A 46,410-nucleotide genomic window follows, 5' to 3' on the forward strand; every position below is an offset into this window, starting at 1 on the left:
CAAGCTCCGCTACTCGCACGCCCGCCAGGAGCTCTACGACGCCGCCGCCGAGGTGCTCGGCCCCGACTGCCTCGACCTGGACCGGCGGTGGACCCTCGACCGGCTGTCCTCCCTGGCGTACACGATCGCGGCCGGCACCTCGCAGATCCAGCACAACATCATCGCCGAGCGCGTCCTCGGCCTGCCGAAGGGACGGTGAGGTGCCGTGCGGTTCCGGCCGACCGACGACCAGCGGGCCCTGCGGGAGGCCGTGCGCGAGGCACTGGCCCGGCACTTCGACGGGGAGGCGTTGCGGGCGGCGGTGGAGGGTGCGGGGGGTGGGGGCGCCGGTGCCGGGGGCAAGGGGGTGGGGCCTTCAGCGACGGAAAGCGGTGGTGCGGGGAGTGAAGGGCCGGGGCGTTCCGAGAGCGGTGGCGCTGCGGGCGCGGGGCGGTCGGTACTCGACGGTGGTGGAACGGGGAACGGTTCGGAGGGTGGCGGCTGCGCGCCTGCGGGGCGTTCGGTGGCCGAGGGTGGCGGTCCGGGGAGTGACGGGTCGGAACCCCGCGCGGCTGCCGGTGGTGTGGCACGGCTCGACCGTGGGGTGTGGCGGGCCCTCGGGAAGCTCGGGTTCTTCGCCCTGCGGCTGCCGGAGGCGGAGGGTGGGGTCGGACTCGGGCTGCCGGAGGCCGTGTTGGTGTTCGAGGAGGCCGGACGGGTGCTGCTGCCCGGGCCGCTCGTCGCCACCCACCTCGCGGCCGGTGCCGTACCGGGCGCCGCCACCGGGGAGACGGTGGTCGCCACCGTGGACGGCGGGCTCGTGGAGTGGCTGGCGGAGGCGGACGTCGTGCGCGGTGACGCCACCGGAGCCGTGCCCCTGCGCTCGCTCGACCCGCTCACGCCCCTGCACCGCGTGCCCGCCGGGCGGCCCGCCCCCGACCCCGTCGCGGTTCTGCTCAGCGCCGCCGAGCAACTCGGCACGGCCGTCCGCGTCGGCGAACTCGCGGCGCAACACGCCCGGGCGCGCGAACAGTTCGGCCGGCCCGTCGGCGCCTTCCAGGCGGTGGCACATCTGTGCGCGGGGATCCTGGTCCGGGCGGAGACGGCCCGTGCCGCGGTGTACGCGGCCGCCGTCACCGCCCACCCGGCCGACATCGCCGCGGCCCGGCTCCTCGCCGACGAGGCCGCCGTGCGCGGCGCCCGCGACTGTCTCCAGGTGCACGGCGGCATGGGCTTCACCTGGGAGTCCGAGGTCCATCTGCATCTGAAACGCGCATGGGTTCGAACCCAGCGTGCGGGTGGTGTGACGGAGAGTGAGGAGATGCTCGCGGCGGCTCTGGCGTCCGAGAAGGTCTGACGGGCCGTCTGGCTGCGGTGTCGCCCCGCACGCTCCCGGAGATGTCGCGGATCGTGGCATACCGGAATCACGGAGCGTTGATATCGGCTTGTGTCCTCAGTGTGACTCGTTACGGCCTGGAGTCGATTGCCCACTCCGGTACCTTGTGTCAGATGCGAGTGGCTCCGAGCGCAGTGCGACCCCGTGGCGCCGCCTGTTCGACTGCCCGCGGCGAGCGTCGCACAGTATGCCGCACGGGTACTCCTTCGCGCTGGAATATGCCCGAAGCGCTTGTTGGCGTGACTGTACGTCAACCATGCTGTCCCACAAGGGATTCACGTTCTGTGATCCTTGTCCCGGCCGTTGTTCTGGCCATGCAGAAAATGGCTACGATCGTGGCCCTCGTGAGGCGCGAGCCTAAGTGTCCGCCGGTTCGGATGGTGTGAGCGGTGCAGGTGCTTCAAGTGCAGCTGGAGATCCGGCCCGACCCCGCAGAAGTGGGGCGAGCCCGGCGGTGGGCCCGCTCCCGCCTGGCCGGGTCCGGCATACAGGCCGACGAACCCCTCGCCGAGACGCTGATCCTGCTCGTCTCCGAACTCGTCACCAACGCCGTGGTGCACACCGGCCGCCCCGCCGTCCTGCGGCTGTCCCTGCCGCCCGTGGTGACGGAGGAGGCCACGGTCCGGCTCGAGGTCGCGGACCGCAGCGGCCGGGCCCCCGTGCCCCGGTGCGCCGGCGACGACGCGACCGGCGGCCGGGGCCTGGCGCTCGTGGACGGCCTCGCCGACCGCTGGGGCTGGAGCGTCGAGGCCACCGGCAAGCGCATCTGGTGCGAACTGGACCGGTGCGCGAAGTCCGGCGACGTCGCCACCTCGTGCGGGGGCGGCGCGGTGGCGTGCGGCGGCGGGGCGGCTTTCGAGGGACTGGCGTACGAAGCGGTGTAGTGCCGCAGCTCGTCGCCCGCCCCCCGCGCCTGCCGGGTGCGGTGCACGGCGGCACATGCCGCGGGTGTGTGCGGCGGGGCCGGGGCACGGATGCATCGGGTCGGCAGGTTCGGTCGGGCCATGCGGCGATGCGCCGGGACGTGCTTCCGTGCGCGCCTACGGCAAAAGCCTCAAGTGCGACAAATTGCCGAACGGGTGTTGACGGGTCGTGACCGCTTGCTCACGCTTGTGGGCAGCGATTCGCCGAGAGGGGACGACGAGGGCTTCGGTGGACGGCAGCCCTCGGCGAGTGTGAGTCGTGATTCGGCGTCGGCTTCCTTCAGGGCCAGGAAGCCGGGGCGGGAGCGCCGGAGTCGGGTGGCGGCGCGCGCTGCCGTGCTCGGGGCGAGCAGCGCGGCGCCGCCATCCAGCTGCGCGGATGGCGGCCCGGTGCGGCGACGGGCCCTGGGGCCCGGCGGTCCGGGGGGCCGGTCTACAGAACGGCGACGGGTGCCACCGGAGAGCCGGTCGCCCCGGTGAACGGCTCGGGGGTGGCCGTCAGCAGAAACGCGTACCGGCCCGCTTCTCCACAGGCTGTGGACAACGTTTCGAGATTCCAGTTCTGGCCCTGTGGCATGCCCATCTCCACGAGATGGAGCGCGTGCACCGGCAGCCAGAGGTCCGCCACCTCCGGCGGGAACACCTCGAAGGTCAGGGTGTCGTTGGCGACGGCCGCGACATCGCGCGCGTGGAACCACTCCGGCGTACGGATCGACAGCCCCGGCGACGGGTACCCGTAGCCGTGCCGGTCCCCGGCCAGGCAGGTCCGCATCTGCCCGGTCCGCACGAGCACGATGTCACCGGCCCCGACCCGCGTGCCGGCCAGCTCCTCGGCGGCGTCCAGGTCCTCGGGCGTGACCGCGTATCCACCGTCGAGCCGGTCCGTGCCCCGGGCCCGGGCGACGTCGAGCAGTACGCCGCGTGAGACCACGTGCCGGACCGTGCCGATGCCGCTGAACCCGGCGCCGCCATGTGCCGTGACGGTGTCGGCCGGGCGGCCGTTGTAGAGCCGGCCGGAGTGCGAGACGTGCGGCAGCGCGTCCCAATGGGTGGCCGCCTGGAGTCCCATGGTCACGATGTCGTCGCTGCAGGCGACCGTGCCCGGGCCGAAGATCTCCTGGTTGATCTGCACCATGGTGTGCAGGGGGTTGACGCGGCCGGGGATCACGCCGGTCTGCACACCGTCCTGCTGGAGGGGCAGGGCGAGGGGGACGCGCCGACCGCTGCGGACGGTCGCCGCGGCCTGCCTCACGACCTCGTCGGTGATCAGGTTCAGGGTGCCGATCTCGTCGTCGGCTCCCCAACGCCCCCAGTTGTTCACGCGCTTGGCGATGTCGTGGAACGCGTCCGGCAGCGACATGAGTCCTCCCCGGGGCTTGTCTTCCGGTATCTGACGGGTCGTAGAATTCGGGAACCGACAATCTAACGGTCCGTCAGAAACCGTGGGACGGGAAGGGGCCGGGCGTGGGGAACTTCTTGGCAGGCAAGGTCGTCGCCGTCACGGGTGCCGGGCGGGGCATCGGCCGGGCGGTCGCGCTCGCGGCGGCGGCCGAGGGGGCGAAGGTCGTGGTCAACGACTACGGCGTCGCGGTCGACGGGGGCTCGCCGGCGAGTGAGGTCGCCCAGGCCGTGGTGAAGGAGATCGAGGCGGCGGGCGGGGAGGCGGTGGCCGTCGCCGACGACATCTCCACGATGGCGGGCGGGCAGCGGGTCGTCGACGTGGCGCTGGCGTCGTACGGGCGGCTGGACGGTGTGGTCTGCGTGGCCGGGATCCTGCGCGAGCGGATGCTGTTCAACATGACCGAGGAGGAGTGGGACCCGGTCGTCGCGACACACCTCAAGGGCACGTTCACGGTGTTCCGGGCGGCCTCCGCGATCATGCGGAGGCAGCGGGCCGGGACGCTGATCGGCTTCACCAGCGGCAACCACCAGGGGTCGGTCTCCCAGGCCAACTACAGCGCCGCGAAGGGCGGGATCATCTCGCTGGTGCGCAGCGCCGCGCTGGGACTCCACAAGTACGGGGTGACCGCGAACGCGGTGGCGCCGGTGGCGCGGACGCGGATGTCGGCGGGGGTGCCGATGGAGCTGGCGGAGATCGGCGAGCCGGAGGATGTCGCCGCGCTGGTGGTGTACCTGCTGTCCGACGCGGCCTCCCGGGAGGGGATCACCGGGCAGGTGTACACGGTGGCCGGGGCGAAGATCGCGGTGTGGGCGCAGCCGAGGGAGTTGCGTGCCGCCTATGCCTCCGGCGGGTGGAGCGTGGAACGGATCGCGGAGTTCCTGCCCGGGTCGGTCGGGGTGGATCCGATGCCGATGCTGGAGCGGGTGGGGGAGATGGAGAGGGCGGCGGGGGAAGGGCGGAGGCCCAACGCCCAGTAGCTCGGGGGCTGGGGTGGTTCGGCGGGTGCGGGCGCGTTGTGGCTTGTCGCGCAGTTCCCCGCGCCCCTGGGGAGTCTGCCCCTGCAGCAGCGAGAGGAGAGCCCTGATGGACTTCGGCTTCAGCCCGGAGGACGACGCGTTTCGCAGCGAAGCTCGTGACTGGCTGGCCTCGCACGTCAGTGGCCGTGCGGACCGCCGCAGTTGGGAACGCACCCTCGGCGCGGCCGGATGGATCGGGCTCGGGTGGGGTGCCTCCGGGTACGGGAATCGCAGGGCCACCCTCACTCAGCAGGTCGTCTGGGCCGAGGAGTACGCGCGCTCCGGGGCGCCGCCGCGCTCGGGGCACATCGGGGAGAACCTGCTCGGCCCGACGCTCATCGCCCACGGCACCGACGAGCAGAAGTCGCGCTTCCTGCCGCCGATCGCCGCCGGCGCGGAACTCTGGTGCCAGGGGTACAGCGAACCCGGCGCCGGATCGGACCTGGCCGGGATCCGGACCGCGGCCGTACCCGAGCCGGACGGCCGTACGTACCGGGTCACCGGGCAGAAGATCTGGACGTCGCTCGCCCACGAGGCGGACTGGTGTTTCGTGCTGGCCAGGACAGAGCCCGGCTCGGTGCGGCACCACGGCCTGTCCTTCCTGCTCGTCCCCATGGACCAGCCCGGCCGGATCGAGGTCCGCCCCATCCGGCAGATGACCGGCACCAGCGACTTCAACGAGGTCTTCTTCGACGGCGCCCGCGCGGAGCACGTCGTCGGCGGCGCGGGCAACGGCTGGCGCGTCGCCATGAGCCTGCTCGGCTTCGAGAGGGGTGTGTCCACGCTCGCCCAGCAGATCGGGTTCGCCGGGGAACTGGGCGCGGTGGTGCGGGCGGCCGTGGAGTCGGGCGCGGTGCGGGACCCCGTCGTACGGGAACGGCTCGTGCGGCAGTGGGCCGAACTGCGCACGATGCGCTGGAACGCCCTGCGCACGCTGGGGGGTTCCACAGAGGCGGGCGCCCCGAGCGTGGCCAAGCTGCTGTGGGCCGGCTGGCACCAGCGGCTCGGTGAGCTGGCCGTGCTGGTGCGGGGCGCGGCGGCCGGAGTGGGACCCGCCGACTGGTCCGCCTCGGCGCCGTACGAACTGGACGCCGCCCAGCACCTGTTCCTCTTCTCGCGGGCCGACACGATCTACGGCGGCTCGGACCAGATCCAGCGCACGATCATCGCCGAGCGTGTGCTCGGCCTGCCCAGGGAGCCCAAGGGGGCCGTGTGATGCGAGGTGTGATCTTCGACGGGAAGCAGGTCCGGGTCGTGACGGACCTGGAGGTGCGCGAGCCCGGGCCGGGTGAGGTACGGGTGGCGGTCTCGGCGGCCGGGCTGTGCCACAGCGATCTGTCGGTGATGGACGGGACCATCCCCTTCCCCGTTCCCGTGGTGCTGGGCCATGAGGGGGCCGGGGTCGTGGAGGCCGTGGGCGCGGGCGTCACCCATGTCGCGCCCGGGGAGCATGTGGCGCTGTCCACCCTGGCGAACTGCGGTACGTGCGCGGAGTGCGACCGGGGGCGGCCGACCATGTGCCGGAGGGCCATCGGACGCCCGGGCCGGCCCTTCCGCCACGGCGGCTCGCCGGTGCACCAGTTCGCGTCCAACTCGGCGTTCGCCGAGCGCACGGTCGTCAAGGCCGTACAGGCGGTCCGCATCCCCGACGACATCCCGCCGGCGTCGGCCGCGCTCATCGGGTGCGGGGTGCTGACCGGGGTGGGCGCCGTACTCAACCGGGCGCGGGTCGACCGCGGCGACAGCGTCCTGGTCATCGGGACGGGCGGCATCGGCCTGAACGTGCTCCAGGGGGCGCGGATCGCGGGCGCCGGGCGGATCGTCGCCGTCGACGCCAACCCGGCGAAGGAGGAGGCGGCACGCCGGTTCGGCGCGACCGACTTCCTCACCTCGGCCGAGGGGGTGCGCGACCTCCTGCCCACGGGAGCGGACCACGCCTTCGAGTGCGTCGGCCGTGTGGAGCTGATCCGGCAGGCGATCGACGCGCTGGACCGGCACGGCCAGGCGATCCTCCTCGGGGTCCCGCCCGCCGCTGCCGAGGCGTCCTTCCGCGTCTCGTCGATGTACCTCGACAAGTCCATCCTGGGCTGCCGCTACGGCTCCTCGCGCCCGCAGCGGGACATCGCCCTGTACGCCGAGATGTACCGCCAAGGGCGCCTCCTGCTCGACGAACTGGTCACCCGGACCTATCCGGTCGAGGACTTCGAGAAGGCGGCGGCGGACGCGGAGGCGGGGCGGGTCGCGCGGGCGGTGCTCACCTTCTGAGAGCCGCGGTGCTCTCGTTCTCCGCCCGGAAGGTGCGCCGGTAGGCCGTGGGCGTGACCCCCAGGGCCGACTGGAGGTGCTGGCGCATGGACTGGGCCGTGCCGAATCCCGCGTCCCGCGCCACCTGGTCGACGGAGCGGTCGGTGGACTCCAGGAGGTGGCGGGCCCGTTCCACGCGCTGCTGGGTGAGCCACTGGCCGGGGCTGACGCCGGTCTCCTCGCGGAAGCGGCGGGTGAAGGTGCGGACCGACATGGACTCCTGGGCGGCCATGTCGCGCAGCTGGACCGGCTCGTGGAGACGGCCCAGGGCCCAGGCGCGGGCCGAGGTCGTGGTCGCCTGCTGCGGGTCCGGCACGGGCCGGTGGATGTACTGCGCCTGACCGCCGTCGCGGTGCGGCGGCACGACCGTGCGGCGGGCCACGTCGTTCGCGATCGCCGTGCCGTGGTCCCGGCGCACCATGTGCAGGCACAGGTCGATGCCGGCCGCGACACCGGCCGAGGTCAGGACGTCGCCGTCGTCGATGAACAGCACGCCCGGGTCGACCTCGATCCGCGGGAAGAGCCGCTGGAACCGGTCAGCGTCGGCCCAGTGGGTGGTGGCGGGCCGGCCGTCGAGGAGACCGGCGGCGGCGAGGACGTAGACACCCGTGCAGATCGAGGCGAGCCGGGTGCCCGGGCGGATGTGGGCGAGGGCGGCGGCCAGTTCGCCGGTCAGCACGCCCTGCTCGAAGACCGGGCCGAGTTCGTACGACGCCGGGACGATCACCGTGTCGGCGGTGGCCAGGGTCTCGGGGCCGTGCTCCACCTGGATGGCGAAGTCGGCGTCGGTCTGCACCGGGCCCGGCGGGCGGACGGAGCAGGTGACGACGTCGTACAGCAGGCGTCCCTCGGCGTCCCGGGGGCGGCCGAAGATGCGGTGCGGGATGCCCAGCTCGAAGGGGAGCAGGCCGTCCAGGGCGAGGACGACGACACGGTGCGGGCGGAACTCCGGGTCACGGCGCATGGCCCGATCCTATGGCCCGATCCTAACGAATGCTGTCCTTCGGGCCACTCGATGGAGTGCACCCGCCGGCCGGAAGCTCTATGTCGTGACCCAGACAACCGAAGCAGCGGCCGTGCGGCAGCCGCCGAAGCCGACCCGTGTGCGCCTGCACCGCGCCTGGTTCGTCGCCGCCGTGACCTTCGTGACGATCATCGGCGCCGCCGCCTTCCGTTCCGTGCCGGGCCTGCTCATCGATCCACTGCACGACGAGTTCGACTGGTCGCGCGGCACGATCGGAGCCGCCGTCTCGGTGAACTTCGCGCTGTACGGCCTGACGGCCCCGTTCGCGGCGGCCCTGATGGACCGCTTCGGCATCCGCCGGGTCGTCGCCGTCGCCCTGACCGTGATCGCGGCCGGTTCCTGGCTCACGGTGTGGATGACCGCGGCCTGGCAGCTGATGCTGTGCTGGGGCCTGCTGGTCGGCCTCGGCTCCGGCTCCATGGCGCTGGCCTTCGCGGCGACCGTCACCAACCGCTGGTTCACCGCACGGCGCGGCCTGGTCAGCGGCATCCTCACCGCCGCCTCGGCCTCCGGCCAGCTGATCTTCCTGCCCCTGCTGTCCTGGATCATCGACCGCTACGACTGGCGCCCGGCGGCCGTGACGGTCGCCCTCGCCGCGCTCGCGGTCGTGCCGTTCGTGTGGCTCCTGCTGCACGACCACCCGGCCGACGCCGGCCAGAAGCCCTACGGGGCCGCCGAGTTCGTCCCGAAGCCCCCGCCCGTCCGCGGTGCCGCCCGCCGGGCCGTGACCGTGCTGTTCTCCGCCGTGCGCACCGGCCCGTTCTGGCTGCTCGCCGGTACCTTCGCGATCTGCGGCGCCTCCACCAACGGCCTGGTCCAGACCCACTTCATCCCCGCGGCCCACGACGCGCACATGCCCGTCCGGGCCGCCGCGTCCCTGCTCGCGGTCATCGGGGTCTTCGACGTCGTCGGCACGATCGCCTCCGGCTGGTTCACCGACCGCTTCGAGCCGCGCCGCCTGCTGGCGGTGTACTACGCGCTGCGGGGCGTGTCGCTGATGTTCCTCCCGCTCCTGCTGGGCCCCTCGGTCCACCCTCCGATGATCTTCTTCATCGTCTTCTACGGCCTCGACTGGGTCGCCACGGTCCCGCCCACCCTCGCGCTGTGCCGCGAGCAGTACGGCGAGGACAGCGCGATCGTCTTCGGCTGGGTCCTCGCCTCCCACCAGGTGGGGGCGGCCCTCGTCGCCTTCCTGGGCGGTGTCGCCCGCGACGCGTTCGGCACGTACGACGTGGTCTGGTACGCGTCGGGGGCGCTGTGCGCGGCGGCGGCGTTGATGGCGCTGGTGATCCGGCGGCGCGGGCCGGGGGTGGCGGCGGTCGCCTGAACCCTACGAGGCCGTAAGCGCGCGAAACGCCCAGCCGTCGTTCGTCGGACGAGCGCCATCACCTGGTCGTCGTCACTTCGCCCTGAGGGGCGCCATCTTGTGCCGGACCGGGGGGCCTGAGCCCGACGGGGGCTGAAGCCCGAACCGTACGCGGACGGCAGCCTGAGCCCGACAGGGGCGTCGGCCCGTGCCCTACAGGGACGCCAATCGCGCGAAGCGCCCCCGGTGGAAGAGGAGCGGCCCGTCCGGGCCGTCGGCCGCGCCGAGGGCGTTCACCCGGCCGACCACGACGAGGTGGTCGCCGCCCGGGTGGACGGCGTGGATGGTGCAGTCGATCCACGCCACCGTGCCCGTCAGGCGGGGCGAGCCGGACACCGGGGCCGCGTCGTACGCCACCCCCGCGAACTTGTCCGCGCCGCTCACCGCGAACGAGCGGCACAACTCGTCCTGGCCGGACGCCAGGACGTTCACGCAGAACACCCCGGCGCGGGCGATCCGCGGCCAGGTCGTCGACGTACGGCCGACCATGAAGGCGACGAGGGGCGGGTCGAGGGAGAGGGAGGTGAAGGACTGGCAGGCGAAGCCGGCGGGAGGTTCGCCGGCCGCGGCAGGGGGTGCCGTGACGACGGCCACGCCCGACGCGAAGTTGCCGAGGACGCTGCGGAACTCCCGTGCGTCGAGCGGGGCCCGCTCGTCGGCGCCGACGCAGCGCAGTTCGGGCCGAGGCAGCGCCTCGACGGGCTCCGCAGCGGCCGTGCGGACCGACCTGAGGTAGCGGACGGCGGCTTCCGCCGTCCCTGCTTGTCCCATCACACCGCCATTGAAACTGACGTATCGTCAGATAGGAAGGGCTAGCGTCCTCCGAACTCCGCACCGCGCCGCTCCACGAAGCTCCGCACGCCCTCCCGCGCGTCCGCCGTCGTCATGTTGATCTCCTGAGCGGCGGCCTCGGCGGCGAAAGCCGCGGCGCGGTCGGTGTCGAGGGAGGCGTTGACGAGCTGCTTGGTCAGGGCGAGGGCCCGGGTCGGGCCGGCCGCGAGGCGCTCGGCCCAGGCACGTGCCGTCTTCCGCAGCTCCTCATCGGGCACGACCCGGTTGACGAGCCCGAGGCGTTCGGCGTCCGGCGCGGTGAGCGCGTCGCCGAAGAACATCAGCTCCTTCGCCCGCTGCGGGCCGACGAGCCGCGGCAGGAGGTAGGCGCCGCCGCCGTCGGGGACCAGGCCGCGGCGCACGAACACCTCGACGAAGCGGGCGGATTCGGCCGCGAGGACCAGATCGCACGCCAGCGCGAGGTGCGCGCCGAGGCCGGCCGCCGTGCCGTTCACGGCCGCGATCACCGGTTTCTCGCAGTCGAGCACGGCGGCGATCAGACGCTGGGCGCCGGTGCGCAGCGTGCGTGCGACATCGCCCGCGAGGCGCTCGCCGGGTGCGCCGGAGCCCCGCAGGTCCGCTCCGGAGCAGAAGCCGCGGCCCGCCCCCGTGATCACGACAGCCCGTACCTCCGCCGTGGCCGAGGCCTCCGCCAGCAGCCGGATGATGTCCTCGCGCTGCCCGGGCGTGAGGGCGTTGAGGCTCTCGGGCCGGTTGAGGGTGAGGGAGAGGACGTGGTCGCCGGTCGAGTGCACCAGTGCGGGCTCCGTCATCAGCGGCACACCGCCAGCGCGTCCAGCGCCACGGCACCCTGTCCGTGCGGCAGGACCATCAGCGGGTTGATCTCCAGTTCCGCCAGCCGGTCACCGAGTTCCAGGGCCATGCGCTGCACCCGCAGGACCACCTCGACCAGCGCGTCCAGATCCGCCGGCGGCCGCCCCCGGACCCCGTCGAGCAGGGCCCGCCCGCGCAGCCCGGCGAGCATGTCCCGCGCCTGTTCCTCCCCGAAGGGCGGCACCCCGACGGCGGTGTCGCGCAGCACCTCGACGAGCACCCCGCCGAGTCCGACGGTCACGGTCGGGCCGAACAGGTCGTCGTGGGCGACACCGACGACCATCTCCACGCCCTGCTCCACCATCTGGCAGACCAGGACGCCGTCCAGGGCGACGTCCTCGTAGCGGGCGATGTCGGTCAGCTCCCGGTAGGCGTCGCGGACCTGGCTGGCCGAGGTCAGCCCGATCTTCACCAGGCCCAGCTCGGTCTTGTGGGCGATGCGGGCGCCGGAGGCCTTCATCACCACCGGATAGCCCACCAGCCCGGCCGCGCGTACGGCCGCGGCCGCACTGGTCACCAGCTGCTCGCGCGGTACGCGGATGCCGTACGCCCGCAGCAGCTGCTTCGCCGCGTGCTCGCTCAGCTGCCGGCCGGGCTGCATCAGGGCCTGTGCCTTGCGGTAGGACGGCGAGGGGGTGCGCGGTGCCTCGTCGAAGGGGGAGCGGTAGCCGGTCGTGAAGCGGTGGTGGGCGAGGTGGGCGCGGACGGCGGTGAGGCAGTTGCCGACCGTGCGGAAGGTGGCCACGCGGGAGGAGCCGAGCAGGGCTTCGCGGTAGGCGCTTTCGGTGCCGACGGGCGAGCCCCACACCACGCAGACGAGCTTGTCGGTCTGCTCGGCCGCGTCCACCAGGTCCCGGACGAGCCGGTCGCTGAGTGGCGGGAACGGCCCGGTGACCGGGCATATCAGCACGCCCACGGCGGGATCGGCGAGGATCGCGTCGATGATCTTCCGCCCGCGTTCGTCCCCGACGGGATGGCCGCCGTTGTCGACCGGGTTGGCGACGGACAGGTATTCGGGGATCCACTGGTGCAGCTCGGCCTGCTTGGCCTCGGACAGCACCGGCAGGCTCAAGCCCGCCTCGGTCGCCAGGTCGGCGACGTGTGCGCCCGTGCCGCCCGAGATGGAGTAGACGACGACCCCGTCGGCGCGCGGCGGCCGGGCCCGGGCCAGGAGGGCGGCGGTGTCCTGGAGTTCGTCGAGCCCGTCGACGCGGATCACGCCGTACTGGCGCAGCGCAGCGTCCACCACCGCGTCCGCGCCGGTCAGTTTGCCGGTGTGGGAGGCGGCCGTGCGGGCTCCGGTCTCGGTACGGCCCACCTTGACGGCGACGACCGGGACTCCGCGCCGGGCGGCTCGGTCGGCGGCGAGCAGGAAGGAGCGGCCGTCCTTCAGTCCTTCGAGGTAGCAGGCGATGGCGCCGACCTCGGGCTGCTCGGCGAAGTAGGACAGGAAGTCGGCGCTGTCCAGATCGGCCTCGTTGCCGGTGGGGGCCCAGTGGGAGAGGCGGATGCCGAGTTCCTGAAGGGCGAAGACGGGGCGGCCCTGGTGGCCGGACTGGGTGATCAGGGCGATCGCCGGGCCCTGAAGGTCGTCGCGGAACCGCTCGAAGGCGTTGAGGTTGGTGTTGGGACCCAGCAGCCGCAGCCCGGACCGTTCGACGGCGGCGGCCAGTCGCCGCTGGGCGGCCTCGCCCTCCGGCCCGGTCTCCGCGAACCCGGACGCGAACACGACCGCGAACCGGGCCTTGGCCTCGGCCAGTTCCTCGATCACCGGCAAGGGGTCGCCGACCAGCACCACGGCCAGATCGACCGGCTCGGGCAGATCGGCGACGGAAGGGAAGCAGGGGATGCCGAAGACGGCGGCCCGGCTGGGATGCACCGGGTGCAGCCGGGCGCCGACCCGCTCCGCCCAGTCGGCCAGCTGCCGCGTGATGCCGGTGTTCGGGCGGCCCTCGGCGTCCGAGGCGCCGATCACGGCGACGGACCGGGGCCGGAAGAAACGATCCAGGTCGGGTGCGTCGGCGTGCAGCGGCCGTCCGCTGACGTCGAGGTCGCCCGCCTGGGCCGGCCTGCCGTGCACGACGGGCCCGGACCGCTCGCCACAGGCGATGGCCCGGGTCCGGCGGGAGTCGGTGGTGAGGGTGCCGTGGGTCGATCCAAGCATCGTTTCCGCCCGCTCCTGTGAGACAGCCGCTAACTGACGCACAGTCAGATTACTGAACTGATGCGACGTCAGGAACGGTGTGAGCGGGCAAAGTTGCCCGAGCCGTCGACCGAGTGACTCCGGCCTCTCAGCCCGGCAGGCGGGACACGCTCCCCGAGTCGTTCCGTGCGACCGCCTTGGCGATCTTCACCGCGTCCAGCGCCAGCTCGCGGAGGTTGCCGCTGATCGGGTTGGTGAAGCCGGTGAAGTACAGGCCGGGGGCGGTCTTCGGGGTGCGGGCACCGTGGGTGACGGGCCTGCCGCGGTCGTCGAGGACGTCGAGGTGGCCGACCAGGTTCTCCAGGGCACGGACGTAACCGGTGGCGGCGATCACCACGTCCGGGGAGATCCGGCTGCCGTCGGCCAGGGTGATCTTGTCGCCGTCCTCGAAGCCCTCCACGGCGGCCACGATCTCCACCCTGCCCTTGCGCACCGCGTCGATCAGGCCGACGTCCTGCACCGGGATCGCCCCCTGCTTCACCCGTGTGTACAGCCCGGTGTCGGGGCGCGGCAGTCCGTGGGCCGACAGGTCGGGCAGCGCCACCCTGGCCTGCGCCCGGGAGATCCGGTCGACCAGGCCGACCGGCAGCCGGCGGACGAGGACGCCGCTGTACTGGGCGGCCCAGCCGGCGGTCGAACGGCGCACGATGTGGGGGACCGTGCGCACGGCGAGCCGGACCCGGGAGGCCCCGTTCTCCACCAGGTCGACGGCGATCTCGGCGCCGGTGTTGCCGACCCCGACGACGAGGACGTCCCGGCCCGCGTAGGGCTTGCCGCTGCGGTACTCGCCGGCGTGCAGGAACTCGCCGGTGTACGCGGCGCGGCCGGGCCAGTCCGGCAGGCGGGGGGTGTGGTTGTAGCCCGTGGCGACGACCACCGCCGCGCCGGTCAGTTCCCGGCCCCCGGTGGCGTGCAGCAGCCAGCCCGTGCCGTCGGGGGTGCGCTCGACGCGGGACACCTCGACGCCGGTGACGATCTCCAGACGGTGGTGCTCGGCGTACTTCTCCAGGTACCGCACCACGTCGTCCCGGGACACCCAGCGTCCGAACCGGCGCGGCATCGGCAGTCCGGGCAGGGCCGAGAGGCGGCGGGTGGTGTGCAGGTGCAGCCGGTCGTAGTGGCGGCGCCAGGACGCCCCGACATGGTCGGACTTCTCCAGAACGACGGCCCGTACGCCCCGGGCGCGCAGCGCGTACGCCACGGCGAGCCCGCCGGGGCCGCCGCCGATGACGTAGACGGGGCGGTCGGGTGGGGGCTGTGCGGAGGCGTGTGTGGGGGGTGTGGAGTCGGCCATGAGCGCGAGCGTAATCACGCGACTGCTTGATGGGTCTCAGTCAAGACCGGAATTGGTTTCGGATTGATCACGCCTGTAGGGGGAGGGGGCGGGGCTCGTGGCGCTGGGGGCCTGGTTGTGGCGGGGTGGTGATCCTTTCCGGCTGCGCCGCACTTGAGGGGGGTGCGGTCCGCCGCTCGGGCCGGGCTGCTGCGGGGGCCCTTGCGCAACCGCTGATCTGACGTACCGTCAGATCGCATGGACGCGATCTGGCTCACCGGAGCGGAATGGCTGGCCGTGCTGCGGATCGGGCTCGGGCTGTGGTGGCTGGAGAGCTGGCGGCACAAGGACCGCAAGGCCTGGTTCGAGCGGGGCACCGGCATCAAGTGGGCGGCCGGGATAGCCGCCGAGCACCGCTGGAGCGCCGTCCGGTCGGGCTTCCAGGCGGCCGTGGCGCCGCGCCCGCGCATGATGGCGTACGTCGTCGTCTACGCGGAACTCGCGCTCGGACTGGGCCTCGTCACCGGCTTCCTCACCCCGGTCGCCCTGATCGGCGGGTTCCTCCTCAACGCGCTGTACTTCACACTCATGGTCCACGACGTCGCCGAGCAGGGGCAGAACTCGATGATGGCGCTGATGTCGGTGGTGGGGTTGTTCGGGATGTCCTGGCAGACGTGGTCGCTGGACAGCGCGCTGGGGCTGTTCCGATGACCGGCCGCTTCGACCTGCCCGAGCCGGACGCCTTCACCCGGACGTACTGGGAAGCCGCCGCCGGGGGCAGGTTGCTGATCCGCCGCTGCGGGGCCTGCGGCCGGGCCCACCACTACCCGCGCGAGTTCTGCCCCCACTGCTGGAGCGAGGACGTGGCGTGGGAGACGGCGAGCGGCCGCGCCACGCTCTACACCTGGTCCGTCGTCCACCGCAACGACCTGCCGCCGTTCCGGAACCGCGTCCCGTACGTCGCCGCGGTGGTCGAACTCGCCGAGGGACCACGGATGATGACGGAGGTCGTCGGGGCGGGGGGCCACCGGGCCGGTGAGGAGCCGGAACTGTCGGGCGGGGCGGAACTGGAGGTGGTGTTCCGGGAGGGGGTCCCGGTGTTCCGGCCGGTGCCGAGGGACTGAACGGCCGGTGTTCGAGGGGTCCGGCGTCCCGGAACCCGGGCCCATGGGGGCAACGGCGTTCTTCCCGTCACGGCATCCCGGATCGCGCCCCACGGGATTCAATGGGACCCATGGCCCCCATACGCGACCAGTCCCTGACCGGCCCCCACCCGGACCTGCACGGCCACGGCCTGTCCCTGCGCCCCTGGGACGCGGGGTCGGGTGCCGACGTCGACGTCTGGTTGCGAGGGTTGCGTGATCCGGAGTTCCGGCGCTGGAACACCCCGCTGCGGCCGGTCACCGACCCGGCGAGTGCGCGGGAGTCGCTGCTCGCTCGGGCGCAGAGTGCCCTGGAGGGGACGTCGGTGTCGTTCCGCGTCGCCGACGCCCGCAGTGACACCCCGCTGGGGCACATCGGCGTCAACGAGATCAAGTACCACCTGAAGGTCGCGCGGGTCGGCTACTGGGTGCTCCCCGAGGCCCGAGGCCAGGGCGTCGCCACCCGTGCCCTCCTGATCGCCGCACGCTGGGCCCTCACGGAGCTCGGCCTGCACCGGCTGGAGTTGGACCACGCGGTCGGCCATGACGCCTCGTGCCGGATCGCCGAGAGATGCGGGTTCCCGTACGAGGGCACCGCGCGCGGCGCGATCTTCCAGGAGGGGCGGCACGACGCGTTCCGGGACGCCCATCTGCACGCACGCCTGGCCACGGACCCGGAGCCGGCGGATCCCTGAGGGGGAGGCGGGGCAGTCGATGTGACGGGCATCACTTCGGGCGGGCGATCAGTTCCTCCCACCCCTCCGGTCATACCCGGCGACCCGCGACACGACCGCCACGCAGAGAAGGGGTAGGCCGAGATGACCGCACCCGTGAAGGGCCCCGCCAGTTACTTCCCGTCCATCGAGAAGAAGTACGGCCGGCCGATCGCCGACTGGCAGGAGCTGATCCGCACCTCGCCACTGACCCGGCACATGGAGCTCGTCAACTGGCTCAAGACCGAACACGGCCTGGGGCACGGTCATGCCAACGCGCTGGTGGCGTACACACTCGCCGAGGACAGCGGCAACTGAGCCCAGGGGGCCTGCCGAAAATCAGGGGTGTCCGTCAGGTGCCGGACGGCACCATGAATCATGGACACCGATACGAACACCCAGGCGGAAACGGTCGGTTGGCACTTGACCCCCGACCTCGACGACTTCCTCGCCCAAGCGGGGGCCTTCCTCCGCTCCCGGCCGGCGCTGCACACCGTGCCGTTGACGGTCACGGAGACACTGCGGACCCGTGGCCGGAGCGTGTACGGAGACGGGGCACCGGAGTTCGGCGTGCTGGAACGGGAGGGTGCGGTCCGGGCGACCTTCTTCCGCACTCCGCCGCACTGGCTGAACCTCACGGCACTCAGCCCCGAGGACGCCGACACCCTCGCCGCCCGTCTGTCAGCCCTCGGCCGAGGCCTGCCCGGCGTGAACGCGGAAACCGACACCGCGGCCGCCTTCGCCACGGCCTGGCAGCGCCACACGGGCGCCCCGGCCGCCCTGCGCCAGCGCCAGCGGCTCTACCGGCTCGGCACCCTGACCGCACCCGGTCCCGTGCCGCCGGGCCGCCCCAGGGCCGCCGTCGAGTCCGACCGCGAGCGACTCCGGCGCTGGCACGACGAGTTCAGTGAATCCGTCGGCCTGGGCACGGTCCGCGACTCCGCGGAGTGGGCGGACGCCCGCATCGACACCGGCACCATCACCTTCTGGGAGACCCCCGACGGCACTCCCGTCGCCATGGCCGGAACGAGCCCCCGGGTCGCCGGCCAGGTCCGCGTCACCACGGTCTACACCCCGCCCCACCTCCGCGGTCACGGCTACGCGGGCGCGGCCACGGCCGAGATCAGCCGCGCCGCGCTGGCCGCCGGGGCGGACGAGGTCCTCCTCTTCACGGACCTGTCCAACCCGACCAGCAACGACCTCTACCAACGCATCGGCTACCGCCCGGTGGCGGACTTCGCGGTGTACGACTTCACGTAGGCGTCGCCATCGCCGGCCGAACGCCCCCGGGCGGGCCGACGCCCTCCCCAGGCCGAGGCCCGGGGGCGCCGTCCTCACGGCCACAGCAGCTCCCGCGCCCACCCCTCCCCGCCGCGCTCCTCCTCGCGCCGATAGCGGAGCCGGACGTGCCGCCGTCGCTCGTCGCCCTGGAAGAACTCCACCTCCTCGGCCCGCAGCCGGTACAGCGTCCAGGACGGCACCGGTGCCTCCGGCTCCCGCGACGCCCGCTCCCACGCCGACTCCGAGGCCCGGGCCAGGTCGTCCAGCGAGGGGAGGATCTCGCTCTGCCGCCCGGTCAGCGCCGCCGCCAGCGCCCCGGTCGAGCGGGCGTGCAGGTCGCCCTGGGCCTCCTCGGACGGAGCCGCCGTCACCGGGCCCCGCACCCGGACCTGCCGGCCCAGCACCGGCCAGTAGAAGCCGAGCGCGGCGTACGGGCGGCCGGCGAGGTGCCGGCCCTTGCGGCTGCCGGTGTGGGACGCGAAGGACCAGCCGTCGTCGTCCGCGCCGTGCAGCATCACGATCCGTACGTCGGGCAGGCCCGACTCGTCCGACGTCGCCAGCGACATGGTGTGCGGCTCGGTCTGGCCCGCCGCCACCGCCGCCGCGAACCACTCGGTGAACAGGGGCAGGGGAGTGGCCGGAGCCGTGTCCGGCTCGAAGGAGGGCAGGTCCGTGACCTTCGGGTCCCAGACCCGCAGTGACCTCAGCAGCTCGTGAAGATCGGTTGCCATGCCTCGATTGTCACCGGTCCCCCCCGAGAGGCCGGACCGTGCACGCCGAGGGCAGCGCAGTCCCCCCGCCCGCGCCCGCTCACCCCGCCCCCAGCACCACCGTCCCCGACGAGCAGAACCAGCCCCCCGTCCCCGACGCCACCGCCAGCCTCGGCAGCGCACCGTCACCCCGCCGCACCTGGCGCTCCCCGCACTCCCCGCGCAGCTGCCGCACCGCCTCCACCAGCAGGAACAGCCCCCGCATCCCGGGATGCTGCGCCGAAAGACCGCCCCCGTCGGTGTTCACCGGCAGCTCACCGCCCTTCACCCGCAGCCGCCCCTTCTCCACGAACGCCCCGCCCTCGCCCTTGCCGCAGAAGCCGAGGTCCTCCAGCGTCACCAGCGTCATGTAGGTGAACGCGTCGTAGAGCTCGGCGAAGTCGATCTCCGACGGCCGCACCCCCGCCCGCTCGAACGCCAGCCTCCCGCTCACCGCCGCCGGCGACACCGTGAAGTCCGGCCACTCGGACATCGCCGCGTGCGAGACGGACTCCCCGCTCCCGAGCACCCACACCGGCGCCGTACGGCAGTCCCGTACGTAGTCCTGCGCCACCAGCAGCACCGCCGCCCCGCCGTCGGAACGGACGCAGCAATGCAGCTTGGTGAAGGGGTCGGCGATCATGGGCCCCGCCAGGACCTCGTCGACCGTGATCGGCGTGCGGAACATCGCCTCGGGGTTGAGGGCCGCGTTGGCCCGGGCCTGCACGGCCACCTCCGCCAGCTGCTCGGTCGTCGTGCCGTACTCGATCATGTGGCGGCGGGCCGCCATGGCGTACTTGGCGATCAGGGTGTGGCCGTAGGGGACTTCGAACTGCAGGGGGCCGCGCGTGCCGAAGGACAGGGTTCCGGTGCGGCGGCCGGCCCGGACGTCCGCGCGGGCCGTCGAGCCGTAGACGAGCAGCACCGCGCGGGCGTGCCCGGCGGCGATCGCGTCCGCCGCGTGGGCGACCATGACCTCCCAGGTGGAGCCGCCCACGGAGGTGGAGTCGACCCAGGTGGGGCGCAGGCCCAGATACTCGGCGACCTCCACGGGCGCCAGCGTGCCGAGGCCCGCCGAGGCGAAGCCGTCGACCAGCGACCGGTCCAGGCCCGCGTCGGCCAGGGCGCGCCGGGCCGCCTGGGCGTGCAGCGCGTACGGGGTCGCGTCGTCCACCCGGCCGCAGTCCGACAGGGCCACGCCGACGACGGCCGCTTTCCTCCGGGCCACCATGAATCTGACGGTACATCAGATACGGGCCGGTGCGGCAGGGCTCTGGGCTTCCCTGTTCCGCCGCCCTAATATGACGCACCGTCAGATGCGGAGAGAGGTGCCCCATGGACGCCCGCTTCACCGACGAACAGGACGAGATCCGCCGCACCCTGCGCGAACTCCTCGGCAAGCGGTGCGGGTCCGAAGAGCTGCGGGCCGCCGTCGACACCCCGGCCGGGCACGACCCCGCCCTGTGGACCCTCCTCGCCGGCCACCTCGGCCTGGCCGCACTGGCCCTCCCCGAGACCTACGGCGGTGCCGGCTGCACCGTGACCGAACTGGCCCTGGCCTGCGAGGAGACGGGCCGGGCCCTCGCCCCCACCCCGCTGCTGGCCACCGCGGTCCTCGCCGCCCCGCTGCTGCTCGCCCTGGGCACCGACGCCCAGCGCGCCGAGCTCCTGCCCCGCATGGCCTCCGGCGAATTCACCGCCGCCCTCGCCGTACCGGGGACCGCCCTCGCCACCGCCCTCGCGCTCACCGGCCACGACGGGCGCGGGCGGTGGGCCGGCGGGGGACGGGCCGGGGGCGTGCAGGCCCGGCGGGCGGAGGGCGGCTGGCGGCTGTACGGGCAGGCCGACCAGGTCCTCGACGGGCACAGCGCCGAGCTGCTCCTGGTCGCCGCGCACACCGGGGGATTCCCCCGTTCGCGGGTCCTGCTCTTCCTCGTGCGCGCGGACGCCGCCGGCCTCACCCGCGTACGGCAGACCGCACTGGACGCGACCCGCCCACAGGGCCGGATCCAACTGCGAGACGTACGGGCCGAGTTGCTGGGCGATGAGGACTCCGACGCCCTTCCCGCCCTCGCCGGGCTCGGTGACACCGTCGCCGCCTGCCTCGCCGCGGAGGCGGTGGGGGCCGCCGCCCGGGTGCTGGAGCGGACGGTCGAGTACGTGGGGCAGCGCGAGCAGTTCGGGCGGCCGGTCGGCTCCTTCCAGGCGGTCAAGCACCGGTTGGCCGACGCGTACGTCCAGGTCCAGGCGGCCCGCTCGGCGGCGTACTACGCGGCCTGGGCCGCCGCAGGGGCCACCGCCCCGGCCGGCGAGGAGAGGGCCGGTGCTCTCGCCCTCGCCCAGGCGCTCGAAGCGCTGCGCCGGGCCGCCGCCGAGGGGATCCAGCTGCACGGCGGCATCGGATTCACCTGGGAGCACGAGGCTCACCTGTACTTCAAGCGCGCCGCGGGCGACGAGCTGCTGTTCGGGCCGGCGCACCGGCTGCGGGCGCACGCGGCCGATGCGGCACACGTCTTCGAGGAGGCCGGCACATGAGGGGCGCACGCGTGGTGCAGAAGGTGTCGTCGACCCGGGGCTTCGCGCGCGTGGCGCCGCACGTGGTGCCCGCCCTGGACCGGGCCGTCCACCGGCTCACCAGGGGAAAGGTGCTGCTCAGCGCGCACATGCTCCCCGGTGTGGTGCTGACCTCGACCGGGGCGAGGAGCGGCCTGCCCCGCCGTACCCCCCTGGCCTGCATGCCGGAGGACGGCGGGCGTCACTGGATCCTCGTCGGGTCCAACTTCGGACGGCCGGGGCACCCGGCCTGGAGCCACAACCTCCTCGCGCACCCCGAGGCGGAGATCAGCTGGAAGGGCCGGGACGTCCCGGTCACGGCCCGGCTGCTGGCGGGGGAGGAGCGGGCGGCGGCGTGGCAGGCGCTGCTGGTGTTCTGGCCGCCGTACGCGGCGTACCAGGCGCGGGTGGAGCGGGAGATCCGGGTGTTCCGGCTGGTACGGAGGTAGGGACGCGGGGCGCGAACGCGCGACAGGCGGTGGTCCACCCGGGTGGACCACCGCCTGCCAGACAGGACTTGGGTGGGTAAGAAGGCGTCGCGCCGCGCTACTTCGTCGGCTTCCGGCCGGTGACGCCGAGGTGTACCAACAGGGCGAGGTTCGGCTTCAGTTCGGCCTGTTTCACGCCCCAGGAGGAGAAGCCCTTCTGGTGGGAGGCGACGGCCGCGAGCATCGCGACCAGCGAACCGGCGACGGCCGCCGGGTTCACGTCCTTGTCGACCCGGCCCTTGGCCTGGAGCTCGGCGACGGCGTCCGCGAGGGAGTTGTTCACCGAGTTGAGGATCTTCATGCGGAGTTTGTAGAAGCGCTTGTCGCCCTCGGCGGCACCGAGATCGACGACCCGGAGGATGGCGTCGTTCTTGCGCCAGAACTCCAGGAAACCGTCGACGAGTTCCTGCGCCGTCTGCCAGCCGGCCTTGCCGGCCCAGGAGCGGCCCTCCAGGAGCTCGGTCAACGCGGCGCCCTCGGTCGCCATTTGCTCGGCGATCTCCAGGACGGCGCCCTCGACGTCCGGAAAGTACTGATAGAAGGTCGCGGGCGAAGTACCCGCCTTCCGGGCGACATCGATGACCTTGACGTCCCGGTACGGGGAGGAGCTGAGCATCTCGCTGAGGCAGTCGAGCAGCTTCTGCCGGGTCGCCTGCCCACGTCGGCCGGCCACGCGGCCGTCGACGGTACGCACTTGTCCTGTCATGACGTCAGCTTACCGAGGCGTGATCGGGGCGCGATTCGGCCGACTGCAAATGGGGTGTAAGGGAGTACGGGGGCTGGTGTGCCTGGTCTGCGGGGTGCGGCAGTCGCGGTTACGTTGTCCGCATGGCCGAAAACAGGGCATCGGTGTACGGAGAGGGCGTCCCCTGCTGGGTGGACGCGCAGCTTCCGGACGTCGAGGCGGGCAAGCGGTTCTACGGTGAACTTTTCGGGTGGACCTTCGAGGACTGGTTCGGCTCCTTCGCGCAGGCACTGAAGGACGGCGAACCCGTGGCCGCCCTGGTCCGCAAGGTGGACGGACGGCTGCCCACCGTCTGGACGGTGTACTTCGCGACCCCGGACGCACCCGCCCTGGCCCGGCGCATCCGGGACGCGGGCGGTCAGGTCGTCTCGGCCCCGGTGCCGGCCGGCGAGCTGGGCGTCACCGCGCTCGTCACCGACCCCGAGGGTGCCGTCTTCGCCCTGTGGCAGCCGGAGGACCACCCCGGCTTCGGCACACGGCACGAGCCGGGCACCTTCGCCTGGGTCGAGCTGTACGCCCGGGACACCGAGGCGGCCAACGCCTTCTACGGCGATCTCTTCCGGGAGGCCCTGTTCGGGCCGGGCGCCGAGCCCGACTTCGGCCGGGCCCCCGTCACGGACGTGTTCTCCGACCGGATGCCGCCGCACTTCCTCGTGCACTTCGCCGTCGAGGACGTACCCGCCGCTCTGGAGGACGTGCGGCGGCTCGGTGGCCGGGTCCAGGCCCCGCCCTTCGAGACCTCGTACGGGGAGGTCGCCGTCGTCACGGACAATCAGGGGGCCTCCTTCGCGTTGCTGCACCGCTGAGCAGGCATCATTTGGTCATCATTTGATCACTTCCATGCCGAGACATCCCAATTGTCACCGGGTTCGCAACCACGGCTCCGGCCAGGAAGAATCAGGGTGCGTGCCGCCATGGCGGTGCGGTGGTGAGACGCTGCACGAAGGTCGCGTGGAACATGTGGCTCGGCGCGGCTCGTACGGGGAGGTGGCAGGCAGAGTGGTGGATCAGCTGACGCAGCACGATCCGCGGCGGATCGGGCCGTTCGAGGTGCTGGGGCGGCTGGGTGCCGGCGGCATGGGGCTGGTCTATCTCGCGCGTTCGGCATCCGGCCGGCGTGTGGCGATCAAGACCGTCCGGACGGAGCTCGCCGAGGACCAGCTGTTCCGGGTCCGCTTCACGCGTGAGGTCGAGGCGGCCCGCGCCGTCTCCGGCTTCTACACGGCCGCGGTCGTGGACGCCGACCCGCGCGCCGCCGTGCCGTGGCTGGCCACCGCGTACGTCCCCGCGCCCTCCCTCGAGGAGATAGTGAACGACTGCGGCCCGATGCCGGCCCAGGCGGTGCGCTGGCTGGCGGCGGGCGTGGCCGAGGCGCTCCAGTCCATCCACGGCGCGGGCCTGGTGCACCGCGACCTCAAGCCGTCGAACGTCCTGGTCGTGGAGGACGGCCCCCGGGTGATCGACTTCGGTATCGCGTCGGGCGTGTCGAACACGCGTCTGACGATGACGAACGTCGCCGTCGGCACCCCTGCCTACATGTCCCCCGAGCAGGCCAAGGACTCCCGCAGCGTCACCGGCGCCAGCGACGTCTTCTCCCTGGGCTCGATGCTGGTCTTCGCCGCCACCGGACACCCGCCCTTCCACGGCGCCAACCCGGTCGAGACGGTCTTCATGCTGCTGCGTGAGGGCCCGGACCTCGAAGGGCTCCCGGACGAGCTGCGGCCGCTCATCGACTCCTGTATGCAGATGGACCCCACGGCCCGTCCCAACCCGGCCGACCTCCAGGCCCAGCTCGCCCCGCACCTCTTCGGCTCCGGCTCCGACGACAGCGGCACGGCCTCCGCGTGGCTGCCCGAGCGGGCCGTGGGCCTGATCGAGTCCCGCCGCAACGGCCGCCCGGCCGGCAAGCCCGCCCAGGGCACCGGCCGCAGCGGCGGCGGACGCCCCGGCCCCGCTCCGGGGCCCGCGCCCATCCCGCCCCCGCCCGCGCACGACCCCGTCGTCCCGGCGCCGGCGCCCGCCGCGTCCGTGGCCGCCCCGGTCGGCGGCCCCGACACCGGCCCCGTCCGGCTGGCCGGCGCGCAGGTGCCCATCGGCCCGGGCCCGCGCGTCGCCGACGTGCGCGCCGCCGCCGTCAAGGCACCCCCTCCCGAGGCCGCGCTCGCCGCCTCCTGGGCCAAGCCCCGCCCCGGCGTCAACGGCACCGGCCCCGCCGTGGGCCCGGCCGTCGCCGCGCCCGCGGCCCCGGCCGCGCCGCCTGAGCAGGCCGGCGGCTGGCGGCCGTGGCGCTTCCGCATGTCCAACGACGTCTGGGGCACGCCCGCGGTCGCCGACGACCTGGTCTACGTCACGTCCTTCGAGGTGCACGCCCTGGACGTCGCCACCGGCCGCCGCCGCTTCAAGACCCGGGACGTCGCCTGGTCCATGGCGGTCGCGGAGGGCAGGATCCACGCCTCCGACGGGCCCACCCTGTTCGCCCTGGACGCCCGTGAGGGCGCCGACCTGTGGCGCCTGCAGACCGACGCCTGGGTCTACACGCTCCAGGCCGGCCGCGGCACCGTCGTCACCGGCACCCGCGGCGGCGGCGTGCAGGGCTGGGAGGCCTCCGGCGGCCAGAAGCTCTGGGAGATCACCGGCTGCCAGACCGACTTCGAGTCCCCCGAGGCCGGGCCGGTCCTGCACGACGGCACGGTCTACGTGTGGCAGGACGCCCGGCTGCGCGCCCTGGACGCCCGCACCGGCGAGGAGCGCTGGTCGTACCCGATCGGCGACGCCGGCTCCTGCGGCGGCGTCCCGATCCGGCTCACCCAGGCCACCGACGGCTACGTCTACGTCTGCGCCGGCACCCGCGTCCTCGCCCTGGACGTGGCCGCCGGGCACGTGAAGTGGCACTTCGAGGCCCCGGCCGTGTTCCTCTGCCCGCCCACGTTCGTCCCCGGCCCGGCCGTCACCGGCGGCGGCATCTACCTCGCCGACTACCTCGGCACGGTCTACGCCCTCGACGCCACCGACGGCCGCGACCGCTGGCGCATCGCCACCGAGTCCCGCTCCTGCGTCGACCCCGTCCTGGTCGCCGCCGGCCATGTCCACGTGGGCAGCGGCAAGGGCCTCTACACGCTCGACGCGGTCACCGGCACACCCAAGTGGCGCTTCCAGGCGGGCGGCGACATCGTGGGCGCCCCCTCGGTCGCCGAGGGCCGGATCCACTTCGGCTCCACCGACCACCTGCTCTACACCCTGAAGGCCGACGACGGCCGGCTGCGCTGGAAGCTCGCCACCGGCGGCGAGATCACCGGCTCCCCGGTCGTCCGGGACGGGGTGGTGTACGCGTGCAGCAAGGACCGCTGCGTGTACGCGCTGGACGCGGAGAAGGGCACGGGCACGGCGCGCACCGCCTGACGGGTCCGGGACGGCCGCCGGACCGCCCGACCGGCCCGGGACGGCCGTCGCACCGGCGTACGGAAGGGGCTCCGGACGGCGGCCGTCGTTCGATGGGGAGCGGTCCGTTCACCGCTTCCACCCACGACGCTACGCCGGGCACGCTCCGGTCGCTACGCGGTGACATGACCGTGACAGACGATCACTAGGCTCTCCGGCATGCAGACACGGGGGCGCGGGCTCAGGTTCACGGCGGTGCTGGTCCTGGTGGTGCTGGCACTGACCGGTTTCTCCTCCGGCCGGGGCCGCGGCGGCAGCCACGGTCACAGCGGCGGTGGAGGCGGCGGGTGCAGCAGCTCCAGCCAGGACCACGACAGTTCGAGGTCGTCCACGTCGAGCGGCGGCGCCTACGGCTCGGGCGGGTCCAGCGGCGGTTCCTACGGCTCCGACGACGACGATGACTACAGCGGCAGCTCCGGCAGCACCGGTGGCAGCTCCTACACCCGCAGGCCCGGCTACGGCTCCACACCGACGTCCTCCTCCGGCTCCGGCAGCCGCAAGGCCCTGAAGGACGGCACCGCGAGGCTGGTGAGCTGCGCGACCCCGGCGGCCCCCTACGCGACCGTCGAGGTCAGCAACCCCAACGGCCGAACGGCGGACTTCTCCGTCTCGGTGACCTTCGAGGACGACCTGGGCATCACCGTCGTCAGCCGGCACGGCGACGTCACGGTCCCCGCGAACGGCAAGGCCACCGTCGACGTCCGGGTTGGCGACCCGAGCCTGGTGGACTCGGTCGACCACTGCAAGGTCGAGGGCCGGGCCCCCGTCGACGACTGACGGGGGCCCCGGCGACGGGACGTCAGTCCCGCAGCTCCGTCAGGAACTCGATCAGCGCCTCGTTCACCTCGGCGGGCCGCTCCTGCTGCGTCCAGTGGCCGCAGCCCGGCAGCACGAGCGGCTTGCGGCGCAGGTTCGGCATCAGGGCGGGCAGCCGCTCGATGAGTTCGGGCGTGCCCGGGAAGGCCGGGACCAGGTCCCGGTCGCCGTACATGTACAGCGCGGGCGGGGACACGACCGCGCCCTGCCAGGGGGCGGTCAGCTCCCAGTTGCGGTCCAGGTTGCGGTACCAGTTGAGGGCGCCGGTGAAGCCCGGCTCGAAGCTCTCGGTGAGCAGGTCGAGGTCGCCCTCGGTGAGCCACGCGGGCAGCACCTCCGGGTTCGGCGCGTCCGCGAGCCAGCCGCGCTCCAGGTCGACCAGGGCCTGCTCGGGCCGCCCGGCGCCCGGCGCGTCACCGGAGGTGGCGTACAGCAGCTTGCGCAGCGCCGTGCGGGTGTCGGCGGCGAACTCGGCCTCCGCGGCCCCGGGCCGGTTGAAGTAGTTCCAGTAGAAGCGGCCCTCGAAACGCTCCTGCATGGTCTGAAGCGGAGGCCGGTCCCCGCGGAACGGCGGCGGCACGCTCAGTCCGGCCACCCCGCGCACCACGTCCGGCCGCAGCAGCGCGGTGTGCCAGGCCACCGGGGCGCCCCAGTCGTGCCCGACGACGAACGCCCGCTCCTCGCCCAGCGCGTGGATCAGCCCGACCACGTCCCCCACCAGGTGGAGGATGCTGTACGCGGACACGTCCTCGGGGCGGTCGCTGCCGCCGTACCCCCGCTGGTCGGGCGCGACCACCCGGAAACCGGCCTCGGCCAGCGGACCGAACTGGTGGCGCCAGGAGTGCCAGGACTCCGGGAAACCGTGCAGCAGCACCACGAGCGGGCCCTCGCCCTGCTCCGCGATGTGCAGTTGTATGCCATTGACGTCGATCATCCGATGCTCAACCACGCCCCGAGCATACGCGTGTAGGAGGAAACGATTTCCTACCGCAACCGGTACTCCCGCGACCGCTCGGCGAACAGCCGGGCCTGCCGTTCGCCCGTCGCGTTCCCGAGTGCGATGAGGTGCGGCGCCTGTGCGAGCCCCTGCGCCCGACCCGCCTCACTCGCGGCCCACAACGCCCGCACGGTCCCCTGCACGGCCTCGGTCGGATACCCGGCGAGGACGGCGGCGCAGGCGGTCGCCGCCCCCAGCGCCTCGCCCTCCGCCACGAGTTCCGACACCAGGCCGGTCTCGTACGCCCGCCGGGCCGAGATCCGCTCCGCCGTCCCCATCAACGCCATCCGGGCGACCTCGCCGTACGGCATGCGCTGCGCCATGAGCACCGACTCGTAGGCGCTGACCATGCCGTAGGTGGTGTGCGGGTCGAAGAAGGAGGCGGTGGTGTCGGCGACGATGAACTCCGCCTCGCCGAGCAGGTAGAAGGCCCCGCCGCAGGCCATGCCGTGCACGGCGGCGACGACCGGCTTCCACAGGTCGTTCGCCTTCGGTCCGATGCCGAGCAGCGGATCGTCCTGCGCATAGGGCGAGTCGGGTTGCGGCACGACGGCGTCCCGGTCGATGCCGGTGCAGAAGGCGCGCTCACCGGCCCCGGTGAGGACGATCGCCCGCACGGAGTCGTCGAACCGCAACTCGTCCCAGGTGGCGGCCAGTTCGCCGGCCATGGCGAGGTCGACGGCGTTGAGCCGCCCGGGCCGGTTCAGCGTCACGACGGCGACCGCGCTGTCCCGGTCGGCCCGTACGAGGACACTGCTCATGACCGCTCCGGGACCCACTGGGGAAGCCCGTCGTGGAAGACGGCCCGCACCCGCGCCCCGATGCGCAGCTTCTCCGGAGGGAAGGCACCGAGGGGCTGTCCGGCCCCGGGGACCAGGTTGCCCACCAGCCGGATGCGGGGCGCCTCGTCCAGCTCGACGACGATCACGTTGTACGGCGCCTGCGCCGCGTAGTCGGGCAGCAGCGGCGGATGGGCGACGACGTACGACCAGATCCGGCCCCGGCCGGACAGGGGGCGCCACTCGCTCTCGAAGGACTGGCAGTGCGGACAGCAGGGCCGGGGCGGGAAGCGGAACTCGCCGCACGCGGCGCAGGCCTGGACGCGGAGTTCGCCCTGGGCGGCGTACTCCCAGAAGGGGGCGCCATCGGGGTCGGGGACGGGACGCAGCATCGGGAGCTCCTCAACTCCTCAGCAGCAGGGCGGAGGTCGGAACCCCCTCACCCGCCGTGACCAGACAGGCGGAGGCGCCCGGGACCTGCGCGGTGCTGGTGCCGCGCAGCTGCCTGACCCCTTCGTTGATCAGGTTGAAGCCGTGGACGTAGGCCTCGGACAGCCCGCCCCCGCCGGTGTTCAGCGGCAGCAGCCCGCCGGTCTCCAGCGCCCCGCCCTCGGTGAACGCCCCGCCCTCCCCGCGCCCGCAGAAGCCGTAGCCCTCCAGGGAGAGCAGGACCAGGGGCGTGAAGGCGTCGTAGACCTGGGCGACGTCGACGTCCTCGGGGGTCAGGTCGGAGTGCTTCCACAGGTGCCGGGCGGCGCTCCAGGCGGGGCCGGTGAGGGGGTCGTCGTTCCAGTAGTTGACCATGCCGTGGTGCTGGGACGGGAGCGACTGGGCGGCGGAATGGACGTACACGGGCCTGCGCCGGCAGTCGCGGGCCCGCTCGGCGGAGACCAGCACACAGGCCAGCGCCCCGTCGGTCTCCAGGCAGTTGTCGAAGAGGCAGAGCGGCTCGCTGATCCAGCGGGAGGTCATGTACATCTCGCGGGTGAGGGGCCGTTCGTACATGATCGCGGCGGGGTTCTGGTTGGCCCGGTTGCGGCAGGCCAGGGCGACGTTGAACAGGTGGTCGCGGGTGGCGCCGTACTCGTGGAGGTAGCGGCGGGTGAGCATGGCGATCTCGTCGGCGGGCCGCAGCAGCCCGTAGGGCCGGGTCCACTGGGCCGGGGTCGGGAGCTGGACGGTGGTGTTGGTCCAGGGTCGGGGCCCGCTGCCCCGCTTGCGGGAGCGCCAGGCCACCCCCACGCTCGCCTGCCCGGCGGCGATGGCGGCGGCGAGATGGGCGACGGTGGCGCACGAACCCCCGCCCCCGAAGCCGACCTTGCTGAAGAACGTGAGGTCACCGAAGCCGCACGCCTTCGCCAGCTCCACCTCGTCGGTCTCCTCCATGGTGTAGGAGGCGAGGGCGTCGACCTCGCCGGGCGCGATCCCGGCGTCGTCGAGAGCGGCCAGGACGGCACGGCAGGCGAGGGTGCGTTCGTCCTCCGGGAGCCGTTTGGCGAAGGGCGTCTGGCCTATGCCGACGAGAGCGGTGGCGTCCTTGAGGCCTCCCGATCCTGCTGCCATGCTGCGCGCACCTCCGGGCCCGAACGGTCGCTGACAGGTCGTCAGATTACAGATAATCTGACGGGCAGTCAGCTCCTACGTCGTCGGGGAGGCGCGCTGTGCGAGCGGATACGGCATGGGAAAGCGTTCCGGACCTGGTCAGGACGGCGGCCGAGCGCCACGCGGACGTCGAGGCCGTCGTCGAGGGGCGCACCCGCGTCACCTACGCGGAACTGGGCGCACGCGTGGAGCGTGCGGCGGCCGCCTGCCTGGCGACCGGCGTGGAACCGGGCGACCGGGTCGCCGTCTGGGCCCCGAACTCGCTCGACTGGATCGTCGGCGCCCTGGGCGCGGTCTCGGCGGGCGCCGTGCTCGTGCCGCTGAACACCCGCTTCAAGGGCGCCGAGGCGGCGGACGTGCTGCGCCGCAGCGGCGCCCGGCTGCTCTTCGTGACCGGCACGTTCCTCGGCACCTCGTACGTGGCGTCCCTGCGCAGGGCGGCCGGAGACGGCCCGGGCACCGGCCCCCTGCCCGGCCTGCCCGCCCTGAAGCACGCGGTCGTCCTCTCCGGGGACGCCCCGGCGAACTTCCTGACCTGGAAGGACTTCCTGGCCGCGGGGGAGGGGGTGGGGCCGGCGGAGGTGCGTGCGAGGTCCGCGGCCGTACGGGGCACCTGGCCCTCGGACATCATCTTCACCTCGGGCACGACGGGCCGCCCCAAGGGCGCGGTCATCACCCACGGCCAGACGCTGCGCGCCTACGACATCTGGGGCGACCTCGCGGGCCTCACCCGGGGCGACCGCTACCTGATCGTCAACCCCTTCTTCCACACCTTCGGCTACAAGGCCGGGGTGATCGCCTGCCTGATGCGGGGCGCGACGATGATCCCCCAGTCGGTGTTCAACGTGACCACCGTCCTGGCCAACATCGCCGCCGAGCGGGTCTCCGTGCTCCCCGGCCCCCCGACCCTCCTCCAGTCCCTCCTCGACCACCCCGCCCGCGACGCCCACGACCTGACGGCCCTGCGCCTGGTGGTGACGGGAGCGGCGGTCGTGCCGCTGCGTCTCGTTGAGCGCCTGCGCACCGAACTCGGCGTCGGCACGGTCCTCACCGCCTACGGCCTCTCCGAGGCGAGCGGCGTCGTCACGATGTGCCGCCGCGGCGACGACCCGACGGTCATCGCCTCCACGTCGGGCCGGGCCATCCCCGGCACGGAGCTACGGGTCGTCGACCCCGAGGGCCGGCCCCTGGACCCCGGCGTGCCCGGCGAGGTCCTGGTCCGCGGCTTCCACGTCATGACCGGCTACCACGAGGACGAGCGGGCCACCGCCGAGGTGCTCTCGCGGGACGGCTGGCTGCGCACCGGCGACATCGGCGTCCTGGACGCGGCGGGCAACCTGCGCATCACCGACCGCCTCAAGGACATGTTCATCGTCGGCGGCTTCAACGCCTACCCCGCCGAGATAGAGCAGCTCCTGGGCCTGCACCCGGACGTGGCCGACGTGGCGGTGGTCGGCGTACCGGACGCCCGGCTCGGGGAGGTCGGCCGGGCGTACGTCGTACGGCGCCCCGGCGCCCTGCTGACCGCCGACGACCTGATCGCCTGGTCCCGCAGGGAGATGGCGAACTACAAGGTCCCGAGAAGCGTCGAGTTCGTCGCGGAGCTGCCGCGCAACGCGAGCGGGAAGGTCGTGAAGGGCGCCCTGCGGGACGCGGTCACCGGCCGATCGGCAGGGCCGGGGTTCCGGTGACCGACATCATCAGGGAGTACAGGGTGGTGTCGGCGGCGATGAACAGGCGGTTGCGCCGGGCCCCTCCGAACCGGACGTTGGCGACGGTGCCGGGTACCAGGACGCGGCCGATGAGCGTGCCGTCGGGGTCGTAGCAGTGCACGCCCCCGGCCATGGCGGCGGCCCAGAGCCGCCCCTGGTCGTCGAACCGGATGTTGTCGAAGTTGCCGTCGGCGCAGGCGGCGAAGACCTCGCCGCCGGAGAGGGAGGTCCCGTCCTCGCCGACGTCGAAGACGCGGATGTGGTTGGCGACGCTGTCCGACACGTACAGCCGCCGCTCGTCCGGCGAGAAGACCAGCCCGTTGGGCCCCTGGAACCCGTCCGCGACCAGCCGTACCTCGCCGCTCGCGGGGTCGACGCGGTAGACGTTGCGGGCCCCGATCTCGCTCTCGGCGCGATGCCCCTCGTAGTCGGTGGCGATCCCGAACTCGGGGTCGGAGAACCACACCGACCCGTCGGACCGCACGACGGCGTCGTTCGGGCTGTTGAGCCGCTTGCCCCGGAACCGCTCGGCGATCACCGTGACCGAGCCGTCGTGCTCGGTCCGGGTCACCCGCCGATTGCCCTGCTCACAGGTGATGAGACGGCCCTGGACGTCCAGGGTGTTGCCGTTCGGGTATCCGGCGGGGGAGCGGAACACGCCGACGGCCCCGGTGGTCTCGTCCCAGCGCAGCAGCCGGTCGTTGGGGATGTCGCTCCACACGAGATACCGTCCGGCGGGCACGTACACCGGCCCCTCGGCCCACCGGCACCCCTCGTACAGCGTCTCCAGCCGCGAGTCCCCCGCCTGGCACCTGCCGGTCCGGAACCGCTCGTCGAGGGTCTCGTAGAGGTGGGGCTGCTCGCCGGGCATGGGGGGCCGCCTTCCGGTTCGTCAGAGTGATCCACGACCACTATCCCCCGGGATCCCCGGGCACGTCGCAAGGACACCAGCCGTCAACTGGAGCATTCGGGCGCCTCTGTCTCTTCCCGACCCGGCCACTGTGCACAGCGGCGGTGCCGAACCGCTCCAACTCGCCCTGGTGGTCGGCCTTGAGCACTCGCGTGCGAAGAGAGTGTGCAGACCTGGTGGACTCCCCCGCGCCGCCCTGTGATCGGCGTCTCCCACGGCTGACGTATCCGCCGCCAACAAGGCAAACTGGCCTGGTTGCTCAGGATGTCTAGGGGGACTGCATGGACGGTGTACCGAACGGTGTGCCGCGCGTACCGGAGCAGCGGCGTCCAGACTCCACGCGCGAGTCGGCGACGACGGCTGGGGCGGCCGGACCCGCGGAGTCCTCGGAGGCGGCCGGAGCGGCTGGGCCCGCCGAGTCCGCGGCCCTGCGCTTCGGCGTGCTCGGCCCCGTGCGCGCCTGGCGCGGCGACGAACCCGTCCCCACCGGCTCCCCCCAGCAACGCGCCCTGCTCGCAGCCCTGTTGCTGCGCGAAGGCCGGACGGCCACAGCGGCGGAGCTGATCGACGCCCTGTGGGGAGAGGAACCGCCCTCGCAGGCGCTGGCGGCGGTACGGACGTACGCCTCCCGGTTGCGCAAGGTGCTCGGCCCCGGCGGCGAGGCAGGCCGGCCGGGCGGCACCGCGACGGCCTCCACCGCCGTCCTGGTCAGCGAGTCCGGCGGCTACGCGGTCCGCGACCTCGCCGAGGGTGCCCTGGACCTCACCGTCGCCCAGGACCTGGCGACCGAAGCGGAGAAGGCCCGCTCCGCCGGCGACCTCTGCCACGCCCGCGCCACCCTGCGCGGCGCCCTCGCCCTGTGGGACGGGGAGACCCTGGCCGGAGTGCCCGGCCCCTACGCGGAGGCCCAGCGCGTCCGCCTGGAGGAGTGGCGGCTCCAGCTCCTGGAGTCCCGCCTGGACATGGACCTGGAGCAGGGCTGCCACGCCGAGGCCGTCTCCGAGCTCACCGCCCTCACCGCGGCCCATCCGCTCCGGGAGCGGCTCCGCGAGCTGCTCATGCTGGCGCTCTACCGCAGCGGCCGCCAGGCAGAGGCCCTGGCCGTCTACGCCGACACCCGCCGGCTGCTCGCCGACGAACTCGGCGTGGACCCGCGACCCGGCCTGAGCGAGCTGCAGCAGCGGATCCTCCGGGCCGACCCGTCACTGGCGGAGCCCTCCTCCCCGGCGCCCGAGCCGGCTTCCGTCCCGGTCCGTCCGGCCCAACTTCCCGCGACCGTTCCGGACTTCACCGGCCGCTCCGGCTTCGTACGCGAACTCGGCGAGATCCTGGCCTCGGCCGAGGGCCGGGTCATGGCGGTCTCGGCCCTCGCGGGCATCGGCGGTGTCGGCAAGACGACCCTCGCGGTGCACGTGGCGCACCAGGCCCGCACCGCGTTCCCGGACGGGCAGCTGTACGTCGACCTCCAGGGGGCGGGCGCCCGGGCGGCGGAGCCGGAGACGGTCCTCGGCTCCTTCCTGCGCGCCCTCGGCACGGCGGACTCGGCGATCCCCGACTCCCTGGAGGAGCGCGCGGCCCTGTACCGCTCGGTCCTGGCCGGGCGCCGGGTGCTGGTCCTGCTGGACAACGCCCGCGACGCCGCCCAGGTGCGCCCCCTGCTGCCCGGCACGGACGGCTGCGCCGCCCTGGTCACCTCCCGGGTGCGGATGGTGGACCTGGCGGGCGCCCACCTGATCGACCTCGACGTGATGTCCCCGGACGAGGCGCTGGCGCTGTTCACGAAGATCGTCGGCGAGGAGCGGGTGGCGTCCGAGCGCAAGGCCGCCCTGGACGTGGTGGCCGCCTGCGGTTTCCTGCCGCTCGCGATCCGCATCGCGGCGTCCCGCCTGGCGGCCCGCCGCACCTGGACGGTGTCGGTCCTGGCGGCGAAGCTCGCCGACGAGCGCCGCCGCCTGGACGAACTCCAGGCCGGCGACCTGGCCGTCAAGGCCACGTTCGAACTCGGCTACGGGCAGCTGGAACCCGCCCAGGCCCGCGCGTTCCGCCTGCTCGGCCTGGCGGACGGCCCCGACATCTCCCTCCTCGCCGCCGCGGCGGTCCTGGACCTGCCGGTCGACGACACGGAGGACCTGCTGGAGTCCCTCGTGGACACCTCCCTCCTCGAATCGGCGGCCCCCGGCCGCTACCGCTTCCACGACCTGGTGCGGCTCTACGCGCGTGCCTGCGCGGAACGGGACGAACTGCCCCCGAGCGAACGGGGGGCGGCGCTGTCCCGGCTGCTGGACTTCTACCTGGCGTCCGCGGCGGGCGTCTACGCGATCGAGCGGCCGGGCGACCGGCTGGTGGACCACTTGGAGCCCACGTCGTACCCGGGGCTGCGGTTCGACGACCGGCACGCGGCTCAGGACTGGCTGTACGCGGAGGCCATGTGCCTCCTCGCGTGCGCACGGCAGTCCGCGGGGCGGCCGGAGAGCCTGCCCCGGGCGATCGACATGCTCTGGGCCGCGCACGACCTCTCCGAGTCGGGGGCCAACTCCCGGGAGTACGAGGCGACGGCCGAGGCACTCGTCGGCGCGGCCCGCTCGCACGGCCTCGGGCGGGCGGAGGCACGGGCGCTGATGACGCTCGTCAACGTCCACCACGTGGGCGGCCGTTTCGAACGGGCCGAGGAGGAGGCGGAGCGGGCCATCCTGCTCGCCCAGGAGTCCGGCGACCTGCTCCCCGTCTGCTGGGCCCGCAACGCCCGCGGCATCATCGCGCTCTACCAGAACCGGCACACGGACGGAGAGGAGCACCTCTCCCGGGCCATCGAGCACTTCCGCGCCCTGGGCGACCGCCCCGGCGAGGCCGCCGCGCTCTGCAACCTCTCCCGGATCCATCTCGCGACCGGGCGCACCCAGAGCGCTGTCGCACTGGCCCAGGAGGGCATCGACATCTACGACGGCATGGGCAACTCCATGCGCGGGGCGAATGCCCGCTACGCCCTCGGGCTGGCCCTCACCCAGAGTGGGGAGCTGCGCGACGCGGCCGACCGGCTCCAGGAGGCGCTGGAGGTGTTCCGCGACAGCAGGCAGCGCCTGTGGGAGGGCATGAGCCTGTTCCGGCTGGCCGAGGTGGACCTCGCCGCCCGGCGTGCGGCGCGGGCCGCCGCGAACGCCGAGATGGCGCTCACGGTGCTGCGCGGCATCGGCGGTCAGTGGCGGCGAGGCAATGTCCTCACCGTCCTCGGGCGGGCGCTCAGCGGCATCGGCCAGACCGGCCGGGCCCAGGTCTGCTGGCAGGAAGCGGCCGGTATCTACCAGGAGTTGGGCTCGCCCGAGGCGGCCGAGGTGCGGGCGCTGCTGTCCCCGGTGCAGGCGGCCTGAGGGGTCTTCGGGGCGCCGTCGGGGCGTTCATCATTCGTTTATCGCCTCCCGCCATGATGGACGCAGTCGATCCGTCGCGTCGGGGGGCAGACGGGTCGCCGCACGGGCCACGCCCTGCTGTTCCGGGGCGAGCGGCCCGGGTGGGCCCGTCCGGCCATCCTCGGGGGAGTGACCGGGCGGGCCCGCCGACCTCACTGCTGATCCATGCCAAGGGGAGTTGACGATCATGGGCGACGAGCTCAAGCCGCAGGACCTGCACGCCACCGGCGAGCCGCTCAAGACCGAGGATCTGCACGCCACGGACGAGCCGCTCAAGACCGAGGATCTGCACGCCACGGACGAGCCGCTGGAGACGAAGGACCTGCACGCCACGTCGGAGCCGTTCAAGCCGACGAAGTAAGCCACCGTTACACGGGGATCGGCCGCGGCGGCGCGGAGGGGGAGCCGTCGCGGCCGAGGTGTGTCCGGCCACGGAAACGGAACCCTGTCATCACGCCACCTGGGTCGGCTCGTCCCATGCGAACTCACACCAGACCGATTTGCTCGCCTCGCCCTGGAGCAGCTACAGCAACGGCAGTGGAGGCGAGTACGTCGAGGTCGCGGACGGGCACCCCGGGGCGGTACCGGTCCGGGACTCGAAGGCCTCTCAGGCCGGACCGGTGCTGCTCTTCCGGGCTCCCGCCTGGACCGCCTTCCTCACCTCCCTGAAGGGCTGAGCCGGGAAGTTATCCACAGGCCGTCAAGGCCTGCCGTGTTTCCTGCGATCTTGGCGGCGTGGAAGAACGAACGGCGCTACGGGAGCTGACGCAGGGCGGAGTGCTGCTCACCTGCCGTGCTCTGGAGTCCGGTTGGCCTGCGCGGGGCCTCACCCGTGCCCTCCGGGCGGAGGGCTGGGGCCGGCTTCAGGCCGGGGCGTGGCTGGAGCCGGGACGGGCCGCGGATCTTCCCACCCGGCTGCGAGCCGTCCAGCTCCTCACTCCCCGACTCGTCGTGAGCCACCGCTCCGCCGCAGCCCTCTGGCACATCGAGACTCTCACCCCCGCCGTGAAAGCGCCCTTGGAGTTCCTCGACCCCGACCGCAGCTTCCGCGGCAAGGCCAAGGGCGTGTGCGTACGCCGGATGTTCCTCGCCCCCGAGGACGTGGCGCTGCGGCACGGCCTGCGGGTCACCAGTCCCGTACGGACTCTCGTCGACCTGCTCCGCTCCCTGCCGAGGGACGACGCGCTCGTCGCCCTGGAGTCGGCGGTGACCTACCGGCGGGCCGGCTCCGCACGCAGGGCGCCGCTCGCCGGACTGGACGCGGTGGCGGCGGCGCTGGCGCACCCGTCGCGAGGGTCGACGAAGCCCCGCCGATGGCTCGACCTGTGCGACCCCCGTGCCGGATCGCCGGCCGAGACCGTCGCACGCCTGCGCATGGCCGACACGGGCCTTCGGCCCGAGAGCCAGGTCGAACTGTTCACCCCGCTCGGCCGCCGAGTCGTCCTCGACTTCCTCTTCTGGCGTGAAGGGCTGGCGGTCGAGATCGAGGGCTACGCCTACCACGGCACCCGCGAGGCACACCGGCGGGACGTCTCCCGCTTCAACCAGGTTCACCAGTGTCCCGAGGTGCGCAGCCTGCTGCGCTTCACCGCTCAGGACGTGTTCCACCACCCTGCCGGGATGCTCGCGGAGATTCGCGCGGCGCTGCTCGCCCTGGGGTGAGGAGACAGTGGAGCGGATGGGCGGTGTGCGGACGGGCACGCCCAGGCGCGGAGAGGTGGCCGGGGCCCAAGCGCTCCACTGCCGCATAGCTGACGGCCCGTCAGATCGGCGCTACCGTGAGCGCCATGGACACCCACGACAGCACCTTTCCGCTGATCATCTCCGTGGACGACCACACCGTGGAGCCCGCGAGCGTCTGGCAGGACCGGCTTCCGGAGAAGTACAAGGGCGTCGGACCGCGGATCGTCCGGGCCCCCGTGAAGGAAATGACCTTCCTCGGAGGGCGCTTCAAGCCCGTCATGGGTCAGCCCGGGGACGACGGTCCCGTCGGGGACTGGTGGGTCTACGAGGATCTGCGGCGGCCCCTCACCCGGCTCGACACCGCCGTCGGGTACGACAGGGACGAGATCCGGCTGGAGGTCATCACCTACGAGCAGATGCGGCCCGGCTCCTACGACGTCACCGCGCGGCTCGCCGACATGGACGTCAACCACGTCCAGTCCGCCCTGTGCTTCCCGACGTTCCCGCGCTTCTGCGGCCAGACCTTCACCGAGGCGAAGGACCACGAACTGGGCCTGCTCTGCGTGAGGGCCTACAACGACTGGATGGTGGAGGAGTGGTGCGGCCCGGACGCGCACGGGCGGCTCATCCCCCTGCCCCTCATCCCGCTGTGGGACGCCGAACTGGCGGCGGCGGAGGTCCGGCGCAACGCCGCCCGCGGGGTGCGTGCCGTCGCCTTCTCCGAGATACCGCCCTTCCTCGGTCTGCCCTCCGTCCACACCGACGGCTGGGACCCCTTTTTCCGGGCGTGCGACGAGACCGGCACGGTCGTCGCCATGCACATCGGCTCCAGCAGCCGCATGCCCTCCACCTCCGCCGACGCCCCGCCCGCAGTCGGCTCCACCATCACCTACGCCAACTGCTGCTTCTCCATGGTCGACTGGCTGATGAGCGGCAAGTTCGAGCAGTTCCCGAACCTCAAGGTCATGTACGCCGAGGGCCAGATCGGCTGGATCCCCTACATCCTGGAGCGGGCCGACGTGGTGTGGGAGGAGAACCGCGGCTGGGGCGGCGTCGCCGACAAGGTGCACCGGCCGCCGTCCGAGCTGTTCGCCGAGCACGTCTACGGCTGCTTCTTCGACGACGCCTTCGGGCTGCGCAACCTCGACTCCATCGGCGTCGGCAACGTCCTCTACGAGACCGACTACCCCCACTCCGACTCCACCTGGCCCAAGTCCCGCGAGGTCGGCGAGGCGCAGATGGGGCACCTGGAGCCCGACGTGGTCGAGCGGATCGTGCGGGGGAACGCCATCGAGCTGCTCGGGCTGACGGCCGAGGGCCTGTGGCCGGGCGCCGGCGGTGCGCGGTGAGCCTCGCGGTGAGCCTGCGGTACGGGATGCAGCTGCCCATCCAGTCGCAGAGCACCCTCTACGCGGAGGGCTGGGAGGCGCAGGCCGGGCCGGACGACCTGCTGGAGATCGCCCGCGCCGCCGACCGGGCCGGGTTCGACTACCTGGCGGGCTGCGACCACGTCGGCATCCCCCGCCGGCTCGCCGCCGCGATGAGCACCGTCTGGTACGACCCCGTCGCCACCCTCGCGTTCCTCGCCGCCGCCACCGAACGCGTCCGGCTGCTCAGCCACGTCGCGATCGTCGGGCTGCGGCACCCCCTGCTCACCGCCAAGCAGTACGCCACACTCGACCATCTTTCGGGCGGCCGGCTGATCCTCGGGGTGGGCGCCGGGCACGTCCAGGAGGAGTTCGAGGCCCTGGGCGTCGACTTCCGCCGGCGCGGGGCCGTGCTGGACGAGTCGATCGACGCCCTGCGCGCCGCCCTCGGCCCCGGCGAGTTCCCCGAGCACCACGGCAAGCTGTACGACTTCGAGGGGCTCGGGCAGCGGCCCCGGCCGGTGCAGGACCCGGTGCCCCTGTGGGTCGGCGGCTCCTCGCCCGCGGCCGTACGCCGGGCCGCGCTCAAGGGCGACGGCTGGCTGCCCCAGGGAGACCCGCGGGACCGGCTGCCCGCGCAGATCGGCCGTATCAGGCAGCTGCGCGAGCAGGCCGGTGTGCGGGGCCCCTTCACCGTGGGCGCCATCGCCGAGCCGCTGTACGTCGGCACGCCCCGCTGGGAGGTGGGGCGCCGCACCCTTACCGGCGGACCGCCGCAGCTCGCCGAGTCGCTGCGGGCGTACCGGGCGATGGGAGTGCACCAGATCCAGGTGCGGTTCCGCAGCCGGAGCCGCGACGAACTCTCCGACCAGATCGCGGCGTTCGGCGCCGAGGTCGCCCCCGAGCTATGAGGAGACCCATGGGCAGGCTCGACGGACGCGTCGTCATCATCACCGGCGCCGCACGCGGCCAGGGCGAACAGGAGGCCCGGCTGTTCGCGGCCGAGGGCGCCCGGGTGGTCGTCGCGGACGTGCTCGACGACCAGGGCGAGGCCCTCGCGAAGGAGATCGGCGCGCGGTACGTCCACCTCGACGTGGGCCGGGAGGACGACTGGCGGACCGCCGTCACCGCCGCCAAGGACGCATACGGCCATGTCGACGGGCTCGTCAACAACGCCGGGATCCTGCGCTTCAACTCCCTCCTCGACACACCCCTGGACGAGTTCATGCAGGTCGTGCAGGTCAACCAGGTGGGCTGCCTGCTGGGCATCAAGGCGGTCGCCCCTCAGATGGCCGACGGGGGCACGATCGTGAACACCGCCTCCTGCACGGGCCTGACCGGGATGGCCGCGGTGGGCTCCTACGCGGCGACCAAGCACGCCGTCGTCGGCCTGACCCGGGTCGCCGCCCTGGAGCTGGCGGGGCGTGGGATACGCGTCAACGCCGTCTGCCCCGGCGCGATCGACACCGCGATGGCCAACCCGGCCCGCCTCGACCCGGACGCCGACCCGGAGGCGACGGCGAAGGGCCTCGACCGGCTGTACCGCAAGCTCGTGCCGCTGGGCAGGGTCGGGCGGCCCGAGGAGGTCGCGAGGCTCGCGTTGTTCCTGACCTCGGAGGAGTCCTCGTACATCACGGGGCAGCCGTTCGTGATCGACGGCGGGTGGCTGGCCGGAGTCAACGTTATCTGACGCTCTATCAGCTATTGACGCTCCCGGGGGCCGGTGGAACAGTCTGACTCAACGATCTGACGGTTCGTCAGAAAAAACAGGGGCGGTGAACCTCCTTGGAATTCGGCATCTTCGTTCAGGGATACGTCGGCAAACGGGCCGAGACCGACCCGCTCGCCGAGCACAAGGCGCTGATAGAGGAGACCGAGTACGTCATCCAGGCGGACAAGTCCGGCTTCAAGTACGCCTGGGCCTCCGAGCACCACTTCCTGGACGAGTACTCGCACCTGTCCGCCAACGACGTCTTCCTCGGCTATCTGGCGCACGCGACCGAGCGGATCCACCTGGGCTCGGGGATCTTCAACCCGCTCGCCCCGGTCAACCACCCGGTGAAGGTCGCCGAGAAGGTCGCCATGCTCGACCACCTCAGCGGCAACCGCTTCGAGTTCGGCAGCGGGCGCGGCGCCGGATCGCACGAGATCCTCGGGTTCATGCCGGGGGTGACCGACATGAACCACACCAAGGAACTCTGGGAGGAGACCATCGCCGAGTTCCCCAAGATGTGGCTCCAGGACGAGTACCAGGGCTTCCAGGGCAAACACTGGTCGCTGCCCCCGCGCAAGGTGTTGCCGAAGCCCTACGGCGGCTCGCACCCGGCGATGTGGTACGCGGCCGGGTCACCGCCGTCGTACGCCATGGCCGCGAAGAAGGGGCTCGGCGTGCTCGGCTTCAGCGTGCAGAAGGTCTCCGACATGGAGTGGGTGCTGGAGCAGTACAAGACGGCGATCGTGGACGCGGAGCCCGTCGGGGCCTTCGTGAACGACAACGTGATGGTGACGACCACGGCGATCTGTGCGCCGACCCACGCGGAGGCCGTGCGGATCGCGGCGAGCGGGGGGCTGCACTATCTGCCGTCGCTGGTCTTCCGGTACCACGACACGTTCCCGCGACCCGAGGGGTTCCCGGTGTGGCCGGAGACGTTGCCGGAGTACACCGAGGAGTTCGTGGAGGTGCTGATCGAGGAGGAGCTGCTGATCTGCGGGGACCCGGACGAGGTGCTGCGGCAGTGCGAGCGGTGGGAGCGGGCCGGGGCGGACCAGCTGAGTTTCGGGTTGCCGGTGGGGGTGCCGAAGGAGGAGACGCTGCAGACGATCCGGCTGGTCGGGGAGTACGTGATTCCCAAGATCGATACGGATCCTGTTCATCGGACTTCGCGGTTCCGTCGCGGGGCCTGAGCTTTCGTAGGCGGGTGCGGCGTTCGTTGTGGCTTGTCGCGCAGTTCCCCGCGCCCCTTCAAGGCAACGGTCTCAAGGGAGTTGAGTGGTCATGCTCGATCACGTCATCAAAGGGGCGACCGTCGTCGACGGGACCGGTGGGCCCGGCTACACCGCCGACGTCGGCATCCGCGACGGGCGGATCGCCGTCATCGGTCGGATCACCGAGGAGAGCCGGACCGCCGAGGACGCTCGCGGTCTCGTCCTCACCCCCGGCTTCGTCGACCCCCACACCCACTACGACGCCCAGCTCTTCTGGGATCCGTACGCCACGCCCTCGCTGAACCACGGGGTCACCACCGTCGCCGGGGGGAACTGCGGTTTCACGCTCGCGCCGCTGCATCCCGACCGGCCCGAGGACGCCGACTACACGCGGCGGATGATGTCCAGGGTCGAGGGCATGGCGCTGGTGGCGCTGGAGGAGGGGGCGCCCTGGAGCTGGCATTCCTTCGGGGAGTACCTGGACGCCCTGGAGGGGCGGATCGCCGTCAACGCCGGGTTCATGGTGGGGCACTGTGCGCTGCGCCGGTACGTGATGGGGCCCGAGTCCGTGGGCGGGCAGCCGAGTCAGGAGCAGCTCGCCGCGATGGTGCGGCTGCTGCGGGAGGCCATGGACGCCGGGGCCTGGGGGCTGTCCACGACCCAGTCGAGCAGCCACTCCGACGGGGACGGGCAGCCGGTCGCCTCGCGGCACGCCCAGCCGGCCGAGCTGCTGGCGCTGGCGCGGGCCGTCGGGGAGTGCGAGGGCACGCAGATCGAGGCGATCGTCGCGGGCTGTCTGGATCAGTTCAGCGACGCGGAGATCGATCTGTTCGTGGAGATGAGCGCGGTCGCGGGACGGCCGCTGAACTGGAACGTGCTGACGATCGACGCGGCCGTTCCCGAGCGCGTCCCCCGGCAGTTGCTCGCGAGCGAGCAGGCGCGGAAGGCGGGTGGGAGGGTCGTGGCCCTCACCATGCCGATCCTCACGCCCATGAACATGTCCCTGGGGACGTTCTGCGCGCTGAACCTCATCCCCGGCTGGGGGCCGGTGCTCGGGCTTCCCGTGCCGGAGCGGATCGAGAGGCTGCGGGACCCGGAGGTGCGGGCCGAGCTGCTGCGGCGGGCGAACTCCAAGGAGGCGGGCGTCTTCCGGCGGCTCGCGAACTTCGGGCGGTACGTCATCGGCGACACCTACAGCGAGGCGAACGCCGGACTGACCGGCCGCGTGGTGAAGGACATCGCCGAGGAGCGCGGGCAGGAGCCCTTCGCGTGCCTGGTGGAGATCTGCGCCAACGACGGACTGCGCACGGTGCTGTGGCCGATGCCGACCGACAACGACCCGGCGTCCTGGGCCCTGCGGGCCGAGACCTGGCAGCACGAGGACGTTCTGCTCGGCGGGTCCGACGCGGGCGCCCACCTGGACCGGATGTGCGGGGCGCCGTACACGACCCGGTTCCTCGGGGACTGCCTGCGGGGCCGGAAGCTGGTCGGTCTGGAGCAGGCCGTGAAGATGCTGACCGACGACCCGGCCCGGCTCTTCGGGCTGCGGGAGCGGGGGCAGGTGCGGGAGGGCTGGCACGCGGACCTGGTCCTGCTCGACCCGGAGCGCATCGACGCGGGCCCGGCCACCCTGGTGCACGACCTGCCGGGTGACAGCCCGCGGCTGGACTCCCGGGCGCTGGGCGTGCGGGCCGTGTGGGTCAACGGCGTCGAGGCCATCCGGGACGACGTGGTCACCGGGGCGGTACCGGGGCGGGTGCTCCGCTCCGGACGGGACACGGAGACGGTGGGCACGAGGTGACGGCACGCCAGTCGCTGTTCGTCGGCGGTTCCTGGGTGGAGCCGGACGGCGGCCACCACGAGGTGATCGACCCGGCGGACGGGCAGACCGTCGGGTGGGCGCCGGAGGCCTCGCGGGATCAGGTGCTCGCGGCCTGCGCCGCGGCCCGTGAGGCCTTCGGGCCGTGGTCGCGCACCGCACCGGAGGAGCGGGCCGCGGTCCTCGGACGGGCGGCGGGCATCATCGCCGGCCGGCTGAAGGAGTACGCGGAGCTGGCCCGGGCCGAGACCGGGGCGACCCTCGGCACCGCACGCGCCCTGCAGGTCGGGGTCGCCGCCGCCCGCTTCCGCCGCTACGCGCGCGTGGAGCCCGCCGAGTGGCCGATCCCGCCGCAGATCAACGAGGCCGGGCCGATGGGGAAGGCCGGGGTGATGGGAGCTCTGGCCGTCCGGCAGCCCGTCGGGGTCGTCACCTGCGTCACCTCGTACAACAACCCCTGGGCCAACCCGGCCGGGAAGATCGCCCCGGCCCTGGCCATGGGCAACACGGTCGTGGTGAAACCGGCCCCGCAGGATCCGCTGTCGGTCTACCGGATGGCCGAGGCGCTCCAGGAGGCGGGCGCCCCGCCGGGTGTGGTGAACGTCGTCAGCGGCTCGCGTACCGAGGTGGGCGAGGCGGCCGTGGCGTCGCCGGACGTCGACATGGTCAGCTTCACCGGCTCCACGGCCGTCGGGCGGCGGATCGCCGAGGTGTGCGGGCGGGGCATGAAGCGGCAGCTGATGGAGCTGGGCGGGAAGGGTGCCGCGCTCGTCTTCGACGACGCCGACCTCGGCTCGGCCGTGGCCGGGATCGGCACCACCTTCTCCTTCTACAGCGGGCAGATCTGCACGGCACCGACGCGCGTGCTGGCGCAGCGCGGAATTCACGACCGGCTGGTGGAACAACTGGCGGCCTACGCCAACGGGTTGAAGGTGGGGGACCCGCGGGAGCCGGACACCGTGGTCGGGCCGGTGATCTCGGCGGCGCACCGGGACCGGGTCGAGTCGTACGTCGAACTGGGTCGCAAGGAGGGCGCGGTGGTGGTGGCGGGTGGCGAACGCCCGGACCTGCCGACCGGCTTCTACGTCGCCCCGACCCTTCTGGCCGACTGCCGCAACGACATGCGTGTGGCCCGCGAGGAGATCTTCGGGCCGGTGGTGGTCGTCATCCCCTTCGACGACGAGGAGGAGGGCATCGCGCTCGCCGACGGCACCGACTACGGCCTCATCGACTACGTCTGGTCGGGCGACGTGGCCCGGGCCTTCCGGGTGGCCCGGCGGCTCCGGGCCGGCGGGGTCGGGATCAACACCGTGGGCCGCAACATGGAGGCCCCCTTCGGCGGGTTCAAGCAGAGCGGAGTGGGCCGCGACGTCGGCTCGTACGCCCTGCACGCCTACAGCGAGGTGCAGTCGATCGTCTGGCCGGGGTGACGGGCTCGCCGGCTGGGCGGCTCGGATGCCGGGCTACGCCTGGCTGATCATGTCGTAACCGTCTCGCACAGGACGCTGACCAGGGCCTGGACGGCGGGCGTGGCGCGGCCGGTGGGCCACAGCAGGCCGTAGTCGATGGCAGGTGCGTCGCGGAACGGGACGAAGGCGATGCCGGGGCGGGCGTGATACGCCTCGGCACGGGCGGCCACAGGTGCCACGCCGTGTCCGGCGGCGACGTGGGAGAGGACCTCGGCCCAGTAGCGCACCGCGGGTCCGCGAGCGATGGGCTGCCCGCCGGGTGTACGGGTGGGCAAGTGGTGCTCGAGCCAGTAGGAGGGGAACTCGGCCGCGAACGTGATGAGCGGGGCGTGCGCGAGATCCTCCTGACAGACGGTGTCCTGCCGGGCCAGAGGGTGCTGGGTGGGGACCATGAGTGCCCTCGGCTCGGCGAAGAGCACCGGTCCGGCCGTCAGATCCGCTTCGCGAACGGGGAACTCGCTGATCTGGAGGTCCAGTTCGCCGGAGCGCAGCGGCCCGTACGGGTCGGCGAACTGGATTTCCCGGGCCTCGACGGTGCACTCCGGGTGCCGCGCGGAAAAGACCGCACCCGCACGCAGGACGGCGTCGGCCACCCACGGGGTGGAGTAACCCACCCGGAGCGAGCCCGCGATGCCACGCGCGGCCACGACGGCCCGCCGGTAGGCCTGCTCCATCTGCCGGTGCGCGGGCAGGAGGTCATCACGCAGCTGGGCACCGATCGCGCTGAGTGCGACCCGCCGGCTGGTGCGCAGGAACAGCGCTGCGCCGATGCGCCGTTCCAGGGACTTGACGATTTGGCTGACCCGGCCCGTGCTGCACCGCAGCCGATCGGCGGTACGGCCGAAGTGCAGCTCCTCGGCGAGTGTCAGAAAGACCTCGGTCTCCTGTCGATCCAGCACAGCGCCCTCATCGTTGAACCTGACTGAACAGTTCTTCGCGGATCCTACGTTGATGCGCACCGGACAATCAGGAGATCGTCTTCAGGCAAGCAGGCAAGCAGGCAAGCAGGCAGGCAGGCAGCAGGCACAACCGTCTGCGCGGCTTCAACCGTTCCGTGAAGCCGCCACCCGGCCTTGCCCTGACTCATTGGAGACTTCTGGATGCGTACCCTGATCAGCTCTGCCTTCGTCTCGCTCGACGGCGTCGTGGAGGCCCCGGGCGGCGAGCCCGGTTACCGGAACTCCGGCTGGACCTTCAAGCACACCGAGTTCCTTCCCGAGGCCTTCGAGATCAAGGGCCGGGAGCAGAAGGAGGCCACGGCGATGAT

General features: G+C 72.8%; 43 protein-coding genes and 1 pseudogene (1 of these 44 cut by a window edge). 29 read left to right on the forward strand and 15 right to left on the reverse strand.

Annotation, left to right across the window (positions count from 1 at the left end; all coding sequences use genetic code 11):
• The 3 genes from ABTX60_RS33200 to ABTX60_RS33210 form a co-directional block, all read left to right on the forward strand.
• Positions 1-199 carry the 3' portion of an acyl-CoA dehydrogenase family protein gene (locus tag ABTX60_RS33200; protein WP_352100724.1) on the forward strand. The gene continues 935 nt to the left of window position 1, outside the view, so 199 of the gene's 1,134 nt are visible here — the last part of the coding sequence; the start codon falls outside the window, past its left edge; it ends in the stop codon at positions 197-199.
• A gap of 363 nt (positions 200-562) precedes the next feature.
• Positions 563-1,336: an acyl-CoA dehydrogenase family protein gene (locus ABTX60_RS33205; RefSeq protein ID WP_352100761.1), complete on the forward strand. Its 774-nt coding sequence runs from the start codon at positions 563-565 to the stop codon at positions 1,334-1,336.
• Positions 1,337-1,779: 443 nt separating this feature from the next.
• Positions 1,780-2,259, forward strand: coding sequence for an ATP-binding protein (locus ABTX60_RS33210; protein ID WP_352100762.1), 480 nt, complete (start codon positions 1,780-1,782; stop codon positions 2,257-2,259).
• Between the two features lie 472 nt (positions 2,260-2,731).
• Here the strand turns inward: ABTX60_RS33210 and ABTX60_RS33215 are convergent, their stop codons facing one another.
• Positions 2,732-3,658: a cyclase family protein gene (locus ABTX60_RS33215; protein ID WP_352100725.1), complete on the reverse strand. Its 927-nt coding sequence runs from the start codon at positions 3,656-3,658 to the stop codon at positions 2,732-2,734.
• Between the two features lie 104 nt (positions 3,659-3,762).
• Here ABTX60_RS33215 and ABTX60_RS33220 point away from each other — a divergent pair, with 104 nt between their 5' ends.
• From ABTX60_RS33220 to ABTX60_RS33230, 3 genes are all read left to right on the forward strand, one after another.
• Positions 3,763-4,677: an SDR family oxidoreductase gene (locus tag ABTX60_RS33220; protein WP_352100726.1), complete on the forward strand. Its 915-nt coding sequence runs from the start codon at positions 3,763-3,765 to the stop codon at positions 4,675-4,677.
• Between the two features lie 106 nt (positions 4,678-4,783).
• On the forward strand, positions 4,784-5,932 hold the full coding sequence (locus tag ABTX60_RS33225; protein WP_352100727.1) for an acyl-CoA dehydrogenase family protein: 1,149 nt from the start codon (positions 4,784-4,786) through the stop codon (positions 5,930-5,932).
• Positions 5,932-6,981, forward strand: a complete 1,050-nt coding sequence (locus ABTX60_RS33230; RefSeq protein WP_352100728.1) for a Zn-dependent alcohol dehydrogenase — start codon at positions 5,932-5,934, stop codon at positions 6,979-6,981. Before ABTX60_RS33225 ends, ABTX60_RS33230 begins: the two co-directional genes overlap by 1 nt.
• Here ABTX60_RS33230 and ABTX60_RS33235 read toward each other — a convergent pair.
• Complete coding sequence (locus tag ABTX60_RS33235) at positions 6,971-7,984, reverse strand: GlxA family transcriptional regulator (protein ID WP_352100729.1); 1,014 nt, start codon at positions 7,982-7,984, stop codon at positions 6,971-6,973. The two genes, ABTX60_RS33230 and ABTX60_RS33235, sit on opposite strands and share 11 nt — an antisense overlap.
• 85 nt (positions 7,985-8,069) lie before the next feature.
• On the opposite strand from ABTX60_RS33235, the gene ABTX60_RS33240 reads away from it, so the two are divergent.
• Positions 8,070-9,371 carry an MFS transporter gene (locus ABTX60_RS33240; RefSeq protein ID WP_352100730.1) on the forward strand — a complete coding sequence of 434 codons (1,302 nt, stop codon included), beginning with the start codon at positions 8,070-8,072 and terminating at the stop codon, positions 9,369-9,371.
• 192 nt (positions 9,372-9,563) lie between these two features.
• On the opposite strand, the gene ABTX60_RS33245 is transcribed toward ABTX60_RS33240, so the two are convergent.
• The 4 genes from ABTX60_RS33245 to ABTX60_RS33260 form a co-directional block, all read right to left on the reverse strand.
• The gene (locus tag ABTX60_RS33245) at positions 9,564-10,181 is read right to left on the reverse strand and encodes a flavin reductase family protein (RefSeq protein ID WP_352100763.1); all 618 of its coding nucleotides are present in this window, start codon (positions 10,179-10,181) and stop codon (positions 9,564-9,566) included.
• Positions 10,182-10,222: 41 nt separating this feature from the next.
• Positions 10,223-11,014 carry an enoyl-CoA hydratase/isomerase family protein gene (locus ABTX60_RS33250; RefSeq protein WP_352100731.1) on the reverse strand — a complete coding sequence of 264 codons (792 nt, stop codon included), beginning with the start codon at positions 11,012-11,014 and terminating at the stop codon, positions 10,223-10,225.
• Entirely contained in the window at positions 11,014-13,239 is a 2,226-nt protein-coding gene (locus tag ABTX60_RS33255) for an acetate--CoA ligase family protein (protein ID WP_352100732.1), read from the reverse strand. Before ABTX60_RS33255 ends, ABTX60_RS33250 begins: the two co-directional genes overlap by 1 nt.
• Positions 13,240-13,366: 127 nt before the next feature.
• Positions 13,367-14,572: a flavin-containing monooxygenase gene (locus tag ABTX60_RS33260; protein ID WP_352100733.1), complete on the reverse strand. Its 1,206-nt coding sequence runs from the start codon at positions 14,570-14,572 to the stop codon at positions 13,367-13,369.
• Between the two features lie 237 nt (positions 14,573-14,809).
• Here ABTX60_RS33260 and ABTX60_RS33265 point away from each other — a divergent pair, with 237 nt between their 5' ends.
• The 5 genes from ABTX60_RS33265 (at position 14,810) to ABTX60_RS33285 (ending at position 17,666) form a co-directional block, all read left to right on the forward strand.
• Positions 14,810-15,262: a DoxX family protein gene (locus ABTX60_RS33265; protein ID WP_352100734.1), complete on the forward strand. Its 453-nt coding sequence runs from the start codon at positions 14,810-14,812 to the stop codon at positions 15,260-15,262.
• Positions 15,259-15,675: a Zn-ribbon domain-containing OB-fold protein gene (locus ABTX60_RS33270; RefSeq protein ID WP_352100735.1), complete on the forward strand. Its 417-nt coding sequence runs from the start codon at positions 15,259-15,261 to the stop codon at positions 15,673-15,675. The genes ABTX60_RS33265 and ABTX60_RS33270 overlap by 4 nt, the downstream gene beginning before the upstream one ends.
• A gap of 110 nt (positions 15,676-15,785) precedes the next feature.
• Positions 15,786-16,388, forward strand: coding sequence for a GNAT family N-acetyltransferase (locus ABTX60_RS33275; protein WP_352100736.1), 603 nt, complete (start codon positions 15,786-15,788; stop codon positions 16,386-16,388).
• Positions 16,389-16,511: 123 nt separating this feature from the next.
• Positions 16,512-16,724 (forward strand): DUF4287 domain-containing protein, encoded by a 213-nt coding sequence (locus tag ABTX60_RS33280; RefSeq protein ID WP_352100737.1) that lies wholly within the window; start codon positions 16,512-16,514, stop codon positions 16,722-16,724.
• Between the two features lie 60 nt (positions 16,725-16,784).
• On the forward strand, positions 16,785-17,666 hold the full coding sequence (locus ABTX60_RS33285; protein WP_352100738.1) for a GNAT family N-acetyltransferase: 882 nt from the start codon (positions 16,785-16,787) through the stop codon (positions 17,664-17,666).
• 74 nt (positions 17,667-17,740) lie between these two features.
• Here the strand turns inward: ABTX60_RS33285 and ABTX60_RS33290 are convergent, their stop codons facing one another.
• Complete coding sequence (locus ABTX60_RS33290; RefSeq protein WP_352100739.1) at positions 17,741-18,418, reverse strand: pyridoxine/pyridoxamine 5'-phosphate oxidase; 678 nt, start codon at positions 18,416-18,418, stop codon at positions 17,741-17,743.
• A gap of 79 nt (positions 18,419-18,497) precedes the next feature.
• Complete coding sequence (locus ABTX60_RS33295; protein ID WP_352100740.1) at positions 18,498-19,667, reverse strand: thiolase C-terminal domain-containing protein; 1,170 nt, start codon at positions 19,665-19,667, stop codon at positions 18,498-18,500.
• 104 nt (positions 19,668-19,771) lie between these two features.
• On the opposite strand from ABTX60_RS33295, the gene ABTX60_RS33300 reads away from it, so the two are divergent.
• Together ABTX60_RS33300 and ABTX60_RS33305 are read left to right on the forward strand one after the other, a co-directional pair.
• A complete protein-coding gene (locus tag ABTX60_RS33300; RefSeq protein ID WP_352100741.1) occupies positions 19,772-20,971 on the forward strand; it encodes an acyl-CoA dehydrogenase family protein in 1,200 nt (399 codons plus the stop codon).
• Positions 20,968-21,438: a nitroreductase/quinone reductase family protein gene (locus ABTX60_RS33305; RefSeq protein ID WP_352100742.1), complete on the forward strand. Its 471-nt coding sequence runs from the start codon at positions 20,968-20,970 to the stop codon at positions 21,436-21,438. Before ABTX60_RS33300 ends, ABTX60_RS33305 begins: the two co-directional genes overlap by 4 nt.
• A 97-nt stretch (positions 21,439-21,535) precedes the next feature.
• On the opposite strand, the gene ABTX60_RS33310 is transcribed toward ABTX60_RS33305, so the two are convergent.
• Positions 21,536-22,183, reverse strand: coding sequence for a TetR family transcriptional regulator (locus tag ABTX60_RS33310; protein ID WP_167345935.1), 648 nt, complete (start codon positions 22,181-22,183; stop codon positions 21,536-21,538).
• A 122-nt stretch (positions 22,184-22,305) separates the two neighbouring features.
• Here ABTX60_RS33310 and kbpA point away from each other — a divergent pair, with 122 nt between their 5' ends.
• The 3 genes from kbpA (at position 22,306) to ABTX60_RS33325 (ending at position 26,437) form a co-directional block, all read left to right on the forward strand.
• Positions 22,306-23,028 (forward strand): AfsK-binding protein KbpA, encoded by a 723-nt coding sequence (gene kbpA, locus ABTX60_RS33315; RefSeq protein ID WP_352100743.1) that lies wholly within the window; start codon positions 22,306-22,308, stop codon positions 23,026-23,028.
• Between the two features lie 193 nt (positions 23,029-23,221).
• Entirely contained in the window at positions 23,222-25,621 is a 2,400-nt protein-coding gene (afsK, locus tag ABTX60_RS33320; protein WP_352100744.1) for a protein serine/threonine kinase AfsK, read from the forward strand.
• A gap of 198 nt (positions 25,622-25,819) precedes the next feature.
• A complete protein-coding gene (locus tag ABTX60_RS33325; protein WP_352100745.1) occupies positions 25,820-26,437 on the forward strand; it encodes a hypothetical protein in 618 nt (205 codons plus the stop codon).
• Between the two features lie 22 nt (positions 26,438-26,459).
• Here ABTX60_RS33325 and ABTX60_RS33330 read toward each other — a convergent pair whose 3' ends face one another.
• Genes ABTX60_RS33330 through ABTX60_RS33345 form a run of 4 tightly spaced genes read right to left on the reverse strand, consistent with a single transcriptional unit; the run spans position 26,460 to position 29,815 of the window.
• Entirely contained in the window at positions 26,460-27,410 is a 951-nt protein-coding gene (locus ABTX60_RS33330) for an alpha/beta fold hydrolase (RefSeq protein ID WP_352100764.1), read from the reverse strand.
• 50 nt (positions 27,411-27,460) lie between these two features.
• Positions 27,461-28,234, reverse strand: a complete 774-nt coding sequence (locus tag ABTX60_RS33335; RefSeq protein WP_352100746.1) for an enoyl-CoA hydratase/isomerase family protein — start codon at positions 28,232-28,234, stop codon at positions 27,461-27,463.
• Positions 28,231-28,644: a Zn-ribbon domain-containing OB-fold protein gene (locus ABTX60_RS33340; protein WP_352100747.1), complete on the reverse strand. Its 414-nt coding sequence runs from the start codon at positions 28,642-28,644 to the stop codon at positions 28,231-28,233. The genes ABTX60_RS33335 and ABTX60_RS33340 overlap by 4 nt, the downstream gene beginning before the upstream one ends.
• Positions 28,645-28,654: 10 nt before the next feature.
• Complete coding sequence (locus ABTX60_RS33345; protein ID WP_352100748.1) at positions 28,655-29,815, reverse strand: lipid-transfer protein; 1,161 nt, start codon at positions 29,813-29,815, stop codon at positions 28,655-28,657.
• Between the two features lie 98 nt (positions 29,816-29,913).
• On the opposite strand from ABTX60_RS33345, the gene ABTX60_RS33350 reads away from it, so the two are divergent.
• Positions 29,914-31,545 (forward strand): FadD3 family acyl-CoA ligase, encoded by a 1,632-nt coding sequence (locus tag ABTX60_RS33350; protein ID WP_352100749.1) that lies wholly within the window; start codon positions 29,914-29,916, stop codon positions 31,543-31,545.
• Here the strand turns inward: ABTX60_RS33350 and ABTX60_RS33355 are convergent.
• The gene (locus tag ABTX60_RS33355; RefSeq protein WP_352100750.1) at positions 31,511-32,437 is read right to left on the reverse strand and encodes an SMP-30/gluconolactonase/LRE family protein; all 927 of its coding nucleotides are present in this window, start codon (positions 32,435-32,437) and stop codon (positions 31,511-31,513) included. The two genes, ABTX60_RS33350 and ABTX60_RS33355, sit on opposite strands and share 35 nt — an antisense overlap.
• A gap of 320 nt (positions 32,438-32,757) precedes the next feature.
• On the opposite strand from ABTX60_RS33355, the gene afsR reads away from it, so the two are divergent.
• The 10 genes from afsR (at position 32,758) to ABTX60_RS33405 (ending at position 45,104) form a co-directional block, all read left to right on the forward strand.
• Entirely contained in the window at positions 32,758-35,841 is a 3,084-nt protein-coding gene (afsR, locus tag ABTX60_RS33360; protein ID WP_352100751.1) for an SARP-family global regulator AfsR, read from the forward strand.
• 226 nt (positions 35,842-36,067) lie between these two features.
• Positions 36,068-36,241, forward strand: a complete 174-nt coding sequence (locus ABTX60_RS33365) for a hypothetical protein (protein WP_199825661.1) — start codon at positions 36,068-36,070, stop codon at positions 36,239-36,241.
• Positions 36,242-36,380: 139 nt separating this feature from the next.
• The gene (locus ABTX60_RS33370; RefSeq protein ID WP_352100752.1) at positions 36,381-36,557 is read left to right on the forward strand and encodes a DUF397 domain-containing protein; all 177 of its coding nucleotides are present in this window, start codon (positions 36,381-36,383) and stop codon (positions 36,555-36,557) included.
• A gap of 58 nt (positions 36,558-36,615) precedes the next feature.
• Positions 36,616-37,542 (forward strand): hypothetical protein, encoded by a 927-nt coding sequence (locus ABTX60_RS33375; RefSeq protein ID WP_352100753.1) that lies wholly within the window; start codon positions 36,616-36,618, stop codon positions 37,540-37,542.
• A gap of 125 nt (positions 37,543-37,667) precedes the next feature.
• Positions 37,668-38,912: an amidohydrolase family protein gene (locus ABTX60_RS33380; protein WP_352100754.1), complete on the forward strand. Its 1,245-nt coding sequence runs from the start codon at positions 37,668-37,670 to the stop codon at positions 38,910-38,912.
• 26 nt (positions 38,913-38,938) lie between these two features.
• Positions 38,939-39,841, forward strand: coding sequence for a TIGR03619 family F420-dependent LLM class oxidoreductase (locus ABTX60_RS33385; RefSeq protein ID WP_352100765.1), 903 nt, complete (start codon positions 38,939-38,941; stop codon positions 39,839-39,841).
• An 8-nt stretch (positions 39,842-39,849) separates the two neighbouring features.
• Positions 39,850-40,620 (forward strand): SDR family NAD(P)-dependent oxidoreductase, encoded by a 771-nt coding sequence (locus tag ABTX60_RS33390; RefSeq protein ID WP_352100755.1) that lies wholly within the window; start codon positions 39,850-39,852, stop codon positions 40,618-40,620.
• Between the two features lie 95 nt (positions 40,621-40,715).
• A complete protein-coding gene (locus ABTX60_RS33395; RefSeq protein ID WP_352100756.1) occupies positions 40,716-41,834 on the forward strand; it encodes an LLM class flavin-dependent oxidoreductase in 1,119 nt (372 codons plus the stop codon).
• Positions 41,835-41,925: 91 nt separating this feature from the next.
• Complete coding sequence (locus ABTX60_RS33400; protein ID WP_352100757.1) at positions 41,926-43,656, forward strand: N-acyl-D-amino-acid deacylase family protein; 1,731 nt, start codon at positions 41,926-41,928, stop codon at positions 43,654-43,656.
• The gene (locus ABTX60_RS33405) at positions 43,653-45,104 is read left to right on the forward strand and encodes an aldehyde dehydrogenase family protein (RefSeq protein WP_352100758.1); all 1,452 of its coding nucleotides are present in this window, start codon (positions 43,653-43,655) and stop codon (positions 45,102-45,104) included. The genes ABTX60_RS33400 and ABTX60_RS33405 overlap by 4 nt, the downstream gene beginning before the upstream one ends.
• A gap of 47 nt (positions 45,105-45,151) precedes the next feature.
• On the opposite strand, the gene ABTX60_RS33410 is transcribed toward ABTX60_RS33405, so the two are convergent.
• Positions 45,152-46,042, reverse strand: coding sequence for a LysR family transcriptional regulator (locus tag ABTX60_RS33410; protein ID WP_352100759.1), 891 nt, complete (start codon positions 46,040-46,042; stop codon positions 45,152-45,154).
• A 201-nt stretch (positions 46,043-46,243) separates the two neighbouring features.
• On the opposite strand from ABTX60_RS33410, the pseudogene ABTX60_RS33415 reads away from it, so the two are divergent.
• A pseudogene (locus ABTX60_RS33415) lies at positions 46,244-46,410 on the forward strand (dihydrofolate reductase family protein); the annotation flags it as partial.

It is taken from the genome of Streptomyces sp. NPDC126510 (assembly GCF_040302345.1).
Taxonomy (GTDB): domain Bacteria; phylum Actinomycetota; class Actinomycetes; order Streptomycetales; family Streptomycetaceae; genus Streptomyces.

Excerpts from the sequence above, each read along its gene's own strand:
- ABTX60_RS33215 (WP_352100725.1), bottom strand. The coding sequence starts at position 3,658 with ATGTCGCTGCCGGACGCGTTCCACGACATCGCCAAGCGCGTGAACAAC.
- ABTX60_RS33225 (WP_352100727.1), top strand. The coding sequence starts at position 4,784 with ATGGACTTCGGCTTCAGCCCGGAGGACGACGCGTTTCGCAGCGAAGCT.
- ABTX60_RS33230 (WP_352100728.1), top strand. The coding sequence starts at position 5,932 with ATGCGAGGTGTGATCTTCGACGGGAAGCAGGTCCGGGTCGTGACGGAC.
- ABTX60_RS33235 (WP_352100729.1), bottom strand. The coding sequence starts at position 7,984 with ATGCGCCGTGACCCGGAGTTCCGCCCGCACCGTGTCGTCGTCCTCGCC.
- ABTX60_RS33245 (WP_352100763.1), bottom strand. The coding sequence starts at position 10,181 with ATGGGACAAGCAGGGACGGCGGAAGCCGCCGTCCGCTACCTCAGGTCG.
- ABTX60_RS33250 (WP_352100731.1), bottom strand. The coding sequence starts at position 11,014 with ATGACGGAGCCCGCACTGGTGCACTCGACCGGCGACCACGTCCTCTCC.
- ABTX60_RS33255 (WP_352100732.1), bottom strand. The coding sequence starts at position 13,239 with ATGCTTGGATCGACCCACGGCACCCTCACCACCGACTCCCGCCGGACC.
- ABTX60_RS33260 (WP_352100733.1), bottom strand. The coding sequence starts at position 14,572 with ATGGCCGACTCCACACCCCCCACACACGCCTCCGCACAGCCCCCACCC.
- ABTX60_RS33265 (WP_352100734.1), top strand. The coding sequence starts at position 14,810 with ATGGACGCGATCTGGCTCACCGGAGCGGAATGGCTGGCCGTGCTGCGG.
- ABTX60_RS33270 (WP_352100735.1), top strand. The coding sequence starts at position 15,259 with ATGACCGGCCGCTTCGACCTGCCCGAGCCGGACGCCTTCACCCGGACG.
- ABTX60_RS33275 (WP_352100736.1), top strand. The coding sequence starts at position 15,786 with ATGGCCCCCATACGCGACCAGTCCCTGACCGGCCCCCACCCGGACCTG.
- ABTX60_RS33280 (WP_352100737.1), top strand. The coding sequence starts at position 16,512 with ATGACCGCACCCGTGAAGGGCCCCGCCAGTTACTTCCCGTCCATCGAG.
- ABTX60_RS33285 (WP_352100738.1), top strand. The coding sequence starts at position 16,785 with ATGGACACCGATACGAACACCCAGGCGGAAACGGTCGGTTGGCACTTG.
- ABTX60_RS33290 (WP_352100739.1), bottom strand. The coding sequence starts at position 18,418 with ATGGCAACCGATCTTCACGAGCTGCTGAGGTCACTGCGGGTCTGGGAC.
- ABTX60_RS33295 (WP_352100740.1), bottom strand. The coding sequence starts at position 19,667 with ATGGTGGCCCGGAGGAAAGCGGCCGTCGTCGGCGTGGCCCTGTCGGAC.
- ABTX60_RS33300 (WP_352100741.1), top strand. The coding sequence starts at position 19,772 with ATGGACGCCCGCTTCACCGACGAACAGGACGAGATCCGCCGCACCCTG.
- ABTX60_RS33305 (WP_352100742.1), top strand. The coding sequence starts at position 20,968 with ATGAGGGGCGCACGCGTGGTGCAGAAGGTGTCGTCGACCCGGGGCTTC.
- ABTX60_RS33310 (WP_167345935.1), bottom strand. The coding sequence starts at position 22,183 with ATGACAGGACAAGTGCGTACCGTCGACGGCCGCGTGGCCGGCCGACGT.
- kbpA (WP_352100743.1), top strand. The coding sequence starts at position 22,306 with ATGGCCGAAAACAGGGCATCGGTGTACGGAGAGGGCGTCCCCTGCTGG.
- ABTX60_RS33325 (WP_352100745.1), top strand. The coding sequence starts at position 25,820 with ATGCAGACACGGGGGCGCGGGCTCAGGTTCACGGCGGTGCTGGTCCTG.
- ABTX60_RS33330 (WP_352100764.1), bottom strand. The coding sequence starts at position 27,410 with ATGATCGACGTCAATGGCATACAACTGCACATCGCGGAGCAGGGCGAG.
- ABTX60_RS33335 (WP_352100746.1), bottom strand. The coding sequence starts at position 28,234 with ATGAGCAGTGTCCTCGTACGGGCCGACCGGGACAGCGCGGTCGCCGTC.
- ABTX60_RS33340 (WP_352100747.1), bottom strand. The coding sequence starts at position 28,644 with ATGCTGCGTCCCGTCCCCGACCCCGATGGCGCCCCCTTCTGGGAGTAC.
- ABTX60_RS33345 (WP_352100748.1), bottom strand. The coding sequence starts at position 29,815 with ATGGCAGCAGGATCGGGAGGCCTCAAGGACGCCACCGCTCTCGTCGGC.
- ABTX60_RS33355 (WP_352100750.1), bottom strand. The coding sequence starts at position 32,437 with ATGCCCGGCGAGCAGCCCCACCTCTACGAGACCCTCGACGAGCGGTTC.
- afsR (WP_352100751.1), top strand. The coding sequence starts at position 32,758 with ATGGACGGTGTACCGAACGGTGTGCCGCGCGTACCGGAGCAGCGGCGT.
- ABTX60_RS33365 (WP_199825661.1), top strand. The coding sequence starts at position 36,068 with ATGGGCGACGAGCTCAAGCCGCAGGACCTGCACGCCACCGGCGAGCCG.
- ABTX60_RS33380 (WP_352100754.1), top strand. The coding sequence starts at position 37,668 with ATGGACACCCACGACAGCACCTTTCCGCTGATCATCTCCGTGGACGAC.
- ABTX60_RS33385 (WP_352100765.1), top strand. The coding sequence starts at position 38,939 with ATGCAGCTGCCCATCCAGTCGCAGAGCACCCTCTACGCGGAGGGCTGG.
- ABTX60_RS33390 (WP_352100755.1), top strand. The coding sequence starts at position 39,850 with ATGGGCAGGCTCGACGGACGCGTCGTCATCATCACCGGCGCCGCACGC.
- ABTX60_RS33400 (WP_352100757.1), top strand. The coding sequence starts at position 41,926 with ATGCTCGATCACGTCATCAAAGGGGCGACCGTCGTCGACGGGACCGGT.